The organism is Saccharothrix xinjiangensis (genome assembly GCF_039527585.1).
GTDB lineage: Bacteria > Actinomycetota > Actinomycetes > Mycobacteriales > Pseudonocardiaceae > Actinosynnema > Actinosynnema xinjiangensis.
Genome location: NZ_BAAAKE010000014.1, coordinates 172,478 through 226,994, shown reverse-complemented (window position 1 = coordinate 226,994; position 54,517 = coordinate 172,478). Strand labels below are relative to the sequence as shown.

Genomic DNA, 54,517 nt, shown 5'->3' with positions numbered 1-54,517 from the left:
TGCCGTAGGGGATTGTTCGCCATTCGGGTTTGACTTGGTGGATGTGGTGCCAGATGTTCCAGAGGGTGGTTTCGGTGGGTCCACCCACACTGGTGATGGTCGTGTCCGGCGCGTGGCGGCGAATGCGGTCGGGCAATGTCAGGGGGATCCGGTCACCACCGAGGAGCGTCGCGCGCAACGACCGCAGCCGGTCCCCGTCGACGTCCTCCAGCAGCATGACCATCATGGCCGGGACGGAGTTCCACAGGGTGACGCCGTGCCGGCTGATCAGCTCGGCCCAGTGGGCGGGGTCGCGGGAGCTCGCGGCTTCCGGGACGACGGCCGTGCCGCCCGCGCCGAGGACGCCGAAGACGTCGAACACCGACATGTCGTGGTGCAGGCCCGTCAACGCGAGGACGCGGTCGTCCGGGCCGATGTCGAACTCGTCGATCGTTTCGCGCAGTGCGTTGACCACGCCGCGGTGCTCGATCATCGCGCCCTTGGGCGTCCCGGTCGAACCGGAGGTGAGCAGCACGTAGGCCAGGCTGCGGCCATCGGACTCCACCGGCAGCGGCTCCGCGGGCAGGTCCTCCGGCAGCGGCGCGTCGACGCACAGGTGCGCGACCCCCTCCGGGACCAGGCCCCGCTCCAGCACGGTCGTCTGCGTCAGCACCAGCTCCACGCCGGCGTTGTCGAGGACGCGCCGGATCCGCTCGGCCGGGTGCCCGGCGTCGACCGGCAGGTACGGGGCGCCGCTGAACAGGACGCCGTAGGCGGCGACGAACTGCTCCCAGCCCTTGTCCATGAGGATGGCCACCGGGTGGTCGACCCGCGCTCCGCGCCCGCGCAGCCACCAGCCGACCCGGCAGGCCGCCGCGTGCAGCTCGGCGAAGGTCAGCGACCGGTCCGCCGCCACCACCGCGGTCCGGTCCGGGTGCGCCTCCACCTGCCGGAGGAACAGGTCCTGGACCAGGGCGTCGTCCTCGACCACCCGGTCCGGGCCCGCGCAGACCCGACCCGGCACCGGGCCGATCGGGTCGGCGCCCGACCAGGCGCCCTCGTCGGTCGCGAGCCGCCGCAGCACCGACGTGAACGCGGCGAACATGTCCTCGACCACGCCGGGCGGGAACAGCTCCTCCACCACGTCCCAGTGCAGGTTGAGCCCGTCGGGGTGCTCCTCGACCTGGAAGTCCAGCCAGACCTGCGGCGTCTGGGAGACCGCGAACACCGGCTCCAGGATCTCCGCCAGCTCGGGGACGCGGCCACCCGACAGGGCCAGGGCGCTGGTCATGACGACGGGCATCAGGGCGCGGTCGAAGCCGCCCTGCTGGCGCATCAGCTCGCGCAGGATCCAGACGCCGGAGACGTGCTGGTAGCTCAGGTCCTGCCAGAGCTGTTCCTGCAACCGGCGTGCGCGCACGTCGAACGGGGCGGCTTCGCGGTTGTCGACCTCGACGAAGGTGAAGGACGCGAACTGTCCGACGACGCGGTCGACGTCGTCGTGCACCGGCAGCCGGTTCATCCGCGGCACGTTGAGGGTGAAGTGCCTGCTCTCGCTCCACCGGCCCAGGACCTCGGCGAACACCGCCAGCAGCAGGCCCGACGGCGAGAGCCCCCGCACCCCCGCCGCACCGCGCAACGCCGACCAGGTCCCGTGGTCGACGATCCGCGCGTACCTGGCGAAGCGCGGCTCGGTGACGGCCCTGGGGTCCACGACGAGGGGCAGCCGGGGCGCGGGCGGCAGCTCGGCGACCCGCTCCCGCCAGTACCGCTTGCTCTGCTCCTCCAGCTCCGTGCCCGCCAACCGGTCCTCGGTGGCGACGTAGTCGCGGAACGACAGCCCCGGCAGCGGCAGGTCGACGCCGGGTTCCACGTAGAGCCGCGACAGCTCGTCGAACAGCACGTGCCAGCTGGCGAAGTCGCAGATCAACGCGTCCATGCTGAGGTGGACGCGGGTGTGGCCGCCGGCCAGCAGGCTGGCGCTCACGTCGAACAGCGGCCACTCGTCGGCGGGCCGCACCTCGTGGGAGAGCCGGTCGCGGATGCCGGCCAGCTCGCGGTCCACCGCCTCGGCGTCGGCGTCGCGCAGGTCCCGCACCGCCAACTCCCAGGGCCCGGCTTCGGGCAGGACCCGCTGCCGCCCCAGCTCCACGTCGATGACCAGCCTCATCGCGTCGTGCCGGTCGACCAGCCGACGCCAGGCGTCCTCGAACCGGCCGAGGTCGAACCCGGTCGCGTCGAACTCCAGGTACACGTGGGTGGACACGTTGCCCAGCTCGAAGTCGCCGGTGCGGCCCAGGCAGTACGCCTGCTGGGTGTCGGTGAGCCGGAACCACTCGTACCGGTCGGTCGACGACCCGGACGCGGCCGCCGGGAGCCGGACGTCCGCGATGCCCTCGGCCAGCCGGTTGCGGTCGACGAGCGTGGCCATCCGGGCGACCGACCCGGCGGAGAAGACGTCGCGCAGGGCCACGTCGACGTCGAGTTCGCCGCGGATGCGGGAGACCAGTCGGGTGGCGGTCAGCGAGTCGCCGCCCAGTTCGAAGAACTCGTCGTGCACCCCGACCACCGGCACGCCCAGCAGCTCGCGCCACACCGACACCAACCAGCCCTCGGTCGCCGACCGGGGACCCACCACGCCCTCGTCGTCGCCCTCGCCGACCGGCACGGGCAGCCGGCCCCGGTCGACCTTGCCGTTGGCGCTCAGCGGCAGCTCGTCCAGCCGGACGAAGTAGGCGGGCACCATGTGCTCCGGCAACCGGGTCGACAGCCAGTCCCGCAGTGCCTCCGGGGTGCCCGCGGCCTGGTCGCCCGCCGCCCGGTCGCCCGCAGCGCCCCGGTCGTCGGCGGGCGCGCCGGCCGGCCGGGACTTGTCCGCCCGGCCGCCCAGCACGGTGTGGGCGAGCACCTGGTCCCGACCCAGCCCGAACAGCTCGCGGACCGGCTCGAAGTCCAGGGCGCCCACCGGGCACAGGCCGACGTCGGTCGTCGCGGCCCACTCCATCAGCAGCTGTCCCATGTACCCGGCTTCGAGCAGGCACAGGTCGCGGCCCAGCTCCCCGTACGCGGGCTCGACCACCGCGAGGTCGGCCACCAGGAACAGGGAGAACGCCGAGGTGTCGAAGGGCTCCCGGTTGTGCTCCGCGTGCGCGGACCGGTCGATCGCCCGCGCCTCGCCCGGCTCGCCGACCAGGACCAGGCAGCCCTCGCGCGGGTCGTAGCGGTACGCCCCGCCGCCGATCCCCTCGACCCGGCCGGGCGCGACGTGCACGTAGGTCGTGACCGGGTAGAGGCTGCCGCCGGAGGGGTACCGGAGCTTGGGCAAGCCGTCCAGCTCGATCTCGCGCAGGGTGTTGAGGCAGTCGCTGAACTCGGCCAGGGTCACGGGCTCGGGCAGGAAGCGGCGATCGGTGCGCCGCCTCGCGTACCGGTCGCGCAGCTCGTCGGTGACCTCGGGCGTGTGCAGCGCGACCCGTTCGCGGCCGTCGTCGTCGTGCCGGTCCCGCCGGGACAGCAGCCGCTCGGCCCGCGACAGGTCGGGTGTCCCGGCCCGGTTCGGCACGACGTACGCGGCGAGCGCGCGGTAGCCCGGCCGGTCGGCGTGGGGCAGCGCGGTCACCACGGCCGCGCCCACCGCCGGGTGCGCGGCGAGCGCCGACTCGACCTCGCCCAGCTCGATCCGGTGGCCGCGCACCTTGACCTGGAAGTCCTCCCGGCCCAGGAACCGGATGGAGCCGTCGGGCAGGTAGCAGCCGAGGTCGCCCGTCCGGTACAGCCGCTCGCCGGTGCCCGGGTGGACGATGAAGCTCGCGGCGGTGCGCTCCGGGTCCCGCCAGTACCCGCGGGCGAGGCCGACGCCGCCGATGTGGAGCTCGCCGGGCACCCACACCGGCCGGGGCGCCAGCGCGTGGTCGAGCACGTGGAAGGTCTGGTTCGCCAGCGGTCGGCCGTAGGGGACGCTGGGCTGGTCGGGCGGCACGTCGTCGGCGGGGTGGTGGATCGACCAGATCGACGCCTCCGTGGCGCCGCCCAGGCTGATCACCCGCATCCCGGGCGCCAGCCCCCGCGCCCGGCCCGGCAGCGCCACCGGGATCCAGTCGCCGCTCAGCATGGCCAGCCGCAGCGTGCCCACCGGGCCCTCGCCGGCCTGCTCCAGGTGGTCGCAGAACAGCTCCAGCAGCGCCGGCACCGAGTTCCACACCGTGACGCCCTCGCGGCGGACCAGCTCGGCCCAGGCGCGCGGGTCGCGCTCGCCACCCGGTTCGGGCAGCACCAGGACGCCGCCCGCGGCCAGGGTGCCGAAGACGTCCCACACCGACAGGTCGAAGTTCAGCGCCGACAGCCCGAGCACGCGGTCCTCGCCGCCGACGCCGAACCGGGTGTTGACGTCGAGCACGGTGTTCAGCGCCGCGCGGTGCTCGATCATCACGCCCTTGGGCTCGCCGGTCGAGCCGGACGTGAAGATCACGTAGGCCAGGTCGGTCGGTTCCTGCGCCGCGGGCAGCGGCGCGTCGTCGCAGCCGGCCCAGGTGTCCTCGTCGTCGACGGCGAGCGGCTCCACGCCCGCCGGCCACTCCCGGACCCGGTCCAGGACCGCGCGCGTGCCCAGGACGACGCGCACCCCGGTGCGCGTCAGCAGCGTGGTCCGCCGGTGGGCGGGCAGCGCCGGGTCGACGGGCACGTACGCCGCGCCGGACAGCAGGACGCCGAGCACGCCGGCGACCTGCTCCCAGCCCTTGTCGGCGCAGACCGCGACCAGTTCGCCCGGCACGGCGCCGCGTTCGCGCAGCCCGCGACCGATGCGGCGGGACCGGGACAGCAGCTCGCCGTAGGTCAGCGAGCGGTCCCCGGAGACGACGGCCACCCGGTCCGGGTGCCGGTCCGCCGCCTCCTCGACGGGCCGGTGCAGCAGCCCGTCGGGGAGCGGGACGCCGGTGGCGTTCACCTCCCGCACCAGCCGGCGCTGGGCCTCGGGCACCAGCAGGGCCCGGTCCGGTCCGGCGCGCCACGCGCCCCCGTCGTCCGCGAGCCGTTCGAGCAGGTCCCGGTAGGCGTCGACGAGGTCGTCGAGCAGGCCGGGCGGGAACAGCGGCTCGACCGCGTCCCAGCACACCACCAGCTCGTCGCCCTGCTGCTGCACCTGGTTGTCCAGGTGCACCTGCGCGGTCTGGGACTGGGCGGCCACCAGCTCGCCGAGCCCCGGCACCTCGTCCCCGACGGCCAGGAACGGCCGGTCGAGCAGGCTGGTGAAGACCACCGGCATCCGGGACCGCTCCGGGCCGTGGGCGCGGGCCAGCTCGCGCAGCACCCGCACCCCGTTGAACGCCCGGTGCGGCAGGTCCCGGCGGAGCTGGTCCCGCACCGCCGCGGCGAACTCCGCGAAGCCCGACCCGGTCGACGCGTCGACCTCCAGCAGCACCAGCGAGGTGAAGTCGCCGACGACGCCCTCGAACTCCGGGTGCGCGCCGACGCGGTCGCCGACCGTGACGTTGAGGGTGAACCGGGGTTCCTTCGACCACGCGGACAGCACCAGGGCGTACGCCGCCGCGAGGACCCCGGACGGGGTGAGCCCGTGCTCGGCGGCCCGTTCCCGCAGCCGGTCCCACCTGGACGCGCCCAGCCGGAACCCGCGCCGGCCGAACCGGGCGCGCACCGCCGACGGCGCGGCGGCCAGCGGCAGCTCCGGCGCGGGCGGCAGGGTGTCGACCCGCGAGGTCCAGTAGCGGCGGGCGCGCTCGAACTCGCCGGTCCGCTCGACGGCGGCGAGCGCGGTGACGTAGTCCCGGAACTCCGCGGCCGGCGCGGGCAGCGGTGCGCCGGGGTCGGCGTGGAGGGCGGCCCACTCCCGCAGCACGACGCGGATCGAGTGCGCGTCCAGGACCAGCAGGTCCAGGGTCAGGTGCACCAGCGCCCGCCCGCTGGGCAGGAGCTGCGCGCGCAGGTCGAACAGCGGCCACCGGTCGGCGGGCGGCACCCGGAGGCACATCTCCTCCTGGACGTCCGCCACCCGCGCGGTGACCGCCGCCGCGTCGTCACCGGACTCCGCGGACAGGTCCTCGACCGGCACGGTGAACTCCGGCACGGTCTCCAGCACCCGCTGCGTGCCGTCGGCGAGCACCACCGCGCGCAGCATCGGGTGCCGCTCGACCAGCGCGCGCAGCACCGACGCGGTGCGCGCCGGGTCGAAGTCCGCGTCGGTGAAGCGCAGGTAGAGCCTGGTGGCGGAGCCCAGCTCGTACAGCTCCGAGCGGCCGAGCCAGTAGGCGTGCTGCACGTCGGTCAGCGGGAACGGCTCGAACCGCCCGGCGGGGTCGGCCGCGGCCGGTGGACCGGCCGCCCGGGGCGGGGCGTCGCCGCCGGTCGCCCGCAGGGCGGCGACCCGGCCCGCGATGTCGCGGATGGCGGGGTTCTCGCCGAAGACCTCCTCGGCGATGCCGACCCGGTACTCGTCCTCGATCAGCGTCACCAGCTCCATCGCGGCCAGCGAGCTGAGCCCGACGGCGAGCAGCGAGTCGTCGGGCGTGACGGCGCCGGCCGGGTACTTGGCCAGCCGTTCGACGATGCGGCACACATCGTCCGCGATCAGGGCGCGGTCGCGCTCACTGGACGCCATGGTGCGGTTCCCCCGATTTCGTCGTCTGCGTGTCGCGCACGGGTGGGACGAGTGCGCCGGTGTCGATGAAGTGCCGCAGGTAGCGGTCGAGCACCGACGCGTCGACGACCGGGCACGAGAGGCCCGACCCGGCGAGCGCGGCCGTGGTGTTGCGGCAGTCCAGGCGCACGCCGCCGAACGCCGGCATCCCGTCGGCGGCGACGTCGAGCAGGGTCGCCACCGACGCCCGGCTGCCGTTCGCGCCGGCGCCGTTCGCCGCGTGGCCATTCGTCCCGCTGCCGTTCGCGCCGGCGCCGTTCGCCCCGCCGCCCCCGGTCGACATCCGCGCCACCCAGTCCGCGTAGGGCACCTCGGTGAGCCGGTACCCGGCGGCCCGCAGCCGCTCGACGACCAGCTCCAGCGGCACCGGCGCGGTCGGCGCGAGGTGGTAGGACCCGCCGGGCGAGTCCTGGTTCAGGGCCAGCCACACGACCACGCGGGCCACGTGGTCGACCGGGACGAGGTCGACGCCCGCCCCCGGTTCCACCTCGGGCACCACGCCCAGCTCCGCGCAGGCGGCCAGGGACTGCCACAGGGAGGCGTCCGGGCTGCCCGCGCCGGTGCGGGAGTCGCCGCCGACCCGGGCCGGCCGGTACACCGACACCGGCAGGCCGCGCGACCGCGCGGTCCGGTCCAGCTGCTCGGCGACCCACCTCGTCCGCACGTACCCGGACTCGACGACGTCGCCCGGCGCCACCTGCGCGTCCTCGAACAGGACCTCGGCCGGGCGGCGGCGGTCGAAGAGCACGCCCGGTGTCGAGATGTGGTGGACCGGCACGGCGCGGTGGCGGGCGGCCAGCCGGAGCACCTCGCGGGTGCCGCCCGCGTTCACGCCGCGCAGGCTCTCGTAGCCCGCGGCGAGGTTGGCCGCGCTCTCCGCGTGCACGACCAGGTCCGCCTCCCGCGCCAGCCGGTCGAACTCCGCCGCGCCCAGGCCGAGCAGCGGCGCGCCCGGGTCGGCCGGCACCGCGCGCACCCGCCCGCCGACCTCCGCCTCGGCGGGCAGCCGGTAGCGGCGCAGCGCCGCGCGCAGCTCCGCCTCGGCCCGGTCGGCGTCGTCGGCCCGCACCAGGCACCAGACCGTGGCCCGGGTCCGCGCCAGCAGCTCGTCGAGCAGGAACGCGCCGAGGAACCCCGCGGCCCCGGTGACGACGACGTGCCGGGGATCGCGGGCGGCGGCGAGGTCGGGCGGGCCGGGCGCGGTGATCACCGGGTCGAGCTCGGCCTCGGCGAGCAGGTCGGGCGTCGTCGCCGCGCCACCGTCGCGCGCCCGCTCGACCGAGCGCGCCATGCCCTCCACCGTGGGTTCCCGGAACAGCTCGGCGAGCCTCAGCTCGACGCCCAGCCGCTCGCGGACCCGGTGGGCCAGCTGCGTCATGCGCAGCGAGTGCCCGCCGAGGTCGAAGAAGCCGTCGCGGACGCCGACCCGCTCCAGGTCGAGGACCTCGCACCAGACCTCGGCGATCTCGCGCTCCAGCGCGGTCCGGGGCGGGGTGCCGTCGTCCCGGTGCGACTCCGCGCGGGAGTCCCGCCGCAGCGCCTCGCGGTCGACCTCGCCGGTCCCGGTGGTCGGCAGCGCGTCGCGCGGCACGACCCGGCACACCGCCGTGCCGCCGTACCGGTCGGTCAGCACCTCCTCGCCCCGCGACGGCTCGACGCCGCCGCCCGCCACGTAGCCGGTGAGCGCCAGCACCGGGCGGCTCGGGGCCGCCACGACCGCGCGGGTCGCGGGGTTGCCGGAGTCCACCCCGACCACCACGTACGGCTCGTCGTGGCGCAGCGCCACCTCCAGCGACGCGATGCCCTGCGCGGCGGTGATCCGCTGGAAGCCGCGCGCCCGGGACAGCTCGGCCGCCTGGTAGCCGGCGCTCATGCCGATGTCGTCCCACATGCTCCACGCGATCGACCGCGCGTCGTGCCCGCGGGCGCGCTGGGCGTGCGCGAACGCGTCCAGGTGGCTGTTGGCCGCGGCGTAGGCGCCCACCGTCGCGCCGCCGAAGAAGCCGTTCACCGACGAGAAGCACACGACCAGGCAGCCCGTCCGGTCCGCCAGCAGCGACCCGATCGCCCGCGCGCCGGCCGCCTTCGGGGCGTACACCTCGTCGAACAGCGCCACGTCGCCCTCGGCCACCAGGTGCTCGGCGAACCGCCCGGCGAGGTGGAAGACGCCGTCCAGCGGCCCGCCCCACCCCGCCTCGGCCGCGTCGACCGCCGCGCGCAGCGCCGTCGCGCCGGTCACGTCCGCCGCCGCGTACCGCACCTCGCCGAGCCGCCGCAGCGACTCCAGCGCGGGGGAGGGCTCCGGGACCTCCGACCGGCCCACGACGAGCAGCCGCGCGTCGTGGGCGGTCAGCAGGTGCCGGCACAGCAGGGCGCCCAGCCCGCCGAGGCCGCCGGTGACCAGGTAGCGCCCACCCCGGCGGATCGGCGACCCGCCGGGCGGGTCGACCGGGAGCGGCACCCGCGCCAGCCGGGGTACCAGCCGCCGGCCGCCGCGGTAGGCGACCTCGGGCTCCGCCGTCCCGCCGCCGAGCTCCGCGACCAGCGCCCGCGCGGCCCCGGCGGGGTCGTCGGCCGGGAGGTCCACCCGGCGGCAGCGCAGCGCCGGCGCCTCACCCGCCGCGCTCTTGAGCAACCCGCGCACCGCCGCGCGGTCCGCGTCCACCGCGTCCCCGGGGTCCACGGCCATCGTGCCGCTGCCCGCCACGACGACGTCGACGCGCCGTTCCCCCGGATGCCGGGCCAGCGCGCGCAGCAGGTGCAGCACGCCGTGCGGCGCGGGGAACCCGGCGCCGCCGAACGACCACAGGTGCAGCACCCCGTCGACCTCGACGCCGTCGTCGGCCAGCGACGCGAACAGGCGGTCGTGGTGGTCGGCGTCGGCCGGGTCGACCCGGTAGCGCCCGCGGTCGACCCGCTCGAACCCGGCGCCCGCCTCGACCCGGACCGCGTCGGGCAGCGCGCCGAGCACCGCCTCGCCCAGGCCGTCCCGGTCGAGGAAGACCAGCCACCCGCCGGCCGGCGCGCCGGCGGGGGAGAGGGCGCGCGGTCGCCAGACCTGCCGGTGGAACCAGTGGGGGATGGTGTTGTCCCGGCCCAGCAGCAGGTCCACGCGCCGGACGACCGGCTCGAACCCGCCGGCCTGGAACCGCTCGCGCAGCAGGCTCCGCTGGAGCTTGCCGATCTCGGTCTTGGGTATCGCCTCCCGCGGCACCGGCAGCACGTGGTCGGGGTTGACGCCGATCTCGCGCACGACCCTCGCGCGGACCTCCAGGACCGCGGCGCGCTCGTCGAACCCGGGCCGGGGGTGGAAGAAGATCGCGAGCTGGTCGGTCGTGCTCGTCCCGTCCCGGACCGTGCAGGCGGCGGTGAAGGACCGCTCGACGCACGGCGCCTCCTCGACCACCGCCTCGATCTCGTGGCTGTAGTGGTTGACCCCGTTGATGATCACGACGTCCTTGGCGCGCCCGGTGATGGTCAGCGCGCCGTCGCGCAGGCGGCCGAGGTCGCCGGTGTCGAACCAGCCGTCGGCGGTGAACGACGCCGCGTTCTGCTCCGGGTTGTCGTGGTAGCCGCCGGTCACCGTCGGCCCGCGCACCTGGAGCCTGCCGGTCGCGCCCTCCGGGACGAGCCGGTCGTCGCCGTCGACGATCCGGACGGCGGTGCCCGGCACCGGGCGGCCGACCTCGACGAAGGCGTCCTGGTCGCTGGTCGTGGCGAGCCGGAAGGCGTCGGAGTAGGTCACCGCGGAGGAGGTCTCCGACATGCCCCACGCCGGGCGCATGGCCGTGGCGGGCAGCCCGAACGGCTCCAGCGCGGCCAGGAAGCCCCGCGCGACCCGCGCCATGATCGCCTCGCCGGCGTTGAGGATGAACCGCAGGCAGGACAGGTCCCAGCCGCGGCCGGCGAAGTCTGCGGCGCGGTCGGTCACCAGGCCGTAGGCGAAGTTGGGCGCCCAGGTCACGGTGGCCCGGTGGCGGTCGACCAGGTCGAGCCACCGGACCGGGTCCTCCAGCACCCGCTGGGTGGGCGCGTGCACCTGCCGGCAGCCCAGGTAGACGTCGCGGACGTGGAACATGACGATGCCGCCGACGTGGTCCATCGGCATCCAGTTGAACGACACGTCGCCGGCGTGGAAGCCGTTCATCGCGGCGGTGGCCGCGCACCGGCCCAGGACGTTGCGGTGGCGCAGCGCCACGGCCTTGGGCACCCCGGTGCTGCCGGAGGTCAGCAGCAGCAGCGCGAGGTCCTCCGGCGACGCCGCGTGCCACCGCCGGTCCGGCGTTCCCGCGCGCAGCTCCTCCAGGACGCCGACGCGCACCGGCCCCCAGTCCCGCGCCGCGGCCGCGGCGCGCACGCCGCCCGCCCGCTCCCGGTCGGTCAGCAGCCACGGCCGGCCCAGCGACCTCCAGGCGTTCTCCAGCCGCGCGAGACCGCTGCCGGCCTCCTGGTAGCCCGGCGGCACCCCCAGGGGCACCGGGACCACGCCGCCGAGCACGCACGCCCAGAACGCGGTGACGAAGTCGCGGTTGTCCGCGAACTGGAAGATCGCCTTGTCGCCCGGCGCCAGCCCGGCCGCCCGCAGCCCGGCGAGCACCCTGGACGCCTCGTCCAGCAGCTCGTCGTAGCGCACGCGGTCCTCGCCGCCGTCCGCGCCCACGTAGACGACCTCGCCGGCGCCCGTCGCCGCGCGCAGCAGCGCTTCGCCGAGCGTGGCGACGGTCGGCTCGGGCGCGGGGCCGCCGTGGCTGATCGAGTCGGGCGCGCCCTCGTGGTCGCCGGGCGCTTCGACGCGGTCGACGACCGGCGCCGCCCCGGCCCCGGCGTCGGCGGCGCCGTGAGCGGGTCGGGCCACGCCCAGGTCGTCCAGGTGCAGCCGGGGCGCGGTGGTGGCGGTCTCCTCGACCACCGCCGCCGCGCGCAGCACGCCGGGCCGCTCCGCCAGCAGCCGCTCCCAGCCCGCCGCGAGGTCGTCGTCGACGACCGGGAGCGCCCTCAGCGCGACGTGGTCGGGCAACCCGGCCGCGGTCAGCGGGATCGCGGTGACCGGCACCAGCGCGCGCGGCGCCCACCGCGCGGGCCACGCGGCGGCCTGCGCCGCGCGGAGGGGTCCCGGGCGCCACGGCCCGGTCGGCACGACGTAGGCCACCGGCTCGGTGGCGCCCCCGGTGGTCCGCCGCACGAGGACCTCGGCGTCGGCGATGCCGTCGTGCTCCAGCAGGGCGTCCCGCAGCTCGGCGAGCGGCAGCTCCTCGCCGGCCACCAGCGGTGCGCCGGACTCGGGCCACTCCGGGACGAGCGCGCCGTCGGCCAGCCGCCGGCCGCGCCCACCGACCGGCACGACGCCGTCGCCCGTGCGCACCGCCAGGTCGCCGACGACCCCGACCGGCACGACCCGGCCGTGCCCGTCCACCACGCACCACGGCGAGGCGCCGCCGTCGAACGGCACCGGCTCGTCCGGGCCCCGCGCGTCGTCCGCGCGGACCCGGTGCACGGCCAGGTGACCCGGCGTCGAGACCGGGGCGAAGAGGTGGTGCAGCCCGGCGGGCACGTGCTCGGCCACCCGCCGCGGCAGCGGCTCCCCGCCCGTCAGGACCAGCCGCGGGACGGCCGGCCAGGTCCCGGTGTCGCCCAGGCCGGCCAGCGTGGACGGCAGCAGGTGCGCCGCGGTGACCGGGCGCCGCTCCAGGAGCCGCCGCAGGGCGGCCGGACCCGGGTCGGGTTCGTCCGGGACGACCACGGCGGCGCCGGCGGCCAGCGCCCACAGCACCGACCACAGCTCCGGGCGCGGTCCCGCCCCGGTCGCCGGCAGCACGCGGTCGGCCGCGGTCAGCGGGCAGCGCTCGCCCAGCGCGCGCAGCTCGGCGGCGAGTTGGCCGTGCGTCGCGACCACGGGGCCGGTGGGGCGCGCCCACACCAGGGCGGGCGCGTCCGCGTCGTCATACCGGGGCACCGCCCCCGGCGACGGGGAGGTGAACCACGTGTCGTCGACGGTCAGCACGTCGAGCGCACCGGCCGGGCGGTCGTCGGCGCGCAGGACGACGGACGCGCCCGCCCGCGCCGCGACCCGCTGCCGGAAGGCCGTCGGGTGGCCGGGGTCCAACAGGACGCACGCGCCGCCCGCGAGGAGCGTGCCCAGCACGGCCGCGACGCGTCGCCAGGACAGCGGCAGGTCGACGGCCACCCGCGTGCCGGGTCGCACGCCGGCGGCGAGCAGGCGTCCGGCGAAGCCCTCGGCGCGGTCCCACAGCGACCGGTGGTCGAGCCGGGTGCCACCGTCCAGCACCGCGTCGCGCCCCGGCGCGAGGGCCGCCGACGCCCGCAGCGGGTCCAGCAGCGGTCCCCCGTCGCCCGTGCCGACCGGCGGGGGAGGGGGTTCGGGCGTGACGAGCGCCCGTTCCGCCGCCGACATCAGGGTCAGCTCGTGCAGCGGTCGCCCGGCGTCCTCGGCGATGGCGGTCAGCAGCGACTCGTAGTGCCCGACGACCCTGGCCGTCGTCCCCGGCTCGAACAGGTCGAGGCTGCCGGTGAGCACGCCCTCGACGCGCCCGGCGGCCTCCCAGCAGTGCAGGGTCAGGTCGAACTGGGCGGAGGTGGTGCCGGCGTCGGCGACCCGCACGTCCAGGTCGCCGATCCGCCCGACGGCGGGCGGGTGCTGCATGACGAACATGACCTGGAACAGGGGGTTGTCGCCGAGGTCGCGCTCGGGCCTCAGCTCGGCGACGAGGTGGTCGAACGGCAGGTCCTGGTTGGCGTAGGCGCCGAGGCAGGTGCGCCGCACCTCGGCCAGCACCTCCCGGAAGGTGGGCAGCCCGCCCAGGTCGGTGCGCAGCACGACGGTGTTGGCGAACAGGCCGATCACCGACCGGGTCTCCGGCCGGTCCCGGCCCTCCACCACGGACCCGACGACCAGGTCGGTCTGCCCGGTGTAGCGGTGCAGCAGGACCTTGAACGCCGCGAGCAGCGCCATGTACGGCGTGGCGTCCGCCTCGTGGGCCAGTTCCCGCAGCCGGTCGGCCACCGGGCGCGGCACGGCGAACCGGCAGCCGGCGCCGCGGAAGGTCTGCCGGTCCGGCCGGGGGCGGTCGGTGGGCAGCCGCAGGCGCGGCGGTTCGCCGCCGAGCCGGTCCCGCCAGTACCCGAGCTGGTCCCGCAGGCCGTCGTCGCCGAACCGCCGCCGCTGCCACTCGGAGAAGTCGGCGTACTGGACGGGCACCGGCGGCAGCGGGTCGCCGTCGCCGGCCCGGAACGCCTGGTACAGCGTCGTCAGCTCGCCGAACAGCACGCCCAGCGAGCGGCCGTCGCCGATGATGTGGTGCATGGCCAGCAGGAACACGTGCGAGTCCGGCGCGACCCGGAGCAGGTGGAACCGCGCCAGGGGCGCCCGGGTGAGGTCGAAGACCTCTCGGGAGCGGGCCCGCAGCCACGCCCGCACCTCGTCGCCGAGGTCGTCGCCGGTGACCGGCGCGCCCGCGTGCTCCTCGACCGTGAGGGGCAGCTCGACCTCGGGCCGGACGACCTGCCTCGGCTGCCCGTCCACGACGTCGAACCCGGTGCGCAGCGACTCGTGCCGCGCGACGAGCCGCTCCAGCGCGGCGCGCAGCGCGGGCACGTCCAGGTCGCCGGTCACCCGGACGGCCATGGTCATGTTGTAGAAGGGGCTGTCCGGTTCCACCTGCGCGAGGAACCACATGCGCCGCTGCGCGAAGGACGCCTCCACCGCCGGGCCGGTCGACCTGCGGGGGATCCCCTCGCGGGTCGACCGACCGCCGGACAGCCACCTGCTCAGCAGCTCCTGCTTGACGTCGGACAGCGCCTCGGTCCTGTCGGGCGAACCTCCGGGCGTGCTCATGCCGGGTGCACCTCCGTGTCCGGTGTCGGAGTGGGGTCAGCCGTTCTGGTCGGACAGGAGCTCGGCGGCCTCGTCGTCGCTCATCGACCGGAGCTTCTCGACCAGCTCCTCCTCGACGACCTCGGCCATGCCCGCCACCGTCGGCGACGCCGCGAGCAGGTCCGCCGAGGTGATGGCGACCGGGAACGCCTCCCGCAGCCGCGCGACCAGCTGGACCGCCATGAGCGAGTGCCCGCCCAGCTCGAAGAACCCGTCGTGCACCCCGATCGGCCTGATGCCCATGACGTCCTGCCAGATCTCGGTGAGCACCTCCTCGACGCGGGTCCGCGGCGCCACGTGGTCGCTGGACAGCGGCCGTTCGTGCGGCGCGGGGACGTCGAGGTCCCGAGCCGGCTCCTGCCCGTCCGGCTCGGCCATCACGCTGGGGGAGATCGGCCCGCCCCCGGCGGTCGCCACCGGCTCCACCCAGTAGCGCTGCCGCTCGAACGGGTAGGTCGGCAGCGGCACGCGGTACCGCTCCGCACCGCCCGCCAGCCCCTCCCAGTCCGGCTCGACCCCCGACACCCACAGCGCGCCCAGCGCGGTGTGCAGCTCGGCCAGGTCCGACCTGTCCGAAGAGGACCCGCCGGCCCGCCGGGGCAGGGTGGGCACCACCCGGGGCACACCGCCCGCGGGGTCGGCGAACCGGGCGGCGAGGCCGCGCAGCGTGTCCCCGGGACCGACCTCCAGCAGCACGTGCCCCGCGGCGAGCAACCGCTCGAAGCCCGCCGCGTATCGAACGGTCGCCCTGGCCTGCCGACCCCAGTACGCCGGGTCGGCGGCCTCCGCGTCGCCGAGCCAGTCGCCGGTCACCGAGGACACCACCGGGATGCGCGGCGCCCGCAGGCCCCGCCCGGCCGCCGCGTCCGCGAGCGGCCCGACGACCGGGTCCATCACCGGCGAGTGGAACGCGTGCGAGCCGCGCAGCGGCGTGTGGCGCACCCCGTCGCCGGCGAGCCGCTCCACCAGGGTGGCGACGGCCTCGGCGCCACCCGCCACCACGACCTGGTCCGGTCCGTTCACCGCGGCCGGGCACAGCTCGTCGCCGAGCCCCAGCTCCGCGACCAGCGCGGTCACCCGCTCCTCGTCGGCCGCCACCGCGACCATCGCCCCGCCGGGCCTGTCCTGCATCAGCCGCCCCCGGGCGGCGACCAGGTGCAGCGCGTCGGTGAGCGTCATGACACCGGCCAGGCACGCCGCCACGTACTCGCCGACGCTGTGCCCGAGCATCGCGGCGGGCTTTACGCCCCACTCCGCCAACTGGCGCGCCAGGGCGTACTCGGTGACGAACAGCGCGGGCTGGGTCAGCCAGGTCTGGGCCAGCCGCTCGTCGGCGGCGGCCCGGTCGTCCCCGTCGGCGTGCAGGACCTCGCGCAGGTCCAGCCCCAGCACGGGGAGCAGGACCTCGGCGCACTCGTCGACGGCGCGCCGGAAGGCTCCGTCCACTCCGTACAGCTCGCGACCCATGCCCGCGTACTGGCTGCCCTGACCGGGGAACAGGAAGGCGACCGACCGCTCGCCGGACGGCACCGGGGGGACGCTGCCCCGCTCCAGCCGCCGGGAACCCCGGCCGGCCAGCGCCGCGACCGCGTCGTCCACGTCGCGGCACGCGAACGCCGCGCGGTGCTCGAACACCCTGCGGCCGACCTGCAACGTGTGCGCGACGTCGGCGATGTCCAACCCGGGGTTGCGCTCCAGGTGGTCGAGCAGGTTGGCGCTCATCGAGTTCAGCGCGGTCGCCGACCGGGCGGACAGCACTACCAGGTGGTACGGCCGCTCCGGGCCGCCGCGGGCGGGCCGGAGCGGCGCCTCCTCCACGATGACGTGGGCGTTGGTCCCGCCGACCGTGAAGGAGCTGACCGCGGCCCGCCTCGGCCGGTCGGCGCGCGGCCACCCCGACAGCTCGGTGTTCAACCGGAAGGGGCTGTTCGCGAAGTCGATCCTCGGGTTCGGCGTCCGCACGTTGATGCACGGCGGGATCTGCTCGTGCCGCAGCGCCAGCAGCACCTTGATCAGGGCCAGCGCCCCGGCCGCCGTGTCGGTGTGCCCGATGTTGGGCTTGAGCGTGCCGATCCGGCAGAACTGCCGCAGCGGCGTGTCGAACGCCTGGGTCAGGGCCGTGATCTCGACCGCGTCGCCCAGCCTGGTGCCGGTGCCGTGGGTCTCGACGTAGTCGATGGTCGCCGGGTCGACGTCCGCGACGGCCAGCGCCTCCGCGATGACGTTGGCCTGGCCCTCCACGCTGGGCGCGGTGAACCCGGCCTTCGCCGACCCGTCGTTGTTCACGGCGCTGCCCCTGATGACCCCGAGGACGTGGTCGCGGTCGTCCAGGGCGTCGGACAGCCGCTTGAGCAGCACCACGGCGACCCCGTCGCCCGGCACCGTGCCCTCCGCGTCGGCGTCGAAGGCGCGGCAGTGGCCGTCCGGCGACATGACGCTGCCCTCTTGGTACAGGTAGCCGGCCCGCTGCGGCACGGAGATCATCGTCCCACCGGCGAGCGCGATGTCGGACTCGCCGCCCAGCAGGCTCTGCACCGCCAGGTGGACCGCCACCAGGGAGGTGGAGCAGCCGGTGACGACGTTGATGCTGGGTCCCCGCAGGTTGAGCTTGTAGGACACCCGCGGCGCGAGGAAGTCCTTGTCGTTGCCCAGCATCGCCGGGAACATGCCCACCGACCGCATGAAGGGCGGGTTGTTGTACAGGTTGGACAGGAAGTAGGAGCTCGGCCCGCCGCCGCCGAACACGCCCGCCGCGCCGGTGAAGCGCTCGGGGTCGTAGCCCGCCGACTCCATCGCCTCCCAGCAGCACTCCAGGAACAGGCGCTGCTGCGGGTCGATCACCTCCGCCTCGCGCGGCGAGTAGCCGAAGAAGTCGGCGTCGAACAGGTCGATGCCGTCCAGGATCGGCCGGGCGCGCACCCGGTCGGGGTTGGCCAGGCCGCGGGCCGGCAGGCCCGCGTCCAGCAGGTCGTCGTCGTCGAAGTGGGTGAAGGCCTCCACCCCTTCCCTGAGCACCTGCCAGAAGTCGTCGACACCGCCGCACCGAGGGAACCGGCCGGCAAGGCCGATGACCGCGATCTCGTTGCCGAACTCGTCGTCCTCCCGCACCACGTCACTCCCCCCGCTCGGCGGTCTTGGACGGGCGGAACGGGCAGCGCTCCGCCGTGCGCCCGCCGCCCTCGTGGTCGTCGTCCGGCAGGAAGTACTGGCGCCACTCCCTGTTCTCCGGGTCCCCGTACGAACCGAGGTGCGGCGAGGGCTCCATGCCGTCGAAGTCCCCGAGCCGCTTGCGGATCACCTTCCGCGCCTGCTGCCCGCGCCTGGTGGTCGCCTCGATGCCCTCGAACACCCACCGCGGTTGGAAGGTGATCAACATCTCGCCGCTGTGCCTGCTCCGGCGCCGCCGGTGCGCGGGCGTGTTGCAGACGACGAACATCGGGACGCCGCCGAAGCCGAACTCCCACCAGGGGTCGTCCGGGTCCCGCGGCACGCCCTCGGGCCAGGGCTCGGGGTCGTGCCGGTGCAGGAAATCCAGCACCGACCAGAACCGCTCGCGGTACTCGTCGAGCGTGCGCTCCACCGGGTGGGGGCGGAAGAACGCGATGAACGAGGTGTCCCGGCCCAGTGACCGGTAGTTCTCCAGGTAAGCGGAGAGAGAGGTCAGGAGCGGGTACCACGCCTCCTCGTCGTCGATGCTCTCGACGAACCCGAATCGCAGGGTCGCCTTGTTGAGCCCGGCAACCGCGAAAGTGCAGGGAAACAGGGTCTCCCGCGACAGCAGCGTGTCGTTGAAATCCCGGACCAGTTCGATGCCCCACTCGGGCACGTCCAGCCGGTCTATCGGCGGGTCCGCGGTGGACAAATTCGCCGTGGTCTCCTCCGCCGTGCTCGGTTCCATGCTGATGAAACCCCCAGTCCCCAGGCCGCCGGTCGAGCGCGCGCGGCACCGCTACAGCATTGCTCCCTGGATGTGCGCGGACGTGCTCAGATAGAGTTCAGCAATTCTTCCGAGATGACCGGCTGGTGGTACGTGCAGGTGCCGGACAGGACGACGGAACCGTGCAGCCGCTCGGCGGGGATCAGCACCTTGTCACCCACCGACAGCGGGATCACGCGGCCCGCGTTGTTCCAGAAGTGCATCTGACCGACCTCGACCACGACGAGGCGGTGGTCGTCGTGCACGTGGGTGGTGGAGGTCTCCTCCTCGGACTCGACGAACGTCTCCAGGTCGACCTCGATGTTCTCCGCCTCGATCTTGTGGGCGAGCTTCTCGGCCTTGTCCTTGTACTCGTCGATCCGGTCCGCCCAGTCCAGCTGGGTCGCCAGGTCCCGGTCCCACAGGTCGGCCAGCCACCGCGCGTCGGAGAACCCGGCGTGGAAGCCCCGCAGCGCGGAGGCGCCGAACCGCTCCTCCAGGGTGGTCAGCAGCGGCGTCACCAGCGCCTCCGGCGCCTGCGCGGCGGTCAGGACGCCGCCCTCCACGCCGAAGGCGTCCGCGACGACCGAGCGGAACTGCTCGGCGCGCACGGCGTCGTCCACCAGCTTGTGCGCCCAGGCGCCCAGGAACTCGAAGAACCGCTCGTGCCCGCTCGACACGAAGTGCAGGTGGTTGGCGCGGGCGAGGGAGGAGGTCAGGTAGAACTGCCAGTAGGCGTTCGGGCCCGTGACCAGGTCGCACTCGCCCAGGGCGTCGCGGAGTCGCGTCGCGTCGCCCAGCCAGTTCCGGTGGGCGTCCACCAGGGCCGAGCCGAGGCCGGGCAGCACCGCGTCGTAGTCGCCGACGAGGTTGCGCGCGACCGCGCTGTTCGCCGCCGGCAGCACCGCGGTGAGCTGGAGCAGCAGGAACGTCGCCGCGTACCGGCGGTCCTGGCAGGAGTTCAGCACCGGGAACGCCCGGCCGGGGTTCGCCCGCCGCTCCTCCAGCTCGCCGAGGACCAGCTCGCCCACCGCGGCGGCGCTCGGCCGCTCCAGGGCCGGCCGCTCGGCGGCGAGGAAGGAGAACAGGTGGCGCTCCAGCACCCGGCCCGCGCGGTGGCCCGCCAGCCGGTTCTCGTCCGAGTAGAAGCGGGGCAGGTCCTGCCAGGCCGGCGAGTCGCCGGAAGGGGGCAGGTAGACCGCGTCGGCGTCGTAGATGTTCCGCAGCATCCGGTGGCCCAACAGGCTGCTGAGCAGGAGCACCTGGTCGACGGGCAGCTCGCGGTCGTAGTCCAGGAAGTCCAGGTCGTCCGGCCGCACGGGGCGGCGGAACGGGTTGTCCGCGTTGACCAGCTCCTCGGCCGTGGCGGCGCGGAACGCGGCATTGGCCGCGTACGCCTTGACCAGCTCGTTGGCGGCTGAACTTTCCTTGGTCGGTTCGCTCACGAATGCCTCCGTTTTTGCCCACGGTAAAAGAAGCCGCAAAAGCAGGGCTTGCGGCCGTGGCGTATGTGTGGAACGTGTTGGGAAATTCAACGCGAACTCAATTGCACGGCTGTCGGAAGCCATGCGGCTGGAAGCCCGTGGAACATCACCCCCCAGGGGGACGTGGAGGTCAATGCCTCATCCTGTCCCACCGGACATGCTAACATAGGCTACCCTAACGGAGCAATGGTTTTTCGTGGATCGTGCACCCGTCGATCGGCGTCGGGCGATGTGCGGTATTGCTATAGCTGCTTGGCGGTGCGCCGTTGGTCCGACTGGGGCAAGCCGCTGCACGTGGAATATTGACAATGGACGGACGCTCCAGTCCGGTCAACCAACGAAAGGGGAATCCGACGGTGGCACCGCCCACTGCTAGGAAGGCTCCACTGACGCTGGCCATAGTCACGGTGGCCACCGTGATCCTCGTCATCGACCTCACCATCGTCTCCGTCGGCTTACCGGCGATCCAGCGCGACCTGGGCGGCTCGCTGGCGAGCCTCCAGTGGGTCGTCATCTCGTACGCCGTGGCGTTCGGCGCGCTGATGCAGCCGATCGGGTCGCTGTCCGACCGGCTCGGCCGGCGGGAGATGTTCCTCGCCGGCATCGCCGTGTTCACCCTGGCGTCGCTGGCGTGCGGGCTCGCGCCGACCTCGCTGTTCCTCGACATCGCCCGCGCGTTGCAGGGCGTGGGCGGCGCGATGCTGTTCGCCAACGCCCTGCCGCTCATCGCGCAGGACTACGAGGGCCAGCGCCGGAACATGGCCATCGCCAAGTGGAGCACCATGCTCGGCGCGTGCGGCGCGGCGGCGCCGCTGGTCGGCGGCGTGCTCGTGGACGTCGCCGACTGGCGCTGGATGTTCCTGATCAACGTGCCGATCGGCGCCCTCGGCTTCGCGCTGGCCTGGTTCAAGCTGCCCAAGGTGGACCGCGTGCCACCGACCGGCCCGATCGACTGGTTCGGCGTCGTGCTGTTCACCGGCTCGCTCGCGGTGATCAACCTCGCGGTGACCCGGGGCGAGGAGCAGGGCTGGGGCAGCCCGACCACGCTCGCCCAGATCGCCGGTGGCGTGGTGCTGCTGGTCGTCTTCCTGCTCGTGGAGCGCCGCGCGTCGGCTCCGATCATGCGCCTGGAGCTGTTCCGCATCCCCTCGTTCGTGGGCGCGGTCCTCCTGTCGTTCCTGTCGCGCGCCCTCACCCTGGGCACGGCCATCTACTTCGTGCTCTACCTCCAGGCCGCGCTGGGGCTGTCCGCCCTGGAGAGCGGTCTGGCCCTGCTGCCCATCTACCTGGCGGCGCTGCCGGGCGGGATGGGTGCGGGCAAGCTCCAGGCCCGGTTCGCCGCGGGCCACATCATCGCGGTCGGGTTCGGCATGCTGGCCGTCTCCGCGGCCCTGTTCTCCTGGCTCATCCAACCGGGCGGCGACGTGTGGCCGCTGATCGCGCCGATGATCCTCTGGGGCCTGGGCAGCGGGCTGTCGACCACGCCGCTGATGGGCGTGGCCGTGAACGTGGTGCCCCTCGAACGCGCGGGGATGGCCTCGGGCATGGCCAACAGCCTGTTCCCCATCGGCACCGCCGTCGGCACCGCCGCGTTCGGCCTGGCCTTCAAGGCCGCGGCCGGCGACAGCGTGCAGGCGGACACCGGTGTCCCCGAGGGCAGCCGCGACACCATCGCCCAGGCGACGGCCGAGGGCGACCTCCAGCGGATCGCCGAGGCCACCCCGGCCGGTGCGGGTGACCAGGTGTCGAACGCGGTGGAGAGCGCAATCGCGCACGGGACCTCCCAGATGACCGTCTACGCCGCGGTGGTCGCCGCGGTCGCGGTCGTGATCGCTCTCGTGCTCATCCGCCGCCGCGACGTGGTGGCGCGGACGCCGGCCGCCGCGCCGCCGGAGGACGGTGCGGAGGACGGAGCCGAGAAGGTCGAGAAGGCGGAGTGAACGGGTCCGGGGCGCCGGCCGGAGGGTCGGCGCCCCGGACCGGGCTTCAGAGGACGACGGGCAGTTCCTCCACGCCGCGGAACAGGATGTTGTGGTTCCACCGCAGTTCCCCGACCGGCACGGCCAGGCGCAGACCCGGGAAGCGCTCGACCAGCATGCCCAGCGCGACGATCCCCTCCACCCGGCCCAGGTGGGCGCCGATGCAGTGGTGGATGCCGTGGCCGAAGGCCAGGTGCCCCTTGGCGTCCCGGGTGACGTCCAGGGTGTCCGGGTCGGGGAACCGCTCGGGATCGCGGTCGGCGGCGGCCAGCGACAGCAGCACCAGCTCCCCGGCCGGGATCTCGACCCCGCCGATGTGGAGCGGGCTGGTGGCCACCCGGACCGACGCCATGTGCACCGGGCTGTCGTACCGCAGGAACTCCTCCACGGCCCGGGGCATCAGCTCCGGGTCGGCCCGCACCGCGGACAGCTGCTCCGGGTGCGTGAGCAGCGCCAGGGCCCCGTTGCCGATGAGGTTGACCGTGGTCTCGTGGCCGGCGGCGATCAGCAGGAACGCCATGGACATCAGCTCGTGCTCGCTGAGCCGGTCGCTGCCGTCGCGGACCGCGACCAGCTCCGAGAGCAGGTCCTCCCTCGGGTCGGCCCGCTTCGCCGCGATCAGGTCGGTCAGGTACCCGGTCAGCTCCCGGGCGGCCCGCCCCCGGTCCTCCGGCCGCGCGCTGTTGGAGAAGATCGCCTCGAACATCTCCCGGAACCGGGCCTGGTCGGGCAGCGGCACGCCCAGCAGCTCGCAGATCACCATGATCGGCAGGGGCAGCGCGAACTCGGCGATCAGGTCGGCCTCGCCGCGCGACGCCATCGCGTCGAGCAGGTCGCCGGTCAGCTCCTGGACGCGCGGGCGCAGGCGCTCGGTGGTGCGCACGGTGAACGCCTTGCCCACGAGCCGCCGCAACCGCGTGTGGTCGGGGGGATCGGAGTTGAGCATGTGCGCGTCGAAGGCGCTCGCCGACGCGACCCGGGCCGAGGAGTTGCCGAGCTTGCGGTCCAGCACCTCGCCGTAGACCCGGTAGTCCCGGCTCAGCGCGGGGTTGCCCAGCGCGGCCTTGACGTCCTCGTACCGGGTCACCACCCACATGTCCAGCCCCATGGGCATGGTGGCGCGGTGCACGGGCCCCTGGTCGCGCCGTTCCGCGTACCCCGGGTAGGGGTCGCGGTAGAACTCGGGGTCGAACCGCATCTCCGGCAACTGGGTCCCCGTCGTCTCGGTCACCGCGCCCCACCTCCCTTGACCAGGCGCCAACCCCTGGCGCGGTTCCGATCGCGCCAGAAGCGCGCGTAGCGGCCGTCCGCCGCCAGCAGTTGCTCGTGCGTGCCGATCTCGACCGGCTCGCCGCCGTCGAGGAAGATGATCTGGTCGGCGTGGACGATCGTCCGGAGCCGGTGCGCGATGATGAGCTTGGTGCGGCCGGACATCGTGGCCAGCGACTGCTGGACGGCCACCTCGTTGCGCGGGTCCAGCGCGGCCGTGGCCTCGTCCAGCAGCACGATCGGCGCGTCCTTGAGGATCGCGCGGGCCAGCGAGACCCGCTGGCGCTCGCCGCCGGACAGCACGGCGCCGCCCTCGCCCACCCTGCTCCGCCAGCCGTCCGGCAGCCGCTCCGCGATCTCGTCCACCCGGGCGAGCCGGCCCGCCTCCCGGACCTCCGCCTCGGTGGCGGTCGGGCGGCCGATCCTGATGTTCTCCTCGATGGTGGCGTCGAACAGGTAGACGTCCTGGAACACGGGGGCGATCAGCGCCATGAGCCGCTCGGTCGGGATGTCCCGCACGTCGGCGCCGCCGATGCGCACCGCGCCGCCGTCGACGTCCCAGAACCGCGCGATCAGCCGGACGACCGTGCTCTTGCCGGAACCGGACGGCCCGACCAGCGCGGTGGTCGTCCCCGCCGGGATCCGGAAGGCGGCTCCGGCCAGCGCCGCGCGGCCGTCGGCCGCGCCGTCACCCCCGCCCTGGCCCTCGTAGGCGAAGCGGACGTCGTCGAACTCGATGTCGAACCGCTCGCCACCGGGCAGCGCGGCGTCGCCCGCGGGCTCGGGCAGCGGCGGGGTCTCCAGGACCTCGCGGATGCGGCCGAGGCTGTTGCCGGCGGCCCGCATCGCGGCGCCCAGCTCGGCGGTCGCCACGATCGGGTCGACGAACCTGGTGACCAGCACCAGCAGCGCCAGCAGCTCGGGCACGCCCAGCGAAGCGCCCAGGGCGAGCGACACGCCGACGACGAAGACCGCCGCGACCACCAGCTGGACGGAGACCGCGAACAGCAGCAGGGCCGGCACGCCGACCCGGATCTGCCGGGTGCCCACCTCGTGCTGGCGCTCGATCGCGTCGTCCAGCGCCCGGTACCCGGACTCGGCGCGCCCGCACGCCCGCAGCACCGCCTGGTTCTGGGCGAACTCGACCGCGCGCCCGCCGAACTCCGCCGCGGCGGCGTCGATCTCGTGCTCCGTGCGCACCAGCAGGCGCGAGGTGACCCGGTAGCCGACGTAGATCACCGGTGCGCCGAGGACCAGGGCCAGCGCCATCCGCCAGTCGAAGAACAGCATCGCGACCGCGATCGTCGCGGGCGTCACCACGGCCATCACCAGCGGTCGGATGAGGTGCGCGGGCAGGCCCGTGACCTCCCACACGCCCGTGGTCGCGAGCTGCCCGAGCCGGCCGACCCGGTTGCCGGAGAACCAGCCCAGCGGCAGCGCGGCGACGTGGTCGCCCAGGCGGCGGTGCAGCGCGCGGGTCATCTTCAGGCCCACGTCGAACCCGTACATCGACTGCGCGTAGTGCACCACGCAGGTCACCGCGGTGACGCCCGCGAGCACCGCGATCCAGGTCCACGCGGTGGACAGGTCGCCGGCGAACAGCGCCCGCAGCACCGGCACCAGCAGGACGAAGACGATGCCGTGCAGCACGGCGTAGCAGACCAGCAGGGCCAGGTGCCCGCGCGCCGGCTTGGCGTCCCGGTCGTCCAGGACGGAGAGGAACTCGCGGATCACGCGCCGACCTCCACCACGTCGTGTTCGCCCGCCGCCCAGAGCCTGGCGTACAGGCCGTTGGCCCGGAGCAGGTCGGCGTGCCGCCCCCGCTCCACCACCCGGCCCTCGTCCAGGACGAGGATCTGGTCGGCGTCGGCGACGGTGTGCAGCCGGTGGGCGATGACCAGCAGGGTGCGCCCCGCGGCCAGTTCGGACAGCGCGTCCTGGATCGCGGCCTCCGACTGCGCGTCGGCGAACGCCGTCGCCTCGTCGAGCACCAGGACCGGGGTGTCGGCCAGCAGGGCGCGGGCGATGGAGACCCGCTGCGCCTCGCCGCCGGAGAACTTCGCGTCCTCGCCCACCACCGAGTCGTAGCCGCGCGGCAGGGCCTGGACGACGTCGTGGACCTGCGCCGACCTGGCGGCGGACTCCACCGCGGCGTCGTCCGCGTCGGGGCGGGCGAGCCGGATGTTGTCCCGCACGCTCATCCGCAGCAGGCGCACGTCCTGGAAGACGAACCCGACGTGCCGGTACAGCTCGGCGGTCGCGACGTCGCGGAGGTCGACCCCGCCGATGCGGATGGAGCCGCGGTCCACGTCGAAGAACCGGGGCAGCAGGCTCGCCAGGGTCGACTTGCCCGCACCGGACGGTCCGACCAGCGCGGTGACCGTGCCGGGGCGCAGGACCGCGCTGACGTCGTGCAGCACCTGCTTCTCCGGCCCGTAGCCGAAGTCCACGTGGTCGAACTCGACGAGGTTGCCCGCGGGGACCCGGGGCTCGGCCGGGTCGGTCATCGTCGGCGTGGCGAGCAGGACGCCGATCCGCGCGGCGGCGGCGCCGGCGGAGCGGATGTCGTTGCCGGTGTAGCCCAGCGCCACCAGCGGGGCGGTCAGGCCCACGCCCAGCAGCGCGAAGGGCAGCAGGTCGACCGCGCGCACCCAGCCCTGCCCGACGAAGATCGCGCCACCGGTGAGCACGGCGAGCAGGATCACCGGCGGCGAGACGCACGCCGAGGTCACCGACTGCGGCTTGAGCACCGGGCTGATCCACTTCTCCATGAACGCCACGTAGTCGTCGGAGGCGGTGGTGAACCGCTCGTGCGCCCGGCGCGTCTGGCCGAACGCCTTGACCACCGCGATGCCCTGCACGAACTCGATGACCGCGGCGTTGATGCGGCCGAGCGCCGCGCCGTACTGCGCGACGTTCTCGCCGGACTTGCGGGTGGCGATCACGTAGAACGCGGCGTAGATCGGCAGGGTGACGATGGTGACGAGCATCAGCCGCCAGTCCACGAACAGCAGGTAGAGCAGGGCGGCGACCGGCGCCGTGGCGCTGGAGACGAACTCCACCACCGAGTGGCCCACGAGGTGGTGCATCGCCAGCACGTCGTCCTGCACGGCGGTCTTGACGGTGCCCGCGTTCTTCTCGGTGAACCACCCCAGGGGTAATCGACCGAGGTGCGCCACGACCCGGCGGCGCAGGTGCGCCTGCAACCGGTTGTCGGCCCGGTGGCTCACCGCGAACGCCGTGCCCTCGCACAGGAAGCGCAGGACCAGGCCGAGCACCGCGATCGCGACGACGGTCCACACGCGCCCCTCGTCGGGGTCGGGGGAGAGGAGTTCCAGGGCGAGCTCGTAGATCGCGACGAACGGCGCGAGCGAGGCGATCGCACCCACCGCGGCGAGCACCGCGGCCAGCACCAGGCTCGACTTGACCGGCGCGATGAGCTCCTTCAGCCCGCCCGGCGCCGCCGGCTCCGGGCCGGGTGGTGGCGCTCCCCCCGAAGGCTCCGCTTCCACTTCCCCGGACATGGCTCTCCTCCCGGTCGGCACTGGTCGCCCCGCCGTCCGGTCGGGTCCTCGACCCGGTGGGAATCGACGAGTGGGACTGCTGAACCGCACCCCCGCGGTGTTCGACGCCCCGAACACGTGTGATCACCCAGTGTGTTCGGGGTTAGGCCTGGCACACCTTACTGAGATGTCGGTCACCAAGCTAGTCTCGTTGAGAGGCAACCAAAGCCGACCCGGGGGTCCGGACATGCGGGGGTATCGCGATCGAGGTCAGCCGGTGTACGCGGCGACCGTTCTCACCAAACCGTGGTTCCGCTCCTTCGGGTCGAGGGTCGCCCCGACGAGGCGGTTGGTGTGTTTCCCGCATGCCGGCGGGTCCGCGAGCTTCTTCCGGGACTGGGCCGACGGGTTCGGTCCGCACGTCGAGGTGGTCGCCGTGCAGTACCCGGGCCGGGAGGACCGGCTGGTCGAGCCGCACCTCGTGGAGGTGGACGAGCTGGTCGACCCCCTGGTCACCGCGCTGTCGGCCGCCGCGGACCGGCCGACCACGCTGTTCGGGCACAGCATGGGCGCCGCGATCGCCTACGAGGTGGCCAGGCGGCTGGAACAGCGCAGACCAGCCGCCGACCTGCGGTTGGCCGTCTCCGCCCGCCCCGCGCCCCACCGCCACCGGCCGGGTTCGGTGCACCTGCGGGATGACGAAGGGATCCTGGCCGAACTGCGGCGGCTGGGCGGCACCGACGCCGCCGTGCTCGACAACCCCGAACTGCGGGCGCTCACCACCGGGATCGTCCGCAACGACTACCGGCTGATCGAGAACTACCGGCCGGGCGCGGGCCCCCGGCTGCGCATGCCGGTCCTCGCGCTCGCCGGCGACCGCGACCCGGACCTGCCGCCGGAGGAGGTGCTGGGCTGGGCCGAGGTCGCCGCGGGCGGGTTCCGGCACCGGGTCTTCCCCGGCGACCACTTCTACCTCGTCCCGCGGCGGGCGGAGGTCGCCGCCGAGCTGGCCCGTCATCTGGGATGACCGCATCGACGACAACCGTTGGGGGAACAGGATGCTCGGAACAGGTGGGACCCGCGTGTCGCTCGCCGCGGACGACGACGTCGTCGGCGTGGCGCGCAGGCACGCGGTCGAACTGGGCGGCCGGGACGCGGTCGTCTTCGCGCACTACGACCGGGACGGCCGCACCGGCGAGACGACGCTGACCTTCGACCAGCTCGACCTCAAGGCCAGGGCCATCGCCGCGTCCCTGTCGGACATCGCACGACCGGGTGACCGCGCCGGCATCCTGTGCCGACAGGGCGTCGACTACGTGACCGCGTTCCTCGGCTGCGCCTACGCCGGGGTCGTCGCGGTGCCGCTGTTCGCGCCGGAGTCCTTCCGCAAGCCGTTCCGGTTGGTCAGCGCGCTGCGCGACGCCGGCGCGACGACCGCGCTGACCACGGCGGGCAGCAGGACCGCGGTCGAGGACCTGTTCCGCGAGGGCGAGGGGCTGACCCGCGCACCCGGGATCATCGCGGTGGACGAGGTGCCGGACGGGGCCGCGGCCCGCTGGCGCGAGCACCGCCCCACGCCCGAGGACGTCGCCTACCTCCAGTACACGTCCGGCTCGACGAGCAGCCCGAGCGGCGTCGTCATGCGGCACCGCAACGTCATCGCCAACGTCCGGCAGATCATCGAGGCGTACCGGCTCTCCCGCGAGTCCAGGGTGGTGAGCTGGCTGCCCTTCTTCCACGACATGGGCATGGTGTTCATGGTCCTCACGCCGCTGCTCGTCGGCTTCCCCGCGGCGCACCTGACGCCGCAGGCCTTCGTGCAGCGCCCGCTGCGGTGGCTGGAGGAGATCACCAGGCACGGCGGGACCCTGACCGGCGTGCCGAACGTCGGCCTCGCGCTCACCATCGAGAAGGTCTCCGCGGCGGAGAAGCGCGCCCTGGACCTGAGCTCGCTCGGCGTGGTGATCAACGGCAGCGAACCGGTGCGGGCCGGGCTGGTCGAGCGCTTCACCTCCGCGTTCGCCGAGGCGGGCTTCCGCCCCGAGGCGTTCAACCCGTCCTACGGCCTGGCCGAGGCGACGGTGCTGGTGTCCAGCAAGCCGCTCGACGAGCGGCCCCGGGTGCTGCACCTGGACCGGGACCGGCTCGCGGGGGGCGTCGTCCACCAGGTCGGGGCGGGCGACGAGCGGTCGGTGCCGGTGGTGTCGTGCGGCGTCCCGGCCGGGCAGGGGATCGTCGTCGCGGGCGTGGACGACCGGCACCCGGTCGAACCCGGTCGGGTGGGCGAGATCTGGGTGAGCGGTCCCAACGTGGCCGACGGCTACTGGACCCGGTCCGACCGCGACGGCTCCTGGGACGCGCGCCTGGACACCGACGACGAGCGCGCCGGCCACCGGTGGCTGCGCACCGGCGACCTCGGCTTCCAGCACGACGGGCACCTCTACGTCGTCGGCCGGATCAAGGACCTGGTGATCATCCACGGGCGCAACGTCCACCCGACGGACGTGGAGGTGACCGCGGAGGGCAGCCACCCGGTGATCCGGACCGGCGGCGTGGCGGCGTTCGGCGTGGACGGCGACAGCGGCGAGCGGCTCGTCGTGGTGGTCGAGGTGGACCCGGCCGCGGCGCGGCGCGAGGGCGAGGACCCGGTCCTGGTCGCCGCGCGCATCGCGATGGCCGTGCGCCGGGCCGTCGCCGCCGAGCACGAGGTGGAGGTCGAGGAGGTCGTGGCGGTGCGCAAGGGCACCGTGCCCAAGACGTCCAGCGGGAAGATCCAGAGGTCGGCGTGCCGGGCCGAGTACCTGGCCGACGGGTTGAGGAGGATCGGCTGAAGAGGATCGGCTGAGCGCCGACACGGGGCCACCGCCTGCCGGGACGCCTTCGACGGCCGCGTCCCGGCAGGCGCGACCGGCCGCGCCGAGAGGGCTGCCGCCCACGCCCGGGGGAGTTGCCCGCGCTGGGAACGTTGCCGCCTGCGCTTGGGGAGTGCCGCTGCCCCGCGCCGGGAGCGTTGCCGCCCGTGCCCAGGGGCGTTGCCGCCCGTGCGTGCCGGCGCGCACGGGCGGTGTCCACTCAGGACGCCAGGTCCCGCTCGGTCCCGCCGGGTTCGGCCGGTCGTCGGGCGGTGGTGGCGCTGGTGCGGACCGCCCCCCCGGCCGACGACCGGCCGTCCCTACCGCGTCTGGTACGCCCGGATCACCGTCTGCGCCACCGAGTTCCCGTCCGCGTCGCGCGCGGTGATCCGCAGCGACGTGAAGCCCGGCGCGGCCGGGTGCGACACCAGCGCCACCCCGGTGCCCGACGGCGTGAACGTGGTGGGCGCGGCGCGCCACGTGGCGCCGTCGTCGGACGAGGCCTCGACCTTGAGCGCCACCAGGCGGGACGTGGTCGACCCCGGCTGGTGCCGCGCCAGCAGCCGCACCGGGAACACCCGACCGGCCGGGGCGCGGCCCTGCTCGTCGACGTCCGCCTGGGCGCGCACCAGCAGCACCGGCGCGGGGCCGCCGGACTCGCGGAAGGTCCACGTCACGTCCGCCGACGCGCCGATCACCGACCACGGCACGGACCGCCGCACGGTGGACCGCAGCGTGTACGTGCCCGGCTCCTCCGGCACCTCGAACACGCCCGTGCCGGGCAGGTCGCTCACGCCGAGCGAGCGGCCGTCGCGGAACAGCTCGGTCGTGCCGGTCGCGCCGTACGGCGGCAGCGTGAAGTGGTCGGGGTCGCCGCCGGACAGCAGGGTCACGCCCACGGACAGCTGCCCGCCGTCGCGCCGGACGCCGAAGCCCAGTCCCTCGTCGCCGAACGCGGGGCCCAGTGGCGCGCGGTTCCAGTGCGACTCCTGGCGGCCCGGTCGGTAGGTCCGGTAGGACACCGTGTTCTCCACGTCCTCCGCGCCGGGCGGGAACAGGGCGGCCAGGTGCTGCCACCGGACGTCCGGCGCCGCGGTGTAGAACTCGGTGCGGCGGCTGGGGACCTCGTGCGGGTAGGCCTCGTAGATGCCGCTGTTCGCGCCGGGGTCGTCGAGGAACGCGTAGTCCGAGCGCAGGCCCTCGGTCGGCGCGCCCTGGGCGTGGTAGTGCGCGTCCACGCGGGCCAGGTCGCGGTCGCGCGCGGTGAACCGGCCGTCCGGGATCGCGCCCCGGGACAGGAACGCCAGGTGGTACACCGCGCCCGGTGCGGTCAGCGTCGCCCGGTAGGACAGCGTGAACACGTGGTCGGTGACCGTGCCGGGGGTGGCGACCAGGTGCACCCGCTGACCGGGCCGGGCGAACCAGCCGAGGCCGGAGGTGCGGTCGGCCGTGCCGGACACCAGCAGCAGCTCGCCGACCACGAGTTCCGCGCCGGCGCGGTCGACGGTGGTGGTGACCGGGGTCCCGGTGGTCGCGTCGAGGGCCACGGTCGTCGCCCGGTCCACGGTGACGCCGGTCCGGGCGAGCAGGGTCACGTCGCCGGCGTCGGAGACCTCGACGGCGTTGACGTCGTAGCGGCCCTCCGGCAGGCGGGCCGTGCCGACGCCGCCCACCACGCGCACGCCGTGCGCCGCGCCGGTCGCGGTGTCCACGGCCTTCACGACGGTCGACGCCGACGTGCCGGTGCGCCCGCGCAGCGTGACCCGCACGTCGTGGCTCTCCGGTTCGAGCACGGCGGTCAGCGCGGTCCGCACGACCACGCCGGGCGCCGACCCGGTCAGCCGCGCGCCCAAGCGGCCGGACGCGCCGGCCGGGTCCAGGCGCACGGTCACCGACGCGGCGCCGCGCGCGGGGACGACGACGCTCGGCGCGGAGGCGGTGAAGCGCGGCGAGTCGGTGGACAGGGCCAGCTCCACGGGTTCCGCGCCGTCGTTGCGGTAGGTCACGGTGCGGTCGGGCGCGACGTCGTGCGGCCACCGCAGGAACCCGAACCCGACGCCGCCGGACGCGCTCACGTCCTGGGCGACGGCCCGCGCCGCGTCGACCCGGCCCGCGCCCTGCTCGAACACGTCGGCGGTCGGGTGGGCGGTGCTCACCAGCAGCGGCTTGAGCCGGTCGGCCGCCCAGCCGGGGTGCCGCTGCCGCAGCAGCGCGGCGGTCCCGGCCACGTGCGGCGCGGCCATCGACGTGCCGGACAGGGCCGCGTAGCGCTCGTCCACGGGCGCGGTGTCTCCGGCGGGCGTGCCGGGCACGCGGGCGGAGACCACGTCGGCGCCGGGCGCGGCGATGTCGGGTTTCACCGCGTGGTCGCCCCGGCGGGGTTGGCGCGGTGAGAACGGGCTGGTCGCGCCGTCGCGCCCGGTGCTGCCCACGGCGAGCGCGGCGTCGGCCGCGGCGGGGGAGGTGACCGAGGCCAGCGGGTCGGGCTCGTCGAGCGCGCGGTCGTTGCCCGCGGCCACCACGAACAGGGTGCCGTGGCGGGCGGTGAGGTCGTTCAGGGCGCGCGACACCGGGTCCCGGCCGTCGCTGTACGCGCCGCCCAGGCTCATGTTCACCACGGGCGCGCGGGGCGCGATCCACTCCATGCCCGCGATCACCGCGGAGTCGGGGCAGCCGAACGTCGTGCACACCTTGCCGCTGACCAGGGTCGCGCCCGGGGCGACACCCCGGTACCGGCCGCCGGACGAGGCGCCGTCGCCCGCGATGATCCCGGCGACGTGCGTGCCGTGGCCGACCTCGTCGGCCGTGCCGGAACCGGTGAAGTCGGCCTGCTCGACGACCCGGCCCGCCAGGTCGGGGTGCTCGGCGTCCACGCCGGTGTCCAGCACGCCGACCGCGACCCCGGTCCCGGTGAACCCGCTGTCCCACGCGGTGGGCGCGCCGATCAGCGGCGCGGTCCCGTCCAGGGTCGGCCGCGACACGCCGTCCAGCCACACCGAGGCCCGCGAGCGGGTGAACCAGCCCCAGAAGCCGTCGGCGGGGCTCAGCGCCGCGCCGCGCACGCTCGGCAGGGCCCGCACACCGGTCGCGGGCACGTCGCCGCCCGCGTCGGTGACGATCACCGCGGGCGGCCGGTCCCGCGGCAGCAGCCCCAGGTCGAACAGGCGCGGGTCCAGCCGACCGGCGTCGATCAGCGGCAGGGCGTCCGAGGGCACCACCCGGTCGCCGTCGCGCAGGAAGCCCACGTGCTCTCGCCCGGCCACCGGCCGCACCTCCACGGCCACCCCGCCCGGACCGGGCGAGACCCGCAGCCGGTCACCGGTGACGAGGGTGACCACCTGCCCGGCCTCGACGGCGGGCGCGCCCGCCGCGACCGGCGCGGGCCCGGCCGTCGACCCGGCCGCCAGCAGGACCACCAGAACCAGCTTCGGCGAACGCAAGTCCGCCCTCCCTTCCCGAAGACGAGGACACGGTCAGCCGGCCAGGAACGCGCCCGCCAGCGCCGCGGTGAAAGCGCAGCCGAGCACCACGGCCAGCCGCGCGGACCAGCGACCCCACAGCGCGTGCCAGTCGCCGGGGTGGCGCAGCGCGGCCGTCGTCATCAGCGCCCGGCCCAGCCCGAAACCGACGCCCGCGAGCAGCGCGCCCGCGGGTGTCGCGGTCAGCAGCACCGCCGCGGCCGCCGCGTAGGGCAGTCCGCTGGGCAGGTACGTCCGCGCGCCGGTGCCCATCTCCACGCCGAACTGGAGCGGGCCGAGCAGCCGGCCCAGCCGGAACACGCTCTCCGGCACCAGCCGCCGGTTCTCCGGCAGCGCGAACCGCAGCACGCGCAGCTCCCGCAGCAGCACGGCGAGCAGCGCGAGCGCCACCGCCGCCCACCGCGCCCAGCCGGGCAGCGGCGCGCGCAGCAGCGAGCCGACGAGCAGGAGCACGGCGGCGCTCAGCGCGCCACCGAGGAGCAGGCCGGCGCGGAACGCCAGCGCGGGTGGACCTCGCCAGACCGGCGAGCTCAGCACGTGGGCCGAGTTCCGGCTTCAAGTGGAGCCGGACGTGGCGAACCCGGCCGTCACCCCGATCAGCAGCCACGGCGCGAACGCCGCGCCGACCAGGGCGACGGCCGCGCTGCCGAGCGCCGCCGCCGCGAGCGCCGCGGCCAGCAGGAGCGGGTGCCAGCGCATCACACCCGCGCCCGGCAGATGGTCAGGTAGGTCTGCCCGGTCTGGCCGCCGCCCCAGTAGGTGCTGAACCCGTCGGAGCAGCGGTAGACGTTGCCGTCCGGTGTGGTCCAGCGCCACGCGTTCTTGGTCGTGGTGGTGCCGCACATGGTCGCGATGGGCGTGTGGTCGACGTGCACGTCGCCGACGACCGCCGTGCCGAACTTGTGCCAGCCCGCCTCGCAGAACTCGCTGCTGCGCCACCCGCCCGCCCAGCAGGCCGCGTAGGTGTTGACGAACTCGCCGCCGGTGTCGGGGTCCTCCGCGTAACCGCTGGGGTAGGCGTCGCGGCAGTCGTTGCGGTCCCACCCGGTCAGCGCGTTGGGCCCGGTCTCGGCGCGCACCCGGCGCGGCGGCGTCAGCGCGGCCGCGCCGATGGTCAGCGCGCCCAGCACCGCGGCCTTGAGCACGGTGCGGCGGCGACCGGCGACCTTCAGGTCGCGCAGCGCGCCGCTGCGCCCCTCACCCCGGTCGTGGTCAGGGATCGAGTCGAACGCCAACACCGCGCACCCCCCACTCGTCGAGCACCTCGTCCACCTGCTCCTCGCGCACGGGCAGCGCCAGCCGCACCACCCGACCGGTCGCGTCGACCCGCATCAGCACCGGCGGCGCCAGGTGCGACACCGACCGCCACGCCTCGCGGTCGCTCACCACGTCCAGCCGCGTGTCCCACGCGTCCGGCGGCTCGTGGGTGAGCAGCACGGCGTCGGTCAGCCGCCGCGCCACGGCCACGCACAGCGGGCACCCGGAGTCGGCGGCCAGCACGACCCGGTTCGCGAACCGCTCGCCCAGCACGACGTCCGGCTGCGCCGCCGAGAAGCCCGCCGGGTCGCGCGCCACGGCGGCCCGCAGCAGCCGCACCTCGCGCAGCACCGCCGCCAGCCCCAGGAACAGCACGACGATCGCCACCCAGGTGATGACCAGGAACGCGGTGCCCGGGTTCACGCCGGCACCCACGCCACGCCGATGCCCGCCAGCCAGTCCAGCCGCTCCCGGTCGGTGCGGCGCGGAGAGTCGGACAGGTGCACCTCGGCCACGCCCGCCGCGCAGCCCACCACGAACGTGTGGTCGGCCGGCGCGGTCGAGCCCCGCGCGCCGGGCAGCGCGACCTTCCACACCTCGCCGTGGCGGGTGGGCGCGCCCGCGTGCGCGGGCACGTGGTCGCGGGCCTGCCGGGGGCCGGGCACGGACACCGACCCGAAGTCGCGCACCACGACCACGACGTGCTCGCTCATGGTGTCCAGCAACGTCGCCGACCGCGGCTCGACCACCATGCCGCCCACGCGGTCGTCCACGCGCAGCGAGTTGAACAGCGCGAAGACGCGGTCGCGGCGCGGCGCCGGGCCCGCGTACACGGTCATCAGCTCGTGGTAGGCGCCGATCAGCGTGGCGAACGACGACTCGCCGTCCCTCGCCTCGGCCACCACGACCTCGCGGCCGTGCACCAGGAAGCGGTCGGTGGTGTCGGCGGGGGCGACGTGGGCGCGCGCGAACTCGTGGTAGCCGCGCGGGCCGATCTGGAAGCCGGTGCCGTAGGAGCCGCCGGCGAACCGCACGGCCGTCGCGACGCTGGACACCGGCGCGGTCCCGGGCAGCGTGACGACGACGCGGTCCCCTCCGGGCGCCACGAGGTCCAGGCTTTGTTCGGCGGTCACGGCGGGGACGCTAGAACACCCGGGACGGCGCTCACCAGCAGGTTGGACCGCCTGGTGGTCTGCCCGAAGCGATGCGGCGAGGATAGGTTTGAACCGTGTTCGCCGTGGGAGGGGCCCTGCTGCTCGTGTTCGCCGCGCTCGGCCACCTGCGCGGCAGGCGGGCGCTCGCCGTGCTGGAGCTGGTGGTCGCCGCGTCGGTGGTGGTGACGCCGCACGCGGTCGCCGTCCTCTACGCCGCGTTCGCGGTTCACTTGGCGCGCCTCAAGAAGCGGCGTCCCGGCGCGCCGTGCGGGTGCTTCCGCGGCGAGGGCCCGGTGACCTGGTGGACGGTCGGCCGGGCGGTGGCGTTCGCGGTGGGCGCGGCGGCGGAACCGGCCGCGCCGCCGCTGATCGCCCTGTCCGGGGGCTTCGTCCTGGCCATGGTCGGCTACCTGCTGCCGCAGGTCGCGGACCTGCGGCGGAGGCCCTCGGGCGCCGGCGGGACCACTGACGGTGGACCCGGGGCGTTCGGCACACCGAACCGGCGTTACCGCAGTTCGGTCCAGTAGCTGGTGGCCGCGCGGTCGGGTCGCCGCCGCAGCGGGTCGCCCAGCAGCCGGGCCACCGCGGCGATCGGCGTGACCACCAGCAGGTACACCACCAGCAGCACCGCCGGGACGACGACGCGGCGCACCACCACCATCACGATCTCCTCCTGCGGTTCGCGGTCTCAGTCCAGCGGGATCTCGTCGCGCCAGTCGCCCTCTTCGCGCCACTCCGGCTGCTCGTCCTTGAGCAGCAGGGTGTTGCCGAGGGCCAGCGCGTCGATGTCGGTGCGCATGAAGCACCGGTAGGCGTCCTCCGGCGTGGCCACGATGGGCTCGCCGCGCACGTTGAACGAGGTGTTCACCAGCACCGGGCAGCCGGTCCTGGCCTTGAAGCCGGTCAGCAGCCGGTGCAGCTCGGGGTTGGTGTCCGCGGTGACGGTCTGCACGCGGGCGGAGTGGTCGACGTGGGTCACCGCGGGGATCGTCGACCGCGCGACGTGGAGCAGGTCCAGCCCGCCCGTCCCGGCGGTGTCCGGGACCGGCAGCCGCTGCGCCTCGGCGACCTGCGCGACGACGAGCATGTACGGGCTCGACCCGCGCAGCCGGAAGTACTCCGTCGCGTCCTCGGCGAGCACGACCGGCGCGAACGGCCGGAACGACTCGCGGAACTTGATCTTCAGGTTCATCGCCGACTGCATCCGGGGGTCGCGGGCGTCGCCCAGGATGGAGCGCGACCCCAGCGCGCGGGGCCCGAACTCCATGCGGCCCTGGAACCAGCCGACCACCTTGCCGTCCGCGAGCAGCCCGGCGACCTCGTCGGAGAGCTCGGCCTCGGTCAGCTTCCGGTGCGGCAGGCCGTGCGCGTCCAGGTGGGCGCGGATCTCCGCGTCGCTGTAGGAGGGGCCCAACCGGGCGCCGCGCATCGCGTCCCGGCCCGCGCGGACGTGGTCGCGGGGCGGGTCGACGGCCAGCAGCGCCGCGCCCAGCGCGCCGCCGGCGTCGCCCGCCGCGGGCTGCACCCACACGTCGTCGAACAGCGCCCGCTCCACGATCTTGCCGTTGGCGACGCAGTTCAGCGCGACACCCCCGGCCAGGCACAGGTTCGCCTCGCCGGTGCGCTCCCGCGCGGTCCGCGCCAGGCCGAGCATGATCTCCTCGGTCACCTGCTGCACCGAGGCGGCGAGGTCGAACTCGCGCTCGGTGAGCGGGCTCTCCGACTCCCGGCGCGGCCCGCCGAACAGCTCCTCGAACGCCCGCCCGGTCATCACCTGGCCGCGCAGGAACTCGAACATCCTCATGTCCAGGCGGAACGAGCCGTCGGGCTTGACGTCGACCAGCCGCTCCCGGATCAGCGGCGCGTAGGTGGGCCTGCCGTACGGCGCGAGGCCCATCAGCTTGTACTCGCCGGAGTCGACCTTGAACCCGCAGAAGTAGGTGAACGCCGAGTACAGCATCCCCAGGGAGTGCGGGAAGCGCAGCTCGGCCACCGGCTCGACCCGGTTGCCGCGGCCGTGCCAGATCGTCGTGGTCGCCCACTCGCCGACCCCGTCCACGCACAGCACGGCCGCCGACCCGTACGGGCTGGGCAGGAACGCGGACGCGGCGTGCGACTCGTGGTGGCGGAAGTACCGGACCGGCGGCGGCGCGCCGAGGTCCAGCTCCCGCAGCCGCTCGCGGACCTCGGCGCCGGCCCGCGCCTTCCACGCGAGCCAGCCCGGCACGACGTCGCGGAAGGCGCGCCACGCCGTGGGCGCGGTGGCGACGAAGGTCGACAGGACGCGGCGGAACTTCAGCCGCGGGTCCTCGTAGTAGGCGATGGCGTCCAGGTCGTCCAGCTTCGCGCCGGCCTCCTCCAGGCAGTACCGGACGGCGAGGTCCGGGAAGGCGGAGTCGTGCCTGCGCCTGCTGAACCGCTCCTGCTGGGCGGCCGCGACGACGCCGCCGGCGTCGACCAGCGCCGCCGCGCTGTCGTGGTAGAAGGCGGAGATACCGAGTGCTGCGGTGGCCACGCGGATCGGCTCCTCATCGCCGGGCGTACCGTGAGGTACGGGACTTCAGGGTGCTGTAGAGGGAGGCCGCGACGCCCTCGGGCGGGTTGAGCGACCGGTAGCCGACGCGGATGCGGTGCCACACCTCGCCGTCGTCGCGGGGCTGTCCGGCCAGGTAGCTGTCGATGGCGTCGACCGCCCAGGCGGAGTGCCCGGTGGAGACGTTGTCGATGGTGTTGTGCAGGTCGACGAACTGGGTGCTGAACCCGTGGTGCAGCAGGCCGACCCGGGCGTCCCGGTAGCTGCCGCCGACCCCGGACAGCTCCATCGCGAGGTTCAGGCCCAGGATCTCGGGCTGGAACGTGCGCGGGAACCGGGAGACGCACAGCCAGTACACCGGCAGCTCGAACGACTCGTCGTGGAACCCGGGGTGGGCGCTGAACCCCGGCGAGTCGGTCGGCGGCAGGTCGATGCCCATCTGGCGGAGCAGGTCGCGGTAGATCTTCGGGTGGTTCAGCTCCCACACGCCGTTGCCCAGCTCGTCCCAGTAGGTCTGGAACAGGAACTGGCCGGTGGGCGAGGAGGCGAGCTGGTGGTCGGTGAAGCCCTGGAGCCAGCCGCCGTCGATCATGATCAGCGGTGCGAGCTGGAGGGTCGAGTCGACCAGGTCCTCGCGGGTGGGCAGCCGGGGTTCTCCCGCGTCGTGCTCGGCGGCGTGCCGGTCGTGCTCGGCGGCGAGCCAGCCGCGCAACCCGGTCTCCGGGTCCCAGCGCGGCGGCAGCGCCCGCCGGGCCCGGTCGAGGCCGTAGGCGGAGCGGGCCAGCCAGCGGGTCGCGTAGTCGTGCGCGTACCGGCGCAGGCCGGGGGAGTCGTCGCGGCTGAGCAGCGCGCGGTACGCCTCGCGGGCCGAGGGCTTGCCGAAGTCGTCGGCCCCGGTCGCCGGGTGGGCGGGCGCGGGCGGGTGGTCCGGGCGGTGCCACGACCCCTGCGCGCGGTGCAGCCGTTCGTGCCCGGCGGCGTCCGGGGCCGACCCGTCCGGCGACAGGCTGGAGATCCACCGCCGCAGCACCGCGACCTCGTCGTCGGTGAAGATGCGGAACATCCGGCCCTTCTCGCCGATGAGGCCGCGCAGCAGCGGGCTGCGGTCGGGCCTGCCCGGCCGGACCAGGGTGCTGCGGGCCAGCGCGTCCAGGAACGCGCCCGGCCCGGCGTCGACGTCGGCGAACCACTCCGCGAGCGGTTTGCCCTCCAGCGGGAAGTCGGCGTGGTAGACGGCCGCCTGCCTGGCCCTGGCCCAGATCAGCCGCCACATGTCGTAGTCGGGGTGGGTCGCCAGCTCGGTCTCCCGCAGCAGCGCGGCGCACCAGGTCCGCAGCTCCTCGCCGGCCCACCGGAAGCCGTGCCGCAGGCGGTCGCCCTCGCCGCTGTCCAGCACCGCCTCGGCGGCGGACAGGGACAGCTCCAGCGCCGTGCGGGGGTCGTCGCGCCGCCGCGCGCCGAGGTCCAAGGTCTCCGCGGGCACGCCCAAGTCCGCCGGGTCGAGCCCGGCGAGCGGGGGCAGCAGGCCGACCGCCCGCAGGTGCAGGTCCGCGCCGACCAGCTCGGGCAGGAACAGCTCCGGCAGGCGGCTCATGGCCAGCAGCAGGCCGGGGAACCGGAAGCTGGAGCTCTCCACCTGGTCGCTGCCCGCGAGCCGCACGCCGGGCGCCTCGTCGAGCAGCCGGTGCGCGCGCAGGACCGCCCGGTAGTCGCTGCCCCGGTCGGCGTGCGGGTAGCCGACGCCGACGTCCTGGGCGTAGAGCGACAGGACGCGCAGCACCAGTTCGGTCTCCGCGTTGCCGGCGCTGGACAGCCACTGGAGCCACGCGCCCGCCGACAGCGCCAGCGGCGCGCAGTTGTTCAGCACGCGGTCGCGCGCCGAACCCCCGTTCGCGCCGGCGAGGACCTCCCGGAACCGGCGGCCCTCCTCGGCCGCCCACTCCCGGGCCCGGTCCACCAGGACCGCGAGGTCCGGGACGTCCCCGTCGTGCTCCCCGACCGCCGCGAGCGCCGCCCGGAGGCGGGGCAGCTCGTCGGCGCGGGGTGACGGGCACTCGGGGTCGAGCGCCCGCAGGTACGTGGTGCGGTGCTCCGCGTCCGACACGGCTGCCCCCCAGGTCCGGACCGGTTAGAACATCGGGTAGATCGAGTTGTCGTTGCGGCGCTTGCGCTTGCGCCGCCGGAAGAACTGCGCGATCCTGCGGAACATCAGCCGACCTCCTCCAGCTCGCTGTCGAGTCGTTCGCGGTCGAGCCCGAGCGCGTCCCGCATCGCCTCCGCGACCACCCGGTTGCCCTCGTCGTTGAGGTGGACCAGGTCGACGAAGAACCAGTCGTCGCCGGACAGCGCCGGGTTGGCGTCGAAGAAGGACACCGACCGCTCGGCGCACGTGGCCGCCAGCCGGTCCCGGTACCGCTCGTACACCTGCCGGTCGAGGATCGGCCGGAACAGGTTCCACACCGCCGCCCGCTCCCGGTCGGCGTCGTCGATCAGGGCCCGCTCCTCCGGCGTGCGCCGCTTGCCGGTCCACAGCGCGGTGGGCTGGAGCACGAAGTGCACCCGGGCGCCGGTCGGCGCGGCCAGTTCGAGCAGGCGGTCCAGGTCGCGGGTGCACTGGGCCACCGCGGTGTCGATCCGCTCCTCGGTCGAGGGCGCGCGCGGCCCCTCGTCCTCCTTCGCGGCGGCGCCGCCCGACAGGCCGATGCGCTTGGCCAGCCGGCCCAGCGCCCACTTCGGCTGCCGCAGCTGGTTGCCCGCCTCGGGCACGCCGAGCTGGGTGAAGAACTCGCCGGAGAAGAAGAACTGGCCGTAGTCGGCGTTGGCGTCGGGCAGGCCCGCGACCACGAGGTCGTTCAGGCCGGAGAACACGATGATGTCGCGCACCTGAGGCAGCTGGTGCCGGTGCAGCATGAACAGCACCAGCTCCTGGGTGGAGTTGTAGGCGGGCGCGCCGAGGTTGAACCACGTCGCGGCGCCCTCGCCCCGGGACAGCGCCGAGGTGATGGTGCGCTCGTCGGAGGTCGCGCCGAAGCCGAAGGCGGGCGAACCGCCGAGCAGCACGCTCACCTCGCCGTCGGGGTGGTTCTCCAGCAGCGAGCACGGCCCGTCGGGGCCCGACCCGAGCCGGAACCCGCCCGCGTCGGTGTTGAGCACCGGCGAGCGGTAGTCGGTGCGGTTGAAGAACACGAGGTAGGGCAGCCAGCGCACGTCGCCGCCCGCGAAGTCCTCGTACTGCTTCATCTGCGGCGCGAGATCAGCCTGTCCCACCGCGTCCCCCTTCGACGGTGTCGGTGGCCGCGCGACCGCGTCCCACCGCAGTCCGGCCGCCTGGAGACTAACCGCGGTCCGCAGGGGCCGCGTCCGGTTCGTCCGCAGTTCGCTACGGTGCCCGCGTTACCGCGAACGGGCGCGCGGCCGGCGGCGTTCGGACGGGCTCCCCTCGCGCGTGACCTGGTGCGAACCGCCGCCAAGGCGAGCGTTCCTCGGCCCGGCCGGGTGGGCGCGGGCGTCCCGCCGGGACCGTCGGGGCTTCGGGATGCCGCAGCGGATCCGTAGTGGACGCTCGCGGAGTTCACCCGTTGATCTTCGAAGCGCGGTAATGGGCCAGCACGTCCTCGCGCAGCAGGAAGCCCAGGCCCGCCGAGTCCAGCCGCAGGCCGAACTGCGCCTCGGTCAGCCCCAGCGCCGCGGCGGTGCTCGGCAGGTGCCAGTCGTGGTCGCCCAGCCCGCTCAGCAGGTGGCCCCGGCGCGCCTGGGTCTCCGACAGCCGGAACGTCTTGAGGTAGGCGGTGCGGCCCCGGTGGTCGGTGATCAGCTCGCCGATGTGGTTCTCCTGCCGCGGCCGGAACGCGGGCAGGAAGCGGGACAGCTCGTAGTTGCCGAGGCGGTGGACGCGGCGCACCGAGTACGAGGCGTCGAGCAGGCCGGCCGCCATGGTGCCGTCGTGGAACCGGCTCCACTCCGCGCGCTGCCGCCCGGCGGCGGCGCGGAGGTCGGCCAGGGACCGCACGTACGCGCCGTCCAGGCGCGCGCGGAACTCCGGCACCGGGGCGCCGTAGGTGGCGTACTGGTAGACGATTTCGCCGTACATGTCCTGCACGAGGGTGGCGTGCAGGGCGCGGTAGTCGTCCGGGTGCGGCACGACGAACGCCGCGGCGAGCGCGTCGGCGAGGTGCACCACCACGCCGCACTGGCCGGGGTGGATCTCGAAGAGCTTCAGCGCGTCCGCCAGGTCCCGCACCTCGGCGCCCCCGTACGCCTGCTCCTCGCGCGGCGACAGGCCGTTGCGGACGGCGCGCTGCGACCACTCGTCCCAGACCACGGTCGGGCCGCCGAAGTGCAGCGCGAGGTACCCCTCCAGGGCCAGGTGCAGCGGCAGGAAGCGGAGCTCGTCGCGCTCGGTCCGCCGGGCCATCCGCCGGTGGGCGCGCACCGGCACGCGGGGCGGCGCGCCGTGCCCGCCGGCGGGACCGAGGGAGGTGCCGTAGGCGGCGGACGGGAAGTCGTCACCGGACCACGTGGCCACGAACCCGTGGGGGATGTACGACCAGTACTCGGTCCGCCGGTCCACGGCCACGACCCCGAGGCCGTCGCCGTACAGCTCGGCGTGCAGCCGCAGGTCGGTGATCGGCTCGTCGCGGACCAGCGGCACGAGCCGCACACCGCCCCACACCTGGGAGGGCGCGGCGGTCAGGCCGGTCAGGTCGAGGCGCGCGCTCATCGCCCCTCCAGGAACCGGGCGACGCGGTCGGCGAGGTGCGCGCGCACCTCGCCCAGGCCCGTGGTGCCCTCGGCGAGCCGGGCGAAGCCGACCAGGGCCGGCACGTCCTCGGCCCGGCGCACGCCGACGGTGGGCACCTCGGGGGTGAGGCGGAGGGCGGTGAAGGTGTCCGCGTCGTACACCGGGTTCAGGTGCACCGCGCTCACCCGCCGGTCCGGGTCCAGCCGGGTCCGCCACACGCGCAGCACCTCGGCGGCGAGGCCGGGCGGCGCGTTGTCCCACCCGTCGGACACGATGACGAGGCGCTCCGGCTCGTGCCCCAGCGCGTCGAGCACCCGGTCGCCCAGCGGGGTCACGCCGTGCGGGTGGGCCAGCAGGGCGTCCGCGCGCCCGGACGTCCACAGCGCGACGTACTCGCCGGCCAGCGCCTCCAGCAGGTGGTGGCAGGCGAGCGCCACGACCAGCGGGCGGCGGCGCTTCTGCGCCGAGCCCGAGGTGGAGAAGCTGTCGTCCAGCACCGCGACGACGCGCCCCCACCGGCCGGCGTCCGGCCCGCAGGCCCGGCGGGCGGCCGCGCGCAGGGCGGAGGTCAGCTCGCCGCGCCGCGCCACGCGCTCGGGCACCGGCAGCGACAGCGCGTAACCGGCCAGCCGGGTCAGCGGCATGGTCGCCAGGTCCGCGGCCACCGCACCGACCCCGTCGCGCCCGGCCGCGGTCTGCAACCGCAGCCGCTCCAGCTGCGTCAGCCGCGGCGCGATCCGCTCCAGGAACTTCGCGCGGTCGATGCCGTGCCGGGCCGCGAAGCCCTCGGCGACGGTGTAGGGCAGTTCGTACAGGGCGGCCTTCTCGTAGTGCGCCCGCCGCCAGGTCCGCAGCAGCGGCGTCGCGTAGTGGGCGCGGCGGGCCGGCGCGAACAGGAACGACCCCAGCTCGTCGCCCGCGGGCGCCAGGTGGGCGTGGCGCAGCGCCACCTTCACCCCGGCGCGGTACTTGACCGCGTCGAACACCGGGTCGGGCCGCGCGGCGATCCAGTCGCGGATCAGGGCGCGCGTGCGCCGGTTGTTCACCCGGGCCCGGCGCAGGTCGCGGAACAGCCGGTAGACGCGCTGCGGCGGCATGGCGCGCAGCCGCGCGGCGATCAGCCGCCCCTCCACGCGCCGCTGCTCGGCCGGGGCGTCGCCGGGGGTGGTCAGCAGGCGGAGCGCGATCAGCGCCGCGTTGTGGTCGTTGACGTCGAGCGCGAGCGCGGCGGCGTAGAGGTCCCGGTAGTTGACCGCCATGTACTCGTGCAGGAACTCCAGCGACAGGCGCTGCTCGGCCGCGCCCCGCCGGAACTCGCGCTGCCCGGTGGCGGTGATCGCCGCGTTGACGAACAGCAGCATGTCCTCGGCGGCGAGGCGGTCCATCGGGCACCCGTTCCTGGTCGTGGGCGCCGGGCGGGGAATGGTGGTGCGAACTGCGAATCATCGCTACCAAGGCGGGTTCCGGAAGTCGCACCGGAGTCCCGCGCCCGGCGTGCGCAGAGCCTAACAAGGCGCCTCGGGCGGGCGAACGCGTTTTACGCCCCGGCCGCCTGGCGCGCGTCGCGCGGGCGGATCGAGGCGACCGCGGCCACGCCGAGGGCCAGCGCCGGGAACACGAAGTACGGCGTGAGGAACGAGGCCAGGAACACGCCCCAGAGCAGCATCAGCAGCGCCGCCGCGGAGCTGGTCGCGACGACCGCCTTGCCGTACCCGCCCGCGATCAGGGCCAGGAGCGCCAGCAGCACGGGCGGCGCCAGCAGGGAGGGGACCACCGGGCTGTCGGCGAGCGCGTCGGGCAGCGCGGCGACCGCGATGCCGACGGCGCCCGCGAGGACGAGCCACCGCAGCGCCTGCCCGACGGGCGAGCCGGGGGTCGAGCGGCCGCGCAGGTGGGCGAACGCCCCCGCGGCGACGAACAACGCGACGCAGATCCCCGCCACAACGCCGATCGACATCACGGCACCTCCTCCGCCAACCATCCCAGCGGCGGTGCTCCCCGGCAAGCGACCACCGTCCGCGCGGCGGGACAACCTCGTCGGCGCCCGCGCGTCTTCAAGGGTGACGGCTCTCGACCGGGAAGGACGAGCCCATGCGCACCGCAACCCGACTCGCCACGATCATCACCGGCCTGACCGCTGTCGTGACCCTGAGCGCCTGCGGGACGCTCCAGGAGGCCTCGGACACGGCCGCGGCGGTGGCCGACACCGCCAACACGGTCCAGCTCTGCACGGACGCGCTGTCCCAGGCGGCCGTCAACGTCGACATCGCCGCGCCGCAGGAGGCGCTCGACCGGGCGCACGAGGCCGGGTCGGCGCTGGCCGACCTGGCGAACGACGCCGCCAACACGACCTTGAGCGAGGCCATCGGCGCGCTGGCGGCCACGATGACCGCCGTGACGCTGAACGACCTGGTCAGCGGCCCCGCCCAGTGGTTGGAGACCAGGGCCGCGCAGGTGGCGAACCTCACCACCGCCTGCACCTGATCCCCGACCGGCGGCCCGGGGCGCCTCCCCGTTCCGGGCGGCCCCGCCGCGCGGTCCACATCGGACGGCGCGGCCCGCCCGCGGGCGGCCGGGCGTGCGGGGGCCGCCGGTGGGGTAGTGGTCGATCGTCTCAACCGCGACCCGGGGAGGGTGTTGTGGCCGGGAAGAGCTCGCACGACGGGAAGAGCCCCGTCAAGTCGGTCATCGTGCTCGGCTTGCTCGTCTGCGTGCTGTTCGGCGTCGCCCTCGCGTTCGCGTGGGAGCTGCGGAACCTGTGGGTGATGCTCATCGCGGGCGCCGTGATCGCCGTGGTGGCGGGTGTGGTGGCGCGGCGGCTGTGGGAGCCGGGCGCCTTCCGGGCGCTGGACCGGGAGCAGCGCCGGGCCGTGCGGCGGGCGGTGCGGCGAGGTGAGGCGGTGGACGACCCCCGCCTGGCCCGACCGCTGGTGGAGGTCGCGAGAGCCGTGTTGGGCGCGCCGTACTCGCCGGGGCTGTACCGGGTCCTCTACGGGCTGCCCGGTGCGCTCGGCCTGCTCGTCATCGTGTTGAGCGTGCCGGACGACGGCTGGTCCTCCGTCGCGTTCCAGTTGCCGCTGGTCCTGCTCTCGCTGGTGATGCTCTTCGTCCTGCCGCCCGTCGTGCGGCGGCGGCGGGTGCGGGCCGCTCGGGCGGCCGAGCTGACCCTGGCCAGGTTCCCGGGTCTCGACTGACGCCCGGTTCCCGGTCACGCCCCGGAGCCGGCTCGGCACGGACCGGTACTACCTGCGCTTTTAAGTCAGTCGCTTGACTCAAACTGTGGGCGTTCGCTTAGCTGGGCCGCCGGGAGGGATCGACACCCGGTCCCGGCACCGCGCACCCGCAGAGAGGCACGCATGTCCACCCCCAGCACCCGGTCCGGCGACCGCCACGACCCCGGCTTCGACCTGGACGCCCTCCGCGCCAGGTACCGCGCGGAGCGGGACCGCCGCCTCCGACCGGACGGCAACGCGCAGTACCGGTCCACCGAGGGCAGCTTCGGCTACTACGCCGACGACCCCTACGTCGACGGCCCGCTCACCAGGGAACCCCTCCAGGACCGGGTGGAGGTGGCGGTCGTCGGCGGCGGGTTCGGCGGCCTGCTCGCCGCCGCGCGCCTGCGCCAAGCGGGCGTCGAGGGCATCCGGGTGATCGACGACGGCGGCGACTTCGGCGGCACCTGGTACTGGAACCGCTACCCGGGCATCCACTGCGACATCGAGTCCTACGTCTACCTGCCGCTGCTGGAGGAGCTGGGCTACGTCCCCGAGTGGAAGTACGCCCCGGGCGAGGAGATCCGGCAGCACGCGCGGGCCGTCGGGCGGCACTTCGACCTCTACCGCGACGCCTGCTTCCGCACCCGCGTCACCGAGCTGAGCTGGGACGAGGCCGCGGCCGAGTGGGTCGTCTCCACCGACCGAGGCGACCGGATGAGGGCGCGCTACGCCGTGGTGTCCAGCGGCACGCTCAGCAAGCCGAAGCTCCCGGGCATCCCCGGCGTCGAGACCTTCCGCGGCCACACGTTCCACACCAGCCGCTGGGACTACGGCTACACCGGCGGCGACGCGAACGGCGGCCTTGCCAAGCTCGCCGACAAGCGGGTGGCGCTCATCGGCACCGGCGCGACCGCCGTCCAGGTCGTGCCGCACCTGGGCCGCGACGCGGAGCACCTGTACGTGTTCCAGCGCACCCCGTCCTCGGTCGACGTGCGCGGCAACCGGCGCACCGACCCGGCCTGGGCCGGGTCGCTGACCGCCGGTTGGCAGCGCCGCCGCCGGGACAACTTCCTCTCGGTCGTCACCGGCGAACCGGTCGAGGAGGACCTCGTGTCCGACGGCTGGACCGGCAGCGCCCGGCTGCTGCGCAAGCTCATCCCGACCAACGCGCCCAGCGACCTCACGCCCGAGGAGCGCGAGCGGCTCGACGAGCTCGTCGACTTCCGGAAGATGGACGAGCTGCGGGCCCGCGTGGACGCCGTCGTGGCCGACCGGGCCACGGCCGAGGCCCTCAAGCCCTGGTACCGCTACATGTGCAAGCGCCCGACGTTCAGCGACGAGTACCTGGAGACGTTCAACCGGCCCAACGTCACCCTGGTCGACACCGCGGACCACGGCGGCGTCACCCGCGTCACCGAGCACGCCGTGGTGGTCGGCGACCGCGAGCACGAGGTCGACTGCGTCATCTTCGCGACCGGGTTCGAGGTCGGCGTGTCGGGCGTGCTGTCCGGCCGCCTGCCGGTGCACGGCCGCGGCGGCGTCCCGCTGCTGGCGCACTGGCGCGACGGCCCGCGGACCCTGCACGGGTTCTACAGCCACGGCTTCCCGAACCTGTTCCACCTCGGGCCCCTCCAGAACGCCAGTTCGGTCAACTTCGTGCACGTGCTCGACGAGCAGGCCACGCACGTCGCCGCGGTGGTCGCGCGGGCCCGCGCGACCGGGGCCCGGCACGTGGAGCCGAGCGCGGAGGCCGAGCAGGCCTGGGTCGACGCGATCCGGGAGAAGGCGGCCGACCAGTACCGGTTCCAGGCCGAGTGCACCCCCGGCTACTACAACAACGAGGGCAGGCCGCGCGAGCGCGGCGAGTCGTTCGGCGACGGTCCCGTGGCGTTCCACGGGTTGCTGCGCGACTGGCGCACGGGCGGCATGGACGACGTCCTGGTCGGCGACCGGTGAGCGGGCGCGGCGGGTGGGGCGTCACGAGGCTGATCGGGCCGAGCCCCCTGCGCGGGTCGAACGGGGTCGCGTTCGGCCCGGACGGGCGGCTGCACGTGGCGGAGTTCCTCGCGGGGCGGATCAGCGCGGTGGACCTGGCCACCGGCGAGGTCGAGGTGGTCGTGCCCGAGGGCGGGCCGGTGCGGTCGCCGGACGACCTGGCGTTCGGGGCGGACGGCTCGATGTACGTCACCGACCTGGTCCCCGGCCTGGTGTGGCGGCGCGACCCGCGCGGCGAGTTCACGCGGGTGTCCGGGGAGGTGGCGGCGCCCAACGGCATCGCGTGCGTCGGCGACCGGTTGTTCGTCAACGAGATGAAGGTCGACGGCCGCCTGCTGGAGCTGTTCCCGGGCGGCGGCGAACCCCGGGTGCTCGCCGGCGGGCTGGCCATGGGCAACGCGATGCAGCTCGGCCCGGACGGCTGCCTGTACTACCCGCACATGCTGACCGGCCGCGTGTTCCGGGTGCCGCTGGACGGCGGGGAGCCCGAGCCGGTCGCGGAGGAGGTGCACGAGCCGGTCGCGGTGCGCTTCGACCGGGCCGGTGTCCTGGTCGTCCTGTCGCGCGGCGCGCAGGGCGTCGTGACGCGGGTCGACCTGTTCGGCGCCGGCGCGCGCACGGTCGTCGCCACCGGTGTGGCGGGGCTGGACAACGCGGCGTTCGACGACGAGAACCGCATGTTCGTCTCCAGCTTCGCCTGCGGCGGGATCCTGGAGGCGCACCCCGACGGCCGGACGCGGGAGGTCGTGCCCCGGGGCCTCGTCGGGCCCTACGGGGTGGCGGCCGACCCGTCCGGGACGGTGCGCGTGGCCGACCACTACAGCGCGGTCACCCCCGGCGCGGACGGCGTCGTGGCGCGCGACCTGCTGATCTTCGTCCACGGCATCGCGGCCGAGGGCGGGCTCCTGCACACGACCTCGCAGTACGGCCAGGTGCGCACCTACGACCCCGCGACCGGGACCGTGCGCGTGCGGGCGAGCGGGTTGGACCGGCCCACGGGCATCGCGGTGCGCGGTGACGGCGCGCTGGTGGTCGCCGAGACGGGCGCGGGGCGGGTCCTGGTCGTCGACCGGGAGGACGTCGTCACCGTGCTCGCGGACGGGCTGGAGCACCCCGTGGACGTCGCCCTGGACGACCGGGGGCGCTGCTACGCGAGCGACGACCGGCGTGGCGCGGTGCTGCGCCTGGACGACGGCGAGGCGGTGCCCGTCGCCGAGGGGCTCGCCGCGCCGCAGGGCCTGGTGGTGCGCGGCGACGAGCTGGTCACCGTGGAGACCGGGCGGCGCAGGCTGCTGGCGATCGACCCGGCGACGGGGGAGACCCGGGTCGAGGTCGAGGACCTCGCGGTCGGCCCGCCGCCGGGCGTGGTCCGCGCCGACCCCGCGCTGTTCTGCCACGGGATGCCCGGTTCGCCGCGCCGGTTCGCCGGGCTCGCGGTGGACCCGGGCGGCGCCCTGCTCCTGTCGGCCGACGGCGAGGGCAGCGTGCTGCGCCTGTCCGAGGACCGCCCCGCGCCGGCCGATGCCGTCTGAAGTGGACTTCCCGGCCTCCGGGGGTTCGTGACCGCACCCGCGCCGCCGCGAACCGGGGACCCCTGATGTGCGGCTTCGCGGGTGTGTCGCACCAACGGGCGAAACGCTTGTGCCGCAACGCACTCACCACGGTGGCCCAACCGGTAACGCGGGTGCGCGGCAACCCGACCGAGAGGTGCAGGACGACATCACGAACTCTGCTTGGGGAGAACATGACTCATCCTCGAAGATTCGCGGTCGCGGTGCTCGGCGCCCTCGCCGCCGCCACCCTCGCCGCCTCGCCCGCGTCGGCCGACCCGCCGACGCCGACGCAGCTCACCGCGTCGGTCGACGCGACGGAGGTCGACGCGGGCCAGTCGGTCACCCTCTCGGGTCGGCTGACCAAGGACTCGGCGAGCGGCCCGGTCGGGGTGCCGGGCGGCTACATCGGCATCCGCGCGTGCGCCGACACCGCGTGCACGCAGGTGTGGGGCGGCGCCTCGACCACCTCCGGTCCGGGCGGGTACTTCCTGGCGCAGTTCGCCCCGCCCCGCTCGGCCTACCTCTACCTGTACTTCTCCCCGTCCTGGCCGGGGCAGGGCGACCTGGCGGGCACGAGCACGCTGACGCCGCGGGTCGGCGTGCTCCAGCTGACCAGCCACAGCACCATCAGCGCCACCCGGGAACCGGACGGCCGGGTGAAGTTCTACGGCTCGATCGGCTTCCCCAGCCGCGTGCTGCCGCCGACGGCGCCGGTGCTCCGCGTCGAGTACTCGCCCGACGCCGCCACCTGGACGACGGTCGCCACGGTGACCTCCCAGTACTTCCACAACGCCCACTACGTCTACACGGCGTACGTGGCGGAGCCGAACGCCGGCTATTGGCGCGGCGTCTTCGACGGCCAGCCGGCCGCCGCCAAGGCGTCGGCGACCGGCGCCGCATACGTGAGCTGACCCCTTGGCGGGCGGCGGGGCCCCGACGGGTCGCGCCGCCCGTCGGCGTTGCGCAGGGACAACGGTCTCGATACCTTCAGTGTTGCCTGAAATAAATGCTTCCGGGTGGACGGGTGGGCAACCCGACAGCGGGCACAGGCCCACAACGAGCACAGGTCGACACCTGACACAGACCGACAGCGGGCACGGGCCGACAGCGGGCACGGGCGAGCCGATACCCGGCGGAACCCGAACCGGCTACTCGCCGCGCAGGGCCCGCGCCCGCCGCTTGCCCTCGTGCATCGCCTGGACGCGCGCGACCGGGATGGCGCGCCCCTCGGCCACCAGGTCGTCGGGCAGCCGCTGCGGCGCGGGCATCCGCCCGTGCCACGGGTCGCCCCCGCCGAGCAGGCCGGGCGCGGTGCGGAGGGTGAAGTCGGCCGGGGTCACGGAGTCGAGGTCGTCCCACGACACCGGGAACGACACGGTCGCGCCGGTGCGGATGCGGGGGCTGTAGGCGGCGGCCACGGTGGCGCCGTGGGCGCGGGTGGAGTCGAGGAACACGCGCCCGCCGCGATCGTCCTTGATGAACGCGGTGGTCGCGATGCCGGGGTCCAGTCGTTCGGCGCGCGCGGCCAGGGCGCGGGTGGCGGCGGCCACGTCGTCGTCGGTGCCGTCGACGGGCACGAAGACGTGCACGCCCTTGGAACCGCTGGTCTTGACCAGGCCGGTCAGCCCCTCGTCGGTCAGGGCCCGGTGGACGAGCCGGGCGGCGGCGACCACGGCGTCGAAGCCGGCGCCCTCGGGCGGGTCGAGGTCGAGCACGAGGTGGGTGGGGCGGTCGAGGGCGTCGGCGCGGCCGAGGGTGACGTGGTACTCGACGGCGCGCTGGTTGGCGAACCACAGGAGGGTGCGGCGGTCGTCGCAGAGGGCGTAGCGGATCTCGCGCCGGGAGGTCTCGGCCCAGAGCGTGGTGGCGCGGACCCAGGGCGGCGTGTGCTTGGGGAGGTTCTTCTGCGTGAAGGGTTCCTGGCCGGGGCGCACGCGCACCACGGACAGCGGTCGGCCGGCGAGGGCGGGGATGATCTTGTCGTGGATCGCGTCGAGGTAGTCGACGAGGTCGCCCTTGGTGGCCTCGGCGCCGTCGAACAGCGGTTGGTCGAGGTTGGTCAGCGCGACGCCGTCGCGTTCGTCACCCATTCCCCAACCCTGGTCGTTCGGGTCGGGGTGGGCAAGCCGGGTGGGGGCGCGCACCCGGCTCGCCCCGCGGCGGGGGTCAGGCGGCGGGCAGGCGCCACACCTGGTTGTCGCCGCCGGCGCAGTCCCAGATCTGGAGCCGGGTGCCGTCGGCCGAGCTCTGGCCGGTGGCGTCGAGGCAGCGGCCGGAGGCGGGGTTGCGCAGGGTGCCGTTGGACTGGGCCTGCCAGCTCTGGGCGCCGGTGCCGTTGCAGTCCCAGAGCTGGGCGGTGGTGCCGTTGGCGGTGCCGGCGCTGGTGATGTCGAGGCACTTGCCGAGGGCGCGGATGGTGCTGTCGGTGGCGACGGTCCAGTTCTGGGCGTTGGAGCCGTTGCAGGTCCACAGCTGCACGGCGGTGCCGTTGGCGGTGTTGGCGCTCGCGACGTCGACGCACTTGCCCGCGATGCCGGTGATGGGGCCGGTGCGGCCGGTGGGCGGGTTGGCGCCGCCCGCGGTCTCGAAGATGGCGTTGAGCAGGGAGGTGCTGCCGGTGGTGTCCTGGGACAGCTCCCAGTTCATGATGCCGCCGGCGTTGGCGAGGGCCCACTGGGTCTTGCGCCGGATGGTGGGCAGGCCGTTGTAGCACTGCTGGGCGCCGTTGACGGTGGCGCAGTCGCGGTTGGCGTTGGCGGGGTCCATGGCGACGAGCTGGGCGTAGGTGTAGTAGCCGGGGCGGCTGTAGAAGGGCACGCCGAGGACGGTCTTGGCGGCGGGCAGGCCGCGGCCCTTCCAGTAGTTGGCGCTGGCGATGGACCAGTCGTAGTTGGCGTGGGGGCTGCCGCCGTCGTAAGCCATGATGTTGAGCCAGTCGACGTGGCCGAACACGGCGGTCTGGACGCCTTCGGCGGTGCCGCCGCCGGAGACGACGGCCGCGGTGAGGAGCTTGCCGCGGCTGCGCATGGCGCCGGAGAGCTGGCTCATCAGGGTGGTGAAGTTCGTGGCGGACGCGCCGGGGTCGGGGTATTCCCAGTCGATGTCGACGCCGTCGAGGCCGTACTGGTTGACGACGTTGACGACGCTGTTGACGAAGGTGGTGCGGGTGCCCGCGTTGGCGGCGAGGGCTTCGAAGGCGGAGTCGTTGCCGTCGTTCCAGCCGCCGATGGCGAGGGAGACCTTGACGCCGTTGGCGCGGGCGAGGGTGACCAGCGAGGTGAGCTTGCCGGGGTCGGGGATGCCCTGGAGGGTGCCGTTGGCGTTGGGCAGGGCGAACGAGTAGTTGATGTGGGTGAGCTTGGTGTACTGGACGCTGGTGACGTTGCCGGCCCAGGAGGGCAGGTAGCCGACGCTCTTGAAGCCGGTGGGCAGGGCGGCGTGCGCGGTGGGCGCGGTGGTGGCGATGGTGAGGCCGGCTGCCGCGGTGGTGAGGGCGAGGGCGGCGGCTCGCAGGCGTGGCCGCCGGGTCGGTGCCGAGGAACGCATGGGCGTGTGCCTTTCCAAGGTCGTTCTGGCGGCGACCGGGTGGAACTTTACTGGATGGCTTGATTCAAGTCACGATAAAAGTGGGGGCCGGATCGGATCGGGGAGCGGGGTGCGGGCCGCCCGGCGCCGGCTCGGGAGGGGTGACCGGGAGTGCCGTGGCTTGCTATGAAGGGCGGGTCCACGAGGGGGTGGGCCGCGACATCCCCGCTCGGCCCGCTACCGGAAGGTGCGACGGCATGAGAAGAGTTGTCCCGGCGCTGCTCATCGCGGTGATCTGCGCCCTGGTCCCGGTACCCGCGTCCGCCGCGGCGGCGCGGGTGACCGCGGAGTTCGGCCAGGATTCGGTGTGGAGCACCGGTTACGGCGGTCGGATCGCGCTGACCAACACCGGCGACGCCGACAGCGCCGGGTGGGTGGTCGAGTTCGACCTGCCGCCGGGCACCTCGGTGACCAACTCCTGGAGTTCGGTGCTGACCCGCGACGGTCAGCGCCACCGGTTCGCCAACGCCCCCCACAACGGTCGGATCCCGCCCGGCGGCGCGGTGGGGTTCGGCTTCACGGTCAGCGGTTCCGGGCTGCCGGTGAACTGCCTGGTCGGCGGTGTGCCGTGCCGGGGTCCCGCCCGGGACGCGACGCCGCCCACCGCTCCCGCCGCGCCGGTGGTGACCGCGGTGACGGCCGGTTCGGTGTCGCTGGCCTGGCGGGCGGCCACCGACGACGTCGGCGTCGTCGACTACCAGGTGCTCTCCGGCGGTGCCGTGGTCGCCACGACCGCGTCGACCTCGGCGACGGCGACCGGCCTGCTGCCCGGCGCGGCGCACGTGTTCACCGTGCGGGCGCGTGACGCGGCGGGCAACCTCTCCGCGCCCAGCGAGGCCGTCACCGCCACCACCGCGCCCGCCGGGTCCACCGTGGACGTCGCCACCGCCGAGCAGTTGCGGTCCGCGCTCGCCGCCGCCGCGCCGGGGGTGACGATCCGGATGGCGCCCGGCCTCTACCGGGGCTCGTTCGCCGCCACCTCGCCCGGCACGGCCGCCGCGCCGATCACCCTGACCGGTCCGGCGGACGCGGTGCTGGTCAACGACGGACCTTCCGGCAGCGGCCCGTCCTGCCCCGTGCCCACCCCCGGCTGGGACCCCGGCTACGGGCTGTGGCTGCACGGCGCGCCGCACTGGAACCTCACCGGGTTCACCGTGCGCGAGTCGAAGAAGGGCATCGTCGTCGACGACTCCCACCACACCGTGATCGACCGGGTCCGCGTGCACCACGTGGACGAGGAGGCCGTGCACTTCCGCCGCTCCTCCTCCGACGGCGTGCTGCGCGGCTCCACCATCAGCCACACCGGCCTGGCGCAGCCCGGCTACGGCGAGGGCGTCTACATCGGGTCCGCCCACTCCAACTGGGACTGCCACGGCAACACCGGGGGAGTGGACCGCAGCGACCGGGTGCAGGTGCTGGGCAACCACGTCGGGCCGCACGTCACCGCCGAGCCGGTCGACGTGAAGGAGGGCACCTCCGG

At 74.7% G+C, this 54,517-nt stretch carries 33 protein-coding genes (1 of these 33 only partly in view); 10 read left to right on the top strand and 23 right to left on the bottom strand.

Features of this window, described 5'->3' with window-relative positions; all coding sequences use genetic code 11:
* From ABD223_RS26145 to ABD223_RS26125, 5 genes are all read right to left on the bottom strand, one after another.
* Positions 1 to 6,592, bottom strand: a 6,592-nt coding sequence (locus ABD223_RS26145; protein WP_344039153.1) for an amino acid adenylation domain-containing protein, incomplete at its 3' end; no start/stop codon positions are given.
* Positions 6,579 to 14,483, bottom strand: a complete 7,905-nt coding sequence (locus tag ABD223_RS26140; RefSeq protein ID WP_344039152.1) for a thioester reductase domain-containing protein — start codon at positions 14,481 to 14,483, stop codon at positions 6,579 to 6,581. The genes ABD223_RS26145 and ABD223_RS26140, both read right to left, overlap by 14 nt.
* 36 nt (positions 14,484 to 14,519) lie before the next feature.
* Entirely contained in the window at positions 14,520 to 17,633 is a 3,114-nt protein-coding gene (locus ABD223_RS26135; protein ID WP_344039151.1) for a type I polyketide synthase, read from the bottom strand.
* Between the two features lies 1 nt (position 17,634).
* Positions 17,635 to 18,420, bottom strand: coding sequence for a YqcI/YcgG family protein (locus ABD223_RS26130; protein ID WP_344039149.1), 786 nt, complete (start codon positions 18,418 to 18,420; stop codon positions 17,635 to 17,637).
* An 86-nt stretch (positions 18,421 to 18,506) separates the two neighbouring features.
* A complete protein-coding gene (locus tag ABD223_RS26125; protein ID WP_344039148.1) occupies positions 18,507 to 19,883 on the bottom strand; it encodes a cupin domain-containing protein in 1,377 nt (458 codons plus the stop codon).
* A gap of 455 nt (positions 19,884 to 20,338) precedes the next feature.
* Here ABD223_RS26125 and ABD223_RS26120 point away from each other — a divergent pair, with 455 nt between their 5' ends.
* Positions 20,339 to 21,862, top strand: coding sequence for an MFS transporter (locus ABD223_RS26120; protein WP_344039147.1), 1,524 nt, complete (start codon positions 20,339 to 20,341; stop codon positions 21,860 to 21,862).
* A gap of 46 nt (positions 21,863 to 21,908) precedes the next feature.
* Here ABD223_RS26120 and ABD223_RS26115 read toward each other — a convergent pair whose 3' ends face one another.
* The 3 genes from ABD223_RS26115 to ABD223_RS26105 are packed head-to-tail and all read right to left on the bottom strand — an operon-like array spanning position 21,909 to position 26,694.
* Entirely contained in the window at positions 21,909 to 23,132 is a 1,224-nt protein-coding gene (locus tag ABD223_RS26115) for a cytochrome P450 family protein (RefSeq protein WP_380647447.1), read from the bottom strand.
* On the bottom strand, positions 23,129 to 24,904 hold the full coding sequence (locus ABD223_RS26110) for an ABC transporter ATP-binding protein (protein ID WP_344039146.1): 1,776 nt from the start codon (positions 24,902 to 24,904) through the stop codon (positions 23,129 to 23,131). Before ABD223_RS26110 ends, ABD223_RS26115 begins: the two co-directional genes overlap by 4 nt.
* Positions 24,901 to 26,694, bottom strand: a complete 1,794-nt coding sequence (locus ABD223_RS26105) for an ABC transporter ATP-binding protein (protein WP_344039145.1) — start codon at positions 26,692 to 26,694, stop codon at positions 24,901 to 24,903. Before ABD223_RS26105 ends, ABD223_RS26110 begins: the two co-directional genes overlap by 4 nt.
* Positions 26,695 to 27,025: 331 nt before the next feature.
* Between ABD223_RS26105 and ABD223_RS26100 the strand changes: the two genes are divergently transcribed.
* Both ABD223_RS26100 and ABD223_RS26095 read left to right on the top strand, forming a co-directional pair.
* A complete protein-coding gene (locus ABD223_RS26100; RefSeq protein ID WP_344039144.1) occupies positions 27,026 to 27,700 on the top strand; it encodes a thioesterase II family protein in 675 nt (224 codons plus the stop codon).
* 55 nt (positions 27,701 to 27,755) lie between these two features.
* A complete protein-coding gene (locus ABD223_RS26095; RefSeq protein ID WP_344039143.1) occupies positions 27,756 to 29,504 on the top strand; it encodes a fatty acyl-AMP ligase in 1,749 nt (582 codons plus the stop codon).
* Between the two features lie 341 nt (positions 29,505 to 29,845).
* Here the strand turns inward: ABD223_RS26095 and ABD223_RS26090 are convergent, their stop codons facing one another.
* Genes ABD223_RS26090 through ABD223_RS26065 form a run of 6 tightly spaced genes read right to left on the bottom strand, consistent with a single transcriptional unit; the run spans position 29,846 to position 35,394 of the window.
* Entirely contained in the window at positions 29,846 to 32,965 is a 3,120-nt protein-coding gene (locus ABD223_RS26090; protein WP_344039142.1) for a S8 family serine peptidase, read from the bottom strand.
* Positions 32,966 to 32,998: 33 nt separating this feature from the next.
* Positions 32,999 to 33,541: a hypothetical protein gene (locus tag ABD223_RS26085; RefSeq protein WP_344039141.1), complete on the bottom strand. Its 543-nt coding sequence runs from the start codon at positions 33,539 to 33,541 to the stop codon at positions 32,999 to 33,001.
* Positions 33,542 to 33,559: 18 nt separating this feature from the next.
* On the bottom strand, positions 33,560 to 33,703 hold the full coding sequence (locus tag ABD223_RS26080) for a hypothetical protein (RefSeq protein WP_344039140.1): 144 nt from the start codon (positions 33,701 to 33,703) through the stop codon (positions 33,560 to 33,562).
* Positions 33,703 to 34,242, bottom strand: coding sequence for a hypothetical protein (locus tag ABD223_RS26075; RefSeq protein ID WP_344039139.1), 540 nt, complete (start codon positions 34,240 to 34,242; stop codon positions 33,703 to 33,705). The genes ABD223_RS26080 and ABD223_RS26075 overlap by 1 nt, the downstream gene beginning before the upstream one ends.
* The gene (locus ABD223_RS26070) at positions 34,217 to 34,684 is read right to left on the bottom strand and encodes a hypothetical protein (RefSeq protein WP_344039138.1); all 468 of its coding nucleotides are present in this window, start codon (positions 34,682 to 34,684) and stop codon (positions 34,217 to 34,219) included. The genes ABD223_RS26075 and ABD223_RS26070 overlap by 26 nt, the downstream gene beginning before the upstream one ends.
* Positions 34,681 to 35,394: a hypothetical protein gene (locus ABD223_RS26065; RefSeq protein ID WP_344039137.1), complete on the bottom strand. Its 714-nt coding sequence runs from the start codon at positions 35,392 to 35,394 to the stop codon at positions 34,681 to 34,683. Before ABD223_RS26065 ends, ABD223_RS26070 begins: the two co-directional genes overlap by 4 nt.
* Positions 35,395 to 35,489: 95 nt before the next feature.
* On the opposite strand from ABD223_RS26065, the gene ABD223_RS26060 reads away from it, so the two are divergent.
* Entirely contained in the window at positions 35,490 to 35,942 is a 453-nt protein-coding gene (locus ABD223_RS26060; protein ID WP_344039136.1) for a MauE/DoxX family redox-associated membrane protein, read from the top strand.
* On the opposite strand, the gene ABD223_RS26055 is transcribed toward ABD223_RS26060, so the two are convergent.
* From ABD223_RS26055 to ABD223_RS26025, 7 genes are all read right to left on the bottom strand, one after another.
* The gene (locus ABD223_RS26055) at positions 35,921 to 36,076 is read right to left on the bottom strand and encodes a hypothetical protein (RefSeq protein ID WP_344039135.1); all 156 of its coding nucleotides are present in this window, start codon (positions 36,074 to 36,076) and stop codon (positions 35,921 to 35,923) included. The two genes, ABD223_RS26060 and ABD223_RS26055, sit on opposite strands and share 22 nt — an antisense overlap.
* Positions 36,077 to 36,103: 27 nt before the next feature.
* Positions 36,104 to 37,930 (bottom strand): carbamoyltransferase family protein, encoded by a 1,827-nt coding sequence (locus ABD223_RS26050; protein ID WP_344039134.1) that lies wholly within the window; start codon positions 37,928 to 37,930, stop codon positions 36,104 to 36,106.
* A gap of 13 nt (positions 37,931 to 37,943) precedes the next feature.
* A complete protein-coding gene (locus ABD223_RS26045) occupies positions 37,944 to 40,052 on the bottom strand; it encodes an iron-containing redox enzyme family protein (protein WP_344039133.1) in 2,109 nt (702 codons plus the stop codon).
* A 104-nt stretch (positions 40,053 to 40,156) separates the two neighbouring features.
* On the bottom strand, positions 40,157 to 41,215 hold the full coding sequence (locus tag ABD223_RS26040) for an SGNH/GDSL hydrolase family protein (protein ID WP_344039132.1): 1,059 nt from the start codon (positions 41,213 to 41,215) through the stop codon (positions 40,157 to 40,159).
* A 304-nt stretch (positions 41,216 to 41,519) separates the two neighbouring features.
* Complete coding sequence (locus ABD223_RS26035; protein ID WP_344039131.1) at positions 41,520 to 42,668, bottom strand: ARPP-2 domain-containing protein; 1,149 nt, start codon at positions 42,666 to 42,668, stop codon at positions 41,520 to 41,522.
* Complete coding sequence (locus tag ABD223_RS26030) at positions 42,665 to 44,074, bottom strand: hypothetical protein (protein ID WP_344039130.1); 1,410 nt, start codon at positions 44,072 to 44,074, stop codon at positions 42,665 to 42,667. Before ABD223_RS26030 ends, ABD223_RS26035 begins: the two co-directional genes overlap by 4 nt.
* Positions 44,075 to 44,226: 152 nt before the next feature.
* Complete coding sequence (locus ABD223_RS26025; RefSeq protein WP_344039129.1) at positions 44,227 to 44,646, bottom strand: hypothetical protein; 420 nt, start codon at positions 44,644 to 44,646, stop codon at positions 44,227 to 44,229.
* A gap of 134 nt (positions 44,647 to 44,780) precedes the next feature.
* Here ABD223_RS26025 and ABD223_RS26020 point away from each other — a divergent pair, with 134 nt between their 5' ends.
* The 5 genes from ABD223_RS26020 (at position 44,781) to ABD223_RS26000 (ending at position 50,363) form a co-directional block, all read left to right on the top strand.
* On the top strand, positions 44,781 to 45,173 hold the full coding sequence (locus ABD223_RS26020; RefSeq protein ID WP_344039127.1) for a bacteriophage spanin2 family protein: 393 nt from the start codon (positions 44,781 to 44,783) through the stop codon (positions 45,171 to 45,173).
* A 155-nt stretch (positions 45,174 to 45,328) separates the two neighbouring features.
* On the top strand, positions 45,329 to 45,883 hold the full coding sequence (locus tag ABD223_RS26015) for a hypothetical protein (protein ID WP_344039126.1): 555 nt from the start codon (positions 45,329 to 45,331) through the stop codon (positions 45,881 to 45,883).
* A 162-nt stretch (positions 45,884 to 46,045) separates the two neighbouring features.
* Positions 46,046 to 47,860 carry a flavin-containing monooxygenase gene (locus tag ABD223_RS26010; RefSeq protein WP_344039123.1) on the top strand — a complete coding sequence of 605 codons (1,815 nt, stop codon included), beginning with the start codon at positions 46,046 to 46,048 and terminating at the stop codon, positions 47,858 to 47,860.
* Positions 47,857 to 49,431 carry a hypothetical protein gene (locus ABD223_RS26005; RefSeq protein WP_344039122.1) on the top strand — a complete coding sequence of 525 codons (1,575 nt, stop codon included), beginning with the start codon at positions 47,857 to 47,859 and terminating at the stop codon, positions 49,429 to 49,431. Before ABD223_RS26010 ends, ABD223_RS26005 begins: the two co-directional genes overlap by 4 nt.
* A 212-nt stretch (positions 49,432 to 49,643) precedes the next feature.
* On the top strand, positions 49,644 to 50,363 hold the full coding sequence (locus tag ABD223_RS26000; RefSeq protein WP_344039121.1) for a hypothetical protein: 720 nt from the start codon (positions 49,644 to 49,646) through the stop codon (positions 50,361 to 50,363).
* 237 nt (positions 50,364 to 50,600) lie between these two features.
* On the opposite strand, the gene ABD223_RS25995 is transcribed toward ABD223_RS26000, so the two are convergent.
* Both ABD223_RS25995 and ABD223_RS25990 read right to left on the bottom strand, forming a co-directional pair.
* Complete coding sequence (locus ABD223_RS25995) at positions 50,601 to 51,542, bottom strand: DNA polymerase domain-containing protein (protein ID WP_344039120.1); 942 nt, start codon at positions 51,540 to 51,542, stop codon at positions 50,601 to 50,603.
* 76 nt (positions 51,543 to 51,618) lie between these two features.
* Positions 51,619 to 52,998 (bottom strand): glycosyl hydrolase family 18 protein, encoded by a 1,380-nt coding sequence (locus ABD223_RS25990; RefSeq protein ID WP_344039118.1) that lies wholly within the window; start codon positions 52,996 to 52,998, stop codon positions 51,619 to 51,621.
* Between the two features lie 236 nt (positions 52,999 to 53,234).
* On the opposite strand from ABD223_RS25990, the gene ABD223_RS25985 reads away from it, so the two are divergent.
* Positions 53,235 to 54,517 carry the 5' portion of a cellulose binding domain-containing protein gene (locus ABD223_RS25985; protein ID WP_344039117.1) on the top strand. 358 nt of this gene lie beyond the right edge of the window, so only the first 1,283 of its 1,641 coding nucleotides appear in the window; it begins with the start codon at positions 53,235 to 53,237; its stop codon lies beyond the right edge, outside the window.

Coding starts and splice junctions, on each gene's coding strand:
- ABD223_RS26055 (WP_344039135.1), bottom strand. CDS start 36,076: ATGGTGGTGGTGCGCCGCGTCGTCGTCCCGGCGGTGCTGCTGGTGGTG.
- ABD223_RS26020 (WP_344039127.1), top strand. CDS start 44,781: ATGCGCACCGCAACCCGACTCGCCACGATCATCACCGGCCTGACCGCT.
- ABD223_RS25995 (WP_344039120.1), bottom strand. CDS start 51,542: ATGGGTGACGAACGCGACGGCGTCGCGCTGACCAACCTCGACCAACCG.
- ABD223_RS26025 (WP_344039129.1), bottom strand. CDS start 44,646: ATGTCGATCGGCGTTGTGGCGGGGATCTGCGTCGCGTTGTTCGTCGCC.
- ABD223_RS26030 (WP_344039130.1), bottom strand. CDS start 44,074: ATGGACCGCCTCGCCGCCGAGGACATGCTGCTGTTCGTCAACGCGGCG.
- ABD223_RS26000 (WP_344039121.1), top strand. CDS start 49,644: ATGACTCATCCTCGAAGATTCGCGGTCGCGGTGCTCGGCGCCCTCGCC.
- ABD223_RS26010 (WP_344039123.1), top strand. CDS start 46,046: ATGTCCACCCCCAGCACCCGGTCCGGCGACCGCCACGACCCCGGCTTC.
- ABD223_RS26140 (WP_344039152.1), bottom strand. CDS start 14,483: ATGAGCACGCCCGGAGGTTCGCCCGACAGGACCGAGGCGCTGTCCGAC.
- ABD223_RS25990 (WP_344039118.1), bottom strand. CDS start 52,998: ATGCGTTCCTCGGCACCGACCCGGCGGCCACGCCTGCGAGCCGCCGCC.
- ABD223_RS26130 (WP_344039149.1), bottom strand. CDS start 18,420: ATGGAACCGAGCACGGCGGAGGAGACCACGGCGAATTTGTCCACCGCG.
- ABD223_RS26105 (WP_344039145.1), bottom strand. CDS start 26,694: ATGTCCGGGGAAGTGGAAGCGGAGCCTTCGGGGGGAGCGCCACCACCC.
- ABD223_RS26035 (WP_344039131.1), bottom strand. CDS start 42,668: ATGAGCGCGCGCCTCGACCTGACCGGCCTGACCGCCGCGCCCTCCCAG.
- ABD223_RS26080 (WP_344039140.1), bottom strand. CDS start 33,703: ATGCGCTGGCACCCGCTCCTGCTGGCCGCGGCGCTCGCGGCGGCGGCG.